At 62.6% G+C, this 57,671-nt stretch carries 50 protein-coding genes and 1 pseudogene (2 of these 51 only partly in view); 33 read left to right on the forward strand and 18 right to left on the reverse strand.

Translation table 11 applies throughout. From position 1 onward, the window contains the following. Window positions 1-811, forward strand: the 3' portion of a protein-coding gene (locus tag ACZY0R_RS12150; protein ID WP_488858598.1) for an MFS transporter. Its footprint begins 473 nt before the window's first position; the window shows 811 of its 1,284 coding nt (coding positions 474-1,284); the start codon falls outside the window, past its left edge; it ends in the stop codon at window positions 809-811. A gap of 291 nt (window positions 812-1,102) precedes the next feature. Here the strand turns inward: ACZY0R_RS12150 and ACZY0R_RS12155 are convergent, their stop codons facing one another. The 3 genes from ACZY0R_RS12155 to ACZY0R_RS12165 all read right to left on the reverse strand — a co-directional run bounded on the left by ACZY0R_RS12155 (window position 1,103) and on the right by ACZY0R_RS12165 (window position 5,007). Continuing rightward, entirely contained in the window at window positions 1,103-2,113 is a 1,011-nt protein-coding gene (locus tag ACZY0R_RS12155) for a CAP domain-containing protein (RefSeq protein ID WP_488858600.1), read from the reverse strand. Window positions 2,114-2,658: 545 nt separating this feature from the next. Then, complete coding sequence (locus ACZY0R_RS12160; RefSeq protein WP_488858590.1) at window positions 2,659-2,856, reverse strand: hypothetical protein; 198 nt, start codon at window positions 2,854-2,856, stop codon at window positions 2,659-2,661. A gap of 1,233 nt (window positions 2,857-4,089) precedes the next feature. Continuing rightward, entirely contained in the window at window positions 4,090-5,007 is a 918-nt protein-coding gene (locus ACZY0R_RS12165; protein WP_488858602.1) for an AraC family transcriptional regulator, read from the reverse strand. 174 nt (window positions 5,008-5,181) lie between these two features. Here ACZY0R_RS12165 and ACZY0R_RS12170 point away from each other — a divergent pair, with 174 nt between their 5' ends. From ACZY0R_RS12170 to ACZY0R_RS12180, 3 genes are all read left to right on the forward strand, one after another. Continuing rightward, complete coding sequence (locus ACZY0R_RS12170) at window positions 5,182-6,276, forward strand: NADH:flavin oxidoreductase/NADH oxidase (protein WP_488858603.1); 1,095 nt, start codon at window positions 5,182-5,184, stop codon at window positions 6,274-6,276. Window positions 6,277-6,465: 189 nt separating this feature from the next. Next, window positions 6,466-6,939 carry a (2Fe-2S)-binding protein gene (locus ACZY0R_RS12175; RefSeq protein ID WP_488858604.1) on the forward strand — a complete coding sequence of 158 codons (474 nt, stop codon included), beginning with the start codon at window positions 6,466-6,468 and terminating at the stop codon, window positions 6,937-6,939. Between the two features lie 10 nt (window positions 6,940-6,949). Next, on the forward strand, window positions 6,950-9,196 hold the full coding sequence (locus ACZY0R_RS12180; RefSeq protein WP_488858605.1) for a xanthine dehydrogenase family protein molybdopterin-binding subunit: 2,247 nt from the start codon (window positions 6,950-6,952) through the stop codon (window positions 9,194-9,196). Window positions 9,197-9,610: 414 nt separating this feature from the next. Here the strand turns inward: ACZY0R_RS12180 and ACZY0R_RS12185 are convergent, their stop codons facing one another. After that, window positions 9,611-10,039 (reverse strand): DUF4431 domain-containing protein, encoded by a 429-nt coding sequence (locus tag ACZY0R_RS12185; RefSeq protein ID WP_488858606.1) that lies wholly within the window; start codon window positions 10,037-10,039, stop codon window positions 9,611-9,613. Window positions 10,040-10,115: 76 nt separating this feature from the next. Between ACZY0R_RS12185 and ACZY0R_RS12190 the strand changes: the two genes are divergently transcribed. Further along, window positions 10,116-10,334 (forward strand): hypothetical protein, encoded by a 219-nt coding sequence (locus ACZY0R_RS12190; protein WP_488858607.1) that lies wholly within the window; start codon window positions 10,116-10,118, stop codon window positions 10,332-10,334. A gap of 198 nt (window positions 10,335-10,532) precedes the next feature. After that, window positions 10,533-11,234 (forward strand): hypothetical protein, encoded by a 702-nt coding sequence (locus ACZY0R_RS12195; RefSeq protein WP_488858608.1) that lies wholly within the window; start codon window positions 10,533-10,535, stop codon window positions 11,232-11,234. Window positions 11,235-11,574: 340 nt separating this feature from the next. Here ACZY0R_RS12195 and oiaK read toward each other — a convergent pair whose 3' ends face one another. The 6 genes from oiaK to ACZY0R_RS12225 form a co-directional block, all read right to left on the reverse strand. Further along, on the reverse strand, window positions 11,575-12,948 hold the full coding sequence (gene oiaK, locus ACZY0R_RS12200) for a 3-oxo-isoapionate kinase OiaK (protein WP_488858609.1): 1,374 nt from the start codon (window positions 12,946-12,948) through the stop codon (window positions 11,575-11,577). Then, window positions 12,945-14,189, reverse strand: a complete 1,245-nt coding sequence (locus ACZY0R_RS12205) for a ribulose-bisphosphate carboxylase large subunit family protein (RefSeq protein ID WP_488858611.1) — start codon at window positions 14,187-14,189, stop codon at window positions 12,945-12,947. Before ACZY0R_RS12205 ends, oiaK begins: the two co-directional genes overlap by 4 nt. 71 nt (window positions 14,190-14,260) lie before the next feature. Continuing rightward, window positions 14,261-15,091 carry a D-apionate oxidoisomerase gene (gene apnO / locus ACZY0R_RS12210; protein ID WP_488858612.1) on the reverse strand — a complete coding sequence of 277 codons (831 nt, stop codon included), beginning with the start codon at window positions 15,089-15,091 and terminating at the stop codon, window positions 14,261-14,263. A gap of 48 nt (window positions 15,092-15,139) precedes the next feature. After that, entirely contained in the window at window positions 15,140-16,492 is a 1,353-nt protein-coding gene (locus ACZY0R_RS12215) for an MFS transporter (RefSeq protein WP_488858613.1), read from the reverse strand. Between the two features lie 302 nt (window positions 16,493-16,794). Next, complete coding sequence (locus ACZY0R_RS12220; protein ID WP_488858614.1) at window positions 16,795-17,523, reverse strand: transcriptional regulator NanR; 729 nt, start codon at window positions 17,521-17,523, stop codon at window positions 16,795-16,797. Window positions 17,524-17,758: 235 nt separating this feature from the next. Next, window positions 17,759-18,412 carry a TetR/AcrR family transcriptional regulator gene (locus ACZY0R_RS12225; RefSeq protein WP_488858615.1) on the reverse strand — a complete coding sequence of 218 codons (654 nt, stop codon included), beginning with the start codon at window positions 18,410-18,412 and terminating at the stop codon, window positions 17,759-17,761. Window positions 18,413-18,653: 241 nt separating this feature from the next. Between ACZY0R_RS12225 and ACZY0R_RS12230 the strand changes: the two genes are divergently transcribed. From ACZY0R_RS12230 to ACZY0R_RS12280, 11 genes are all read left to right on the forward strand, one after another. Next, a complete protein-coding gene (locus ACZY0R_RS12230) occupies window positions 18,654-19,430 on the forward strand; it encodes an enoyl-CoA hydratase-related protein (RefSeq protein WP_488858616.1) in 777 nt (258 codons plus the stop codon). Window positions 19,431-19,450: 20 nt separating this feature from the next. Next, window positions 19,451-20,245 carry an enoyl-CoA hydratase-related protein gene (locus ACZY0R_RS12235; protein ID WP_488858617.1) on the forward strand — a complete coding sequence of 265 codons (795 nt, stop codon included), beginning with the start codon at window positions 19,451-19,453 and terminating at the stop codon, window positions 20,243-20,245. Then, window positions 20,238-22,076 carry an acyclic terpene utilization AtuA family protein gene (locus tag ACZY0R_RS12240; protein WP_488858618.1) on the forward strand — a complete coding sequence of 613 codons (1,839 nt, stop codon included), beginning with the start codon at window positions 20,238-20,240 and terminating at the stop codon, window positions 22,074-22,076. The genes ACZY0R_RS12235 and ACZY0R_RS12240 overlap by 8 nt, the downstream gene beginning before the upstream one ends. 5 nt (window positions 22,077-22,081) lie before the next feature. Beyond that, window positions 22,082-23,569, forward strand: coding sequence for an acetyl-CoA carboxylase biotin carboxylase subunit (locus ACZY0R_RS12245; RefSeq protein ID WP_488858619.1), 1,488 nt, complete (start codon window positions 22,082-22,084; stop codon window positions 23,567-23,569). Continuing rightward, entirely contained in the window at window positions 23,569-24,066 is a 498-nt protein-coding gene (locus ACZY0R_RS12250; protein WP_488858620.1) for an acyl-CoA carboxylase biotin carboxyl carrier protein subunit, read from the forward strand. The genes ACZY0R_RS12245 and ACZY0R_RS12250 overlap by 1 nt, the downstream gene beginning before the upstream one ends. Window positions 24,067-24,068: 2 nt before the next feature. Continuing rightward, window positions 24,069-25,670, forward strand: coding sequence for an acyl-CoA carboxylase subunit beta (locus tag ACZY0R_RS12255; RefSeq protein WP_488858622.1), 1,602 nt, complete (start codon window positions 24,069-24,071; stop codon window positions 25,668-25,670). Between the two features lie 27 nt (window positions 25,671-25,697). After that, window positions 25,698-26,885, forward strand: coding sequence for an acyl-CoA dehydrogenase family protein (locus ACZY0R_RS12260; RefSeq protein WP_488858624.1), 1,188 nt, complete (start codon window positions 25,698-25,700; stop codon window positions 26,883-26,885). Between the two features lie 45 nt (window positions 26,886-26,930). Next, the gene (locus ACZY0R_RS12265; protein WP_488858626.1) at window positions 26,931-27,752 is read left to right on the forward strand and encodes an SDR family oxidoreductase; all 822 of its coding nucleotides are present in this window, start codon (window positions 26,931-26,933) and stop codon (window positions 27,750-27,752) included. Between the two features lie 43 nt (window positions 27,753-27,795). Then, window positions 27,796-29,379 (forward strand): class I adenylate-forming enzyme family protein, encoded by a 1,584-nt coding sequence (locus ACZY0R_RS12270; RefSeq protein WP_488858628.1) that lies wholly within the window; start codon window positions 27,796-27,798, stop codon window positions 29,377-29,379. Between the two features lie 42 nt (window positions 29,380-29,421). Further along, window positions 29,422-30,207 (forward strand): hypothetical protein, encoded by a 786-nt coding sequence (locus tag ACZY0R_RS12275; protein ID WP_488858629.1) that lies wholly within the window; start codon window positions 29,422-29,424, stop codon window positions 30,205-30,207. 275 nt (window positions 30,208-30,482) lie between these two features. Continuing rightward, window positions 30,483-32,081, forward strand: a complete 1,599-nt coding sequence (locus ACZY0R_RS12280; RefSeq protein WP_488858630.1) for a class I adenylate-forming enzyme family protein — start codon at window positions 30,483-30,485, stop codon at window positions 32,079-32,081. Window positions 32,082-32,523: 442 nt separating this feature from the next. Here ACZY0R_RS12280 and ACZY0R_RS12285 read toward each other — a convergent pair whose 3' ends face one another. After that, a complete protein-coding gene (locus tag ACZY0R_RS12285) occupies window positions 32,524-32,712 on the reverse strand; it encodes a hypothetical protein (protein ID WP_488858631.1) in 189 nt (62 codons plus the stop codon). Between the two features lie 685 nt (window positions 32,713-33,397). Here ACZY0R_RS12285 and ACZY0R_RS12290 point away from each other — a divergent pair. After that, window positions 33,398-34,222 carry a 3-oxoadipate:acetyl-CoA acetyltransferase gene (locus tag ACZY0R_RS12290; protein ID WP_488858633.1) on the forward strand — a complete coding sequence of 275 codons (825 nt, stop codon included), beginning with the start codon at window positions 33,398-33,400 and terminating at the stop codon, window positions 34,220-34,222. A 932-nt stretch (window positions 34,223-35,154) separates the two neighbouring features. Here the strand turns inward: ACZY0R_RS12290 and ACZY0R_RS12295 are convergent. Together ACZY0R_RS12295 and ACZY0R_RS12300 are read right to left on the reverse strand one after the other, a co-directional pair. Further along, window positions 35,155-35,439: a hypothetical protein gene (locus tag ACZY0R_RS12295; protein WP_488858634.1), complete on the reverse strand. Its 285-nt coding sequence runs from the start codon at window positions 35,437-35,439 to the stop codon at window positions 35,155-35,157. Window positions 35,440-35,587: 148 nt separating this feature from the next. Beyond that, window positions 35,588-36,598: an AraC family transcriptional regulator gene (locus ACZY0R_RS12300; protein ID WP_488858635.1), complete on the reverse strand. Its 1,011-nt coding sequence runs from the start codon at window positions 36,596-36,598 to the stop codon at window positions 35,588-35,590. A 170-nt stretch (window positions 36,599-36,768) separates the two neighbouring features. Here ACZY0R_RS12300 and kce point away from each other — a divergent pair, with 170 nt between their 5' ends. The 9 genes and pseudogenes from kce (at window position 36,769) to ACZY0R_RS12345 (ending at window position 45,950) form a co-directional block, all read left to right on the forward strand. Then, a complete protein-coding gene (kce, locus tag ACZY0R_RS12305; protein WP_488858637.1) occupies window positions 36,769-37,704 on the forward strand; it encodes a 3,5-dioxohexanoate:acetyl-CoA acetone transferase in 936 nt (311 codons plus the stop codon). A gap of 94 nt (window positions 37,705-37,798) precedes the next feature. Continuing rightward, window positions 37,799-38,857, forward strand: coding sequence for a beta-keto acid cleavage family enzyme (locus ACZY0R_RS12310; RefSeq protein ID WP_488858638.1), 1,059 nt, complete (start codon window positions 37,799-37,801; stop codon window positions 38,855-38,857). 229 nt (window positions 38,858-39,086) lie between these two features. After that, entirely contained in the window at window positions 39,087-39,833 is a 747-nt protein-coding gene (locus ACZY0R_RS12315) for an SDR family NAD(P)-dependent oxidoreductase (RefSeq protein ID WP_488858639.1), read from the forward strand. 218 nt (window positions 39,834-40,051) lie between these two features. After that, complete coding sequence (locus ACZY0R_RS12320; protein WP_488858640.1) at window positions 40,052-41,023, forward strand: quinone oxidoreductase family protein; 972 nt, start codon at window positions 40,052-40,054, stop codon at window positions 41,021-41,023. Window positions 41,024-41,223: 200 nt separating this feature from the next. Then, window positions 41,224-42,201: a tripartite tricarboxylate transporter substrate binding protein gene (locus ACZY0R_RS12325; protein WP_488859663.1), complete on the forward strand. Its 978-nt coding sequence runs from the start codon at window positions 41,224-41,226 to the stop codon at window positions 42,199-42,201. 61 nt (window positions 42,202-42,262) lie between these two features. After that, window positions 42,263-43,111: a TauD/TfdA dioxygenase family protein gene (locus ACZY0R_RS12330; RefSeq protein WP_488858641.1), complete on the forward strand. Its 849-nt coding sequence runs from the start codon at window positions 42,263-42,265 to the stop codon at window positions 43,109-43,111. 260 nt (window positions 43,112-43,371) lie between these two features. Further along, window positions 43,372-44,532 carry a porin gene (locus ACZY0R_RS12335; protein WP_488858642.1) on the forward strand — a complete coding sequence of 387 codons (1,161 nt, stop codon included), beginning with the start codon at window positions 43,372-43,374 and terminating at the stop codon, window positions 44,530-44,532. A gap of 126 nt (window positions 44,533-44,658) precedes the next feature. After that, window positions 44,659-45,292 (forward strand): annotated as a pseudogene (locus ACZY0R_RS12340) (SDR family NAD(P)-dependent oxidoreductase). 67 nt (window positions 45,293-45,359) lie between these two features. Next, a complete protein-coding gene (locus ACZY0R_RS12345) occupies window positions 45,360-45,950 on the forward strand; it encodes an RBBP9/YdeN family alpha/beta hydrolase (RefSeq protein ID WP_488858644.1) in 591 nt (196 codons plus the stop codon). Between the two features lie 286 nt (window positions 45,951-46,236). On the opposite strand, the gene ACZY0R_RS12350 is transcribed toward ACZY0R_RS12345, so the two are convergent. Continuing rightward, on the reverse strand, window positions 46,237-46,476 hold the full coding sequence (locus ACZY0R_RS12350; protein ID WP_488858645.1) for a hypothetical protein: 240 nt from the start codon (window positions 46,474-46,476) through the stop codon (window positions 46,237-46,239). Window positions 46,477-46,927: 451 nt separating this feature from the next. On the opposite strand from ACZY0R_RS12350, the gene ACZY0R_RS12355 reads away from it, so the two are divergent. The 3 genes from ACZY0R_RS12355 to ACZY0R_RS12365 all read left to right on the forward strand — a co-directional run bounded on the left by ACZY0R_RS12355 (window position 46,928) and on the right by ACZY0R_RS12365 (window position 49,164). Continuing rightward, complete coding sequence (locus ACZY0R_RS12355) at window positions 46,928-47,542, forward strand: glutathione S-transferase family protein (RefSeq protein WP_488858647.1); 615 nt, start codon at window positions 46,928-46,930, stop codon at window positions 47,540-47,542. A 133-nt stretch (window positions 47,543-47,675) separates the two neighbouring features. Continuing rightward, the gene (locus ACZY0R_RS12360) at window positions 47,676-48,248 is read left to right on the forward strand and encodes a TetR/AcrR family transcriptional regulator (RefSeq protein WP_488858648.1); all 573 of its coding nucleotides are present in this window, start codon (window positions 47,676-47,678) and stop codon (window positions 48,246-48,248) included. A 34-nt stretch (window positions 48,249-48,282) separates the two neighbouring features. After that, on the forward strand, window positions 48,283-49,164 hold the full coding sequence (locus tag ACZY0R_RS12365; RefSeq protein WP_488858650.1) for an NmrA family NAD(P)-binding protein: 882 nt from the start codon (window positions 48,283-48,285) through the stop codon (window positions 49,162-49,164). Between the two features lie 181 nt (window positions 49,165-49,345). Here ACZY0R_RS12365 and ACZY0R_RS12370 read toward each other — a convergent pair whose 3' ends face one another. Both ACZY0R_RS12370 and ACZY0R_RS12375 read right to left on the reverse strand, forming a co-directional pair. Next, a complete protein-coding gene (locus ACZY0R_RS12370; RefSeq protein ID WP_488858652.1) occupies window positions 49,346-50,500 on the reverse strand; it encodes an MFS transporter in 1,155 nt (384 codons plus the stop codon). Then, window positions 50,497-51,852, reverse strand: coding sequence for an MFS transporter (locus ACZY0R_RS12375; RefSeq protein WP_488858653.1), 1,356 nt, complete (start codon window positions 51,850-51,852; stop codon window positions 50,497-50,499). Before ACZY0R_RS12375 ends, ACZY0R_RS12370 begins: the two co-directional genes overlap by 4 nt. A gap of 89 nt (window positions 51,853-51,941) precedes the next feature. Between ACZY0R_RS12375 and ACZY0R_RS12380 the strand changes: the two genes are divergently transcribed. Beyond that, window positions 51,942-53,123 (forward strand): RNA-guided endonuclease InsQ/TnpB family protein, encoded by a 1,182-nt coding sequence (locus ACZY0R_RS12380; protein WP_488858654.1) that lies wholly within the window; start codon window positions 51,942-51,944, stop codon window positions 53,121-53,123. Here the strand turns inward: ACZY0R_RS12380 and ACZY0R_RS12385 are convergent. Both ACZY0R_RS12385 and ACZY0R_RS12390 read right to left on the reverse strand, forming a co-directional pair. Then, complete coding sequence (locus tag ACZY0R_RS12385) at window positions 53,072-53,830, reverse strand: SDR family NAD(P)-dependent oxidoreductase (protein ID WP_488859665.1); 759 nt, start codon at window positions 53,828-53,830, stop codon at window positions 53,072-53,074. The two genes, ACZY0R_RS12380 and ACZY0R_RS12385, sit on opposite strands and share 52 nt — an antisense overlap. A 90-nt stretch (window positions 53,831-53,920) precedes the next feature. After that, complete coding sequence (locus ACZY0R_RS12390; RefSeq protein ID WP_488859666.1) at window positions 53,921-55,678, reverse strand: FAD-dependent oxidoreductase; 1,758 nt, start codon at window positions 55,676-55,678, stop codon at window positions 53,921-53,923. A 173-nt stretch (window positions 55,679-55,851) separates the two neighbouring features. Here ACZY0R_RS12390 and ACZY0R_RS12395 point away from each other — a divergent pair, with 173 nt between their 5' ends. Together ACZY0R_RS12395 and ACZY0R_RS12400 are read left to right on the forward strand one after the other, a co-directional pair. Beyond that, window positions 55,852-56,649: an IclR family transcriptional regulator gene (locus ACZY0R_RS12395; protein WP_488858656.1), complete on the forward strand. Its 798-nt coding sequence runs from the start codon at window positions 55,852-55,854 to the stop codon at window positions 56,647-56,649. A 382-nt stretch (window positions 56,650-57,031) separates the two neighbouring features. Continuing rightward, window positions 57,032-57,671, forward strand: the start of a protein-coding gene (locus tag ACZY0R_RS12400) for a carboxylesterase/lipase family protein (protein ID WP_488858657.1). It continues 848 nt past the right edge of the window; the window shows 640 of its 1,488 coding nt (coding positions 1-640); its start codon is at window positions 57,032-57,034; its stop codon lies beyond the right edge, outside the window.

The following is a 57,671-nucleotide window of genomic DNA, read 5'->3' on the forward strand; positions in this document are numbered from 1 at the left end:
CATGGTTGGGTCGGTAATGGGGATCGGGCTTGGCGGCTCACTGGCAAGCCAGTTCGGATGGCGGAGTGCATTCGTCGGTATGGCGATCTTTGGCATCACGCTGACCCTGCTCTATATGATGGTCGCCAATCCATCGCGGATCGAAGGGGAGAAAGGTCAATCAACCGGCAATACGCAAACTGAATCGCTGGCGACCGTCCGCGTCAGACATCTGCTGAGGGACCTGTTCTCCTCTCCGGTGTTGATCTGCGTCTATATCGGCAGCGGGCTGCAGCTATTCATCAACGGAGGCCTGCTTGCCTGGCTGCCGAGTTTCCTGAATCGAGTCTATGACATGCCACTGAGCAGGGCGGGCGGCGTCGCGGCGGTCTTCGTCCTTTGCGCCGCATGCGGAATGCCCCTATGCGGCGCACTGTCCGATCGCCTGGGACGTGGTTCGCCGCGACGGAAAATACTCTTGGCGATCACCTATAATTTGGCCTGCGGAGCATTGCTGTTCGCGGCATTTCAGTTTCCCGCCGGCTCAGCTCAACTCACTCTCATCGCATTGGCAATGTTCTTTAGCGCTGGCATTATTGGCCCGAGCGGTACGATGGTTGCGAATCTGACGCCCAAGGCGATTCACAGTACAGCCATGGCAACGCTCGCCTTGGCCTTCAATATTCTTGGGTTGGCGCCAGGTTCCATTGTGACGGGAGTATTGGCAGACCGACTGGGCCTGGCGCCCGCCTTGCAACTATTGCCACTCGCCAGTGTCGCGTCCGCCGTCGTCTTGCTGATTGGCGTGCGTCATCTGCGCGGCGAGCGCTGACACAAGGCTGCGGAAGTTCTTATTGACGTTGCCAGTTGCAACTTATGAACGGCCGCTCTTCGCCCGAGAACGGCCTTCCGAGCCGAATTTGCGATCGTCTCTTTCGACGTACTCGGTCATCCGACGCACCGACTTCGGATGACTCAAACTGGCCGGCAAGCGACGACCGCAATCGCCGGGCGACCTGTCGTACCGGGTATGAAAATCACGGGGTAGTCCACAAAATCCCCAAAGAAGACAGGGGGCAAAGTTTGATGCATTCTCGGCCTGCCTAGACGCGGAAGAGGCTGGTCAGTATGCCGTAAAACTCCAGGACTTGTTGATCGCCACATCATTTCGCGAGCCGACGAAAGTCGCTGTGTATGTGCCGGCAGCGATGGGCTGCGTGGGGAGCAGGAACACTACCCCTCGAAACAAGCTCGCGTCCTCGACAGCCGAAGCAACCGAGCCAGCCTTGGATTCGGCAGGCACCAGGATGCGAGCCGGTACGCGACTGCCGCCAGGCCCCGTCAGGATGAAGTTCGAGACTGTCAGCACGTCAGATGGCTTTTCAACGTTGACGCGGAACATGATGGGGGGACCGGCTCTGGCCAGATCGGGCGCTGGATTCGGGATCTCGGTGCCAGGAATGAACAAGCCGTGGACGTTGGCATTGTCGGCTGGGTAGTGGGCGCCAGTGCCGGGAGGCAGTTGTTGGCCGCCCCACTGGGCGAGGCCATAGCCGCCGGTTCCGGCTGCGGTCACCACACCAAAGTTCGTCACGCAGTAATTGTCATGCATGGCGAGGCCGATGGTCTCCTGATTGCTGGTAATCCCTTGCAGGTGGTAGACCGAGTTCGCCATCGAGGCAAGACAGCGGCCAATCTCGCCGTTGTAGGCATTCTGTCCAACCCATTGCTTGTGCCAGCCGCCTACGGTGAGTACTTGCTGGTACGGATCGGGACTGGTGAAACCAGGATTCCCGGGGATCTCCGTGTGGCTCATCACCGCGTTGAGCTCCATATACTCCAGGTGGTTTTCGGCCGCGGCGTCCAGGGCGGCGTCTTGCCGCAACGCGCCTACACCCATTGCGATGCGCAGGGAGTTGAGCGCATTGAAGAATTCGAGGCGCGGGTCGGTTCTGGAGTAAGTGGATGTGAGCGCGATCACAGTCGAAGCAGAAGAAGACGGTTCCTTCCTGATGGTCGGTGTGCGTGGCAGGTTTGAAGCAATCGTTGGAGGGGTGGCGCCAGCGCTACCAATGCTGGCGCAGACCGCGACGAAGGTAGACATCGCGGCAATTGCGAAGAGGCTCTGTTTCACGTTTTTCCGGTTATTTTAGGTCTGTACAAGCGGGGCTAAGGATCCGCGGGTGACCCTGGCAAGTCCGCTTCCAGAGGCTTAACGTGATATCGGGAAGATTCGTGCACAGGAGCATGCGCGCCTGGTGCGACTAGCTGGGGGAGTGGGTAGGGCGCGCCGTCGGCGCCCATGCAGATGCAAGAACCTAGAGACTGTCCGGGTGCCCACGGAGAGGGATCTGAGTATTAGTGTTTGACCCTGCAATTGGGTGGCGGCACCATAGGAAAAACAGCTTATCGCCAACCTGCGGGGAGAACGAAGGTCGCAGATCGACCCATTTCGGTCCTTCAATCTTCCGCGAAGCGGTCATTCAACGTTGGGCCGATTCGGCCATCTGGTGTCTTATGGCTGGCTAGGCCAGGCATTAACTTTTTTCTACAGTCGGTGAAACGCGTCGGACGGAACGAGGCCGGCGGCAGCCAAAAACATAAGGGCCGGTAATCCAGCCCTTATGGCAGACTCGTATCCTTGCCTTCTACCGGCGCCGTTTGTCAACGGTCGAATAATCATTTAGGCAACTTCATCGGCACGTTCGCGGGTGCTGGGTCAGGTGTATTCAATAAACTGTCTATATCGTGAATAACACCGTAGAGCGCAACAAGTGCTTTTTCCTTGGCTACATCGTGTCCACCAACGACACGGGTCATCTGGGAAGGGGACAGTTCGTCCTCCTGATGCAGGTCAACAATAGTCAGCGTGTTCATTTCGAATCTCCAATCAGGGTTTGAGCAGTAATTTACGCTCGCTAAACTACTACGCACGATCTGTGCCAACTCGCCTCCGGCACGCGCTGCGGCGTAACATACTCTTTAATATAGAAATTTAAAACCTCCCGCTTCTTTGCCAGCGACTCAAGGTATGCGGCATGTTGGCTTTATTCCAACACGTGACAATCTTCTGTTGGTTATTTAAAAACACAGAGCCGTCGGCCACGGGATCAGACCGGTTGCAGACGGAGTGTTTCATGGAGAGGAAGCGGCGTAGTCTGTGCGAAATGGTCGCGCAGTGTCTGCGTTAAGACCGTGCCGCGGGTGGTATCGAGCAGTCATGTTGCCGTAGCCGCCAGTTATCACGGCTAGCTGCATGAGCTCGTTCGAATGGGACAACGGAAAACTTCTAATGGACCGATTTCCTGATGCAGTTCTGTTAGTAATTGAAGCGGCGAGTGCGCGGTGTCGGTGCCGACGGATTGTCGACGATCTGCACACTGTCCTCACCGACCGATACTGGCCGGGGAGAGCCGTCTGCCGCCTTATCGGGCAAGGGCGGCTTATCGGCCATTCCGGGCGTTCGACACGCTGAGGCGAGGCAATCGGTTGAACGTCCGCTCTATGTGTCCAACGATGCCCGCTGCCGTTCGCGGATCGCGCGATAAACCTGACTCTTCCATGACGCCCGCTCTTAGTAGCGTTACACCACTAAGGCCCGCCACCCGGAAAAGTGATTCATCGTCGATTAATCCAATTTATTGGATGCCAATAATTATTCCCAGCCAATAATTGCGGCACATTGTGAAATGCTCTATGAGGCATTTGTTGCGCTGACTGGCTGATCGCAGTGGGAACGGAACGATGCACGGGCCGAGAAGGGGAGGCTGCTGGTTGTTGAAAAGGCCGAAGAGGCCGCCATCCAGCCTCCGCTCGCCGAACGGGCGGTGAGGAGGGGTGGCAGCCGGTCATCCAACTCGATGCTGGCGATCGTCGCTTCATCGGCCAAAGCTGCCGATGAGCAGTTGGCCTTCCTGGTCCATCAGGAGCGTCCGCTTTGCAGAGCGCCGATCCGCCGCTCTCGACCATTCGCGGACCTTCGGATCCGCAGCGACGACGGGTTCTAGAGACCACCAAGCGGTCATTCGCCGACGCGCCATGAATTGCGATTTTCCAACGCTCGCAGGCCTACCAAATGGGCTCCCATGCCAAGACGACTGTGTTTGCTTTTCACCCAATGCGCATCCGCTGAATATCACGCAATGGAGGAGCGCCGAAAAGGCGTGCGTATTCTCGACTGAATTGTGATGCACTTTCATACCCGACCCGTAGGCTTGCGCTTCCCGCGTCGAGGTTCTGGCTGAGCATTAGCTGACGCGCCTCCTGAAGACGCAATTGCTTCTGGTACTGGAGCGGACTCGTCCTGGTGATGGCGCGAAAGTGCTGCCGAAACGTAGATGGGCTCATGTGTGCAGTCGCCGCAAGTTCGTCGACGCGCAGAGTCTGAGCGAAATTCAACTTGAGCCAGGCCACCGCCCTGGCGATCTGCTGACTCGGTGAACCTGTCGCCACCAACATTTGAAGTGACGGGCCATTGGCCCCCGCCAGCAGGCGCACGGCGATCTCCCGTTGAATCAACAAGGCGACGTGGGGTATCAGCTTTGGCTCATCGAGCAGTCGAACGAGGCGGATCAATGCATCCAGGACATGCGGCTCGAGGTCACTGAATGAAATTGCCCGGTCTGAACTCTCCTTCGGGGGCTGCGCCAATTCCATCTCGGCCGCCAGTTGCACGATGACGCGCGGATCCATGGCCAGCATCAGGCCAAGAAATGGAGCAGCCGGCGTAGCTACGGTCACATTCGACACGACCGGCAAGTCGATCGTGGTCAACATGGATTGCCCGGGACCGTAGTTGAATACGTCATCGCCTAGCATGACCTGCTTGCCGCCCTGAGCGACAACACCGAGGCCGAACCCGTAGATGCACGGCATGGGTTCTGCGGCGGCGCTCCTGCGGTGGAGAGTCAAGCCTGAAATTGCAGTGAAGTAGTCGCCATCGCATTGGGCAATCCGGGTGATTGCCTCGACCAGGGCATCAATGCCCGCAGCCCTGACGGGAATTCTATTGCTGTCGCTCGCGCTCATCGTCCTTCTCAGCCCTCGGATTGCTGCTCGGAGTCTAGCACCGGGCTGGAGCCCACTTACCCGGATACAGGGCTATTCGTCGGATTGTGTAAAAAGTGGGGCGGATTTGGCAAACGCTTTCGACGCCCAATCCCTCAAACTGGCTCCCGTTGATCCTTACCCGGAGCTTTCCAGATGCCGTCCCTTTTCTCGCCCTACTCCTTGAAGGGCGTCACCCTTCGTAACCGCATCGTCGTCTCCCCGATGTGCCAGTACATGGCCGAGGACGGGCACCTCAACGACTGGCACCAGAGTCACTACGCGACGCTGGCCCGCGGCGGCTCTGGACTCGTCATCGTTGAGGCGACGGCCGTGTCGCCGGAGGGACGGATCACGCCTGGCGATGCGGGTCTGTGGAGTGACTCTCACATTGCAGGCTTCGCATCTGCGGCCAAGACCATCAAGGCCGCCGGCGCCGCAGCGGGTATCCAGATTGGCCACGCCGGTCGCAAGGCCGGCTGCACTCCGCCTTGGGAGGGCGGTGCGCCGCTGGACGCGAATGACCCGCGAGCCTGGCAGCCGGTGGCGCCAAGCGCGGTGCCCTTCATGCCCTCCAGCCCGCATATGCCTCGCGAGATGAGCGTTGAGGACATCCAGCACACGCAGCAGCACTTCGTGGATGCCGCCCGCCGCGCCCTGCAGGCTGGATTCCAGTGGCTGGAACTTCATTTTGCCCATGGCTTTCTCGGCCAGAACTTCCTGTCCACTCACTCCAATGCGCGGGACGACCGCTACGGCGGCTCGCTGGAGAATCGCGCTCGCTTCCTGATCGAGACGGTGGCCGCAGTGAGAAAGGTATGGCCGGAAAGCCTTCCGCTGACTGCGCGCCTGGGTGTTGTGGAATTTGACGGACGAGAAGATGAAACGCTCGCGGAGTCTGTTCAGGTCCTGAAGTGGTTCAAGGATGCCGGCCTGGATCTCGTCGACGCGGGACTTGCGCTGTCGACCTCGGAAGAGCAGGTGCCATGGGGGCCCAATTTCCTGGTGCCCTACGCACAGCGGATTCGCTTGCAAACCGGCCTGCCAGTTGCAACGAGCTGGCAGATCACCAGCGCGCAAGAGGCCGACACCATTGTTCGCGAGGGGCAACTGGACCTCATCTTCTTCGCTCGTACCCTGCTGGCAAATCCGCATTGGCCGTTCCATGCGGCACGCGATCTCAAGGTCGAGAATGCGGCGTCGGTGTTGCCCACACCATACGCCTTCTGGTTGCAGAACTGGGCCAACTGAGAGCTGGCTACCAGCAATGGCCGGGCTAGCCAAGGAGCGCTTGACTGACGCGCCAAGGCGTAAAGGCATTGAAGGTGCAGATCATGAAGAAGAGTAGGAAGACAGCCAAATCAAACGTCCAAGCGCACCCCGGGATGCACGCCATCGGCACGCGCGCGGGAATGAAAACCTACGAAGAACCGACCCAACATGAGCAAGCTCAACGTCAACGGCCGTGAGCACACGGTAGACGCCGATCCCGGCACGCCCATTCTATGGGCCCTGCGCGACACACTTGGCATGACCGGCACCAAGTTCGGCTGCGGTGCCGCGTTGTGCGGCGCCTGCACCGTGCATCTTGACGGGCAGGCCATCCGCTCGTGCATTACGTCGATCTCAGCCGCCGAGGGCAGGAAGATCGGCACCATCGAAGCCGCCACCGATGGCAGCGACCGGGTCGGAACCGCTGTGCATGTGGCTTGGGTCAAGCACGATGTGGCGCAGTGCGGTTACTGCCAGAGCGGGCAGATCATGAGCGCTACCGCCTTTCTGAAATCGCTCCCTCGTGGCAAGCAACCAACCGCCGCCGAGATCGACGCCGCCATGGCGGGCAATATCTGCCGATGTGGCACCTACGCCCGCATCCGCGCCGCGGTGGCCGATGCCGCCAAGTCCGTCGCCTGAAGGAGCCGCCATGTTGCCCAATTTTGACTACAGCGAAATGCCGCGCGCCCTTCAGCATATGCTGGAGCGAGACCACGCCGACAATGCCGCCAGGCTGTCGCGCCGTAGCTTCCTGAAACTGACGGGCACTGCCGGCCTGGCGCTCGGTGCCTTCCCGCATCTGGCGATAGGGCAAGACACCAGCAAAGATCAAGCTACCGGCGCACTGAAGCCGACGCAGCAGCCATCGGCCTTCGTGCAGATCGCCCCCAGTGGCGAGGTCACGGTGACCGTCAACAGGCTGGAGTTCGGCCAGGGTGTGCAGACCGCGTTGCCGATGATTCTCGCCGAGGAGCTAGACGCCGACTGGGCCCTGGTGCGTAGCCGGCACGGCTCGAACGACGCGGCCTTCGTCGACCCGCTCTTCGGCATTCACCTTACAGGCGGCTCCCATTCGGTCAAGAACAGCTTCATGCAGTACCGGGAACTCGGTGCGCGTGCCCGCGCGATGTTGCTGTCTGCCGCAGCGGCACGCTGGAACATGGACGTGTCGACGCTGCGTACCCAGGCCGGGGCCGTGCTAGGGCCGGGCGGCAGGAAGCTGACCTACGGCGAGCTGGCCGAGGCCGCGAAGACCCTGCCCGTGCCCGAGAACGTCACCCTTAAGAACCCGAAGGACTTCCGCATTATTGGGCGCCCCACGACGCGCCTCGACGCGCGCGCCAAGAGCAGTGGGCGCCAGGATTTCGGCATTGACATGCATCTCCCTGGTCAGCTCACCGCCGTGGTCGCGCATCCGCCAATGTTCGGCGCCCGACTGAACATGATAGACGATAGCGCCACGCGTGCCGTCAAGGGGGTGAGGGCTGTGTTGCGCGTGCCGCTGGACCGCGGCGGTGAAGGCGTGGCGGTAGTAGCCGACGGCTACTGGCCTGCCAAGCAGGGGCGCGACGCACTGAAGTTGCAGTGGGATACAGGCGCGATGGAGAAGGTGGACAGCGAACGGTTGCTGGCCCAGTACCGCGACCTGGCCGGTCGCCCCGGCCCACGCCAGTTTGACGCCGACATGACACCGCTGGCCACCGCTGCGCGGCAGCTCGAAGCCGAGTTCGTGTTCCCATACCTGGCGCACGCGCCAATGGAGCCGCTGAACTGCACCGTCCAATTGTCTGAGGTGCGTGCCGAGCTGTGGGTCGGCACCCAGTGCCCGGGTCTCGACGGTGTCGCTGCCGCGCGTGCGCTGGGTCTCAAGCCCGAGCAGGTGAAGATCCATGTGCAAATGGCGGGGGGCGGCTTTGGCCGGCGTTTCGTGGGCACGAGCGACTATGTGGTCGAGGCCTGCGAGGTTGCGAAGGCTGCTCGCGCCGCCGGCATGAACGTGCCGGTGCGCACGCTCTGGAGCCGCGAGGACGACATCAAGGGCGGCTACTACCGCCCCATGCACTTGCACCGTGCACGCATCGGCTTCGATGAGCGCGGCAAGGTGCTGGCTTGGGACCACGTCATCGTCGGGCAATCCATCACCTCCGGCACTGTGTTCGGGGAATTCCAGATAAGGAACGGCATCGACGCAACGGCCACGGAGGGTATGCGTGCTCCCTACCCGCTACCGATGCGCCTGACTGTTCACCATCCCAAGCCGAACGTACCGGTGCTGTGGTGGCGCAGCGTGGGATCCACCCATACCGCATACGTCATGGAGACCTTGCTGGACGAGATCGCGCGCGCCACCAAACAGGATCCGGTGGCGTACCGCATGGGCCTGTTCGGTGACAAGAATCCGCGGCACCATGCCGCGTTGCAACTGGCGGTGGACAAGAGCGGCTATGGCAAGAAGCAACTGCCTTCAGGCCGCGCCTGGGGTGTCGCTGTTCACGAGTCCTTCGACTCAGTGGTGGCTTACGTGGTGGAGGCCTCGGTGCGGGATGGCCGCCCGGTGCTGCACCGTGTTACCGCTGGCGTGCATTGCAACCTGGTAGTGAATCCTCGGACCGTGGAGGCGCAGGTGCAAGGTGCGGCGGTCATGGCTCTGTCCATGTGCATGGCAGGCTCGGCCATCACGCTAAAGGACGGCGTCGTCGAGCAAAGCAATTTCGGCGACTTCACCGTGGCGCGCATCACTGACACCCCCGCATTCGATGTCCACATCGTGCCCAGCGCCGACCCACCCACCGGCATGGGCGAACCGGGCCTGCCGCCGCTTGCTCCAGCGTTTGCCAATGCCATTGCACGCCTCACCGGCAAGCCCCAGCGCCAGTTGCCCTTCAATTTGGCCTGACCGGACGTCATTGGGGGATTCCGGTCTCCTCTGTCTGCACAGCCCGCTGGGCCGATCTGGCAGACGCCGGGGTGCCCAGTCGTGCCCATTATCGTCGCACGCATCAAAGGCGAGTCTCCTCGGCCGCCTGGATCGCTCGGGACCGAAGGCAGTTGGCTCATGGAGCCGCAGAGCAGCCATTCGATTGCGAGCTGAACCGAGGCATGACCGTGCGCAATGGCCGACGACGCGCCGGATAGGGTCGACGCGCGAAGGTCCGTTGTCTGGGCGTAGCCGACGTTCGAATGTCCACCTGAAAGCATGGGCCAACGGCCGTAACTGGCCGGGAAGGGACCTCCGCCCGCTGCAACCCAGTCGTCTCTTCCCGACCCACAAGGGACACTGGGTGACTCCAGGAGCGGCCGTTCGAAAGGCCTACCAACTCCGCGCATCAATCCGCTTGAGCGATCTCACGTCTATTAGCAAGGGTGTTCTGTGATGACCTGTTAAAGGCACAAACGGAACACCTACGATTTGTACCCTGTGACCGATTGCCGTTTCGGCCGTCGACCGTTCGGGGTCGTGAACAACGACCTGAATAAAATATGTTTTCTGGGCCTCAGGGCCAAACGTGGCTAACGCCTCGGAATTGGACAACTGCGTCGAAGGCGTGGCGGGCAACTGCAGGTACAGCGAACGCTCGATGCGGTCGGCACCTGGATTCTCCCCATAATTGGGCGGTCCATAAAACTCCCCGATCTCCAGGATTCCCTCGAGCGTGATCGAGGGTGAGGGCTCAGCCGCCTTGCTGGCGAATACCGTGCAGAACAAAGCGAGAGTGAAGGCTAGACGGATAAGCTTCATAAGCGCCAGGTAATTGGATTAATCGACATCTGCTCCGAAGGCTAACGAGCGCCCAAAAGTCACGCACAAGGAGAGCATGCAAATTGTCGACGATCTTGACGTGATTGTCGAAGGTCTGTTCCTGGCCGGGAAGGGACCTCCGCCCGCTGCAACCCAGTCGTCTCTTCCCGACCCGTTGCCGTCATCCGTGCCGCCACGACGGCAATGGCTGTTCTCAAAGTCCAACGGTCATCCCCTCGCGGCCGACCGCCTGCCGTTGGTCGGCCGACTCGGTCAGCATCCGACCATAGGTTGACCTGCAGGAAATCGGGTGGGATCGGTCACTGGTGAGCGGCGACCATCGTCTCTTCACGGCCTGAGGGATCTTAACGGGCCGGGTTCGGCTGGAGCAGTCCTAATACTTCTGGCTATGGCCCCTCTGTCCGATGTTGCCTTTCCGAAAGTCGCTGCAGGATGCAAGCTGGCGTTAATCTCACTCGGGGGGAGAGATAACATGAAGCTGAATCTCTACAAGGATAGGAGCTTTCGTCGGCTGGGTAGTGCAGTCGCCAAGTCGGCGCATAGTGTTTGCCTATATTATGTCTACATAAAAAGGAATGCTTGGAATAATACTCAAGTAAGGTTGCATCAGAATGGCTGCATGCACTCCACCATGGAGAGTGCGGAGGATTATGCCGAGCCCTTGAGAGAACCAGGGGCTGTAATCTATATACAGGAGTTGCCGGCACTAGTCCTTAGATCTGAGGCTGGATGCATAGTAATTACCGAGATTAATACAAAATCTCCGCTAGGGAAATATTCCCCCTTCATAAATCTTTCTAGCGACAACGAGCGGAAAGGAATACATTGGCTTTGTAGGGATAACAAAAAAACGATTAGGTACGTTGTCGATTCCTTGCAATGCACACGTTGGTGGGGTGGGGATCTGCCGAGTGAGGATGTGTTCGTGCTCGGGACGAATCTTCCATTTGAGTCATTTGCGTCAATTCCAGATCGTTCCTCTCGCTTTAAGAGTATATCTAGTGGCGCAGGAAACAGGCTCACATGGGTTCGTGACGAAGCGGATGTATTAAGTTCGGCTGCAGTCAAGAACTTGGCAAGAATGTTTGTGGGGGATGGATTAGTGAATATCAGCAAAGAGAAAGCTGAAGCATGGAAATCCTTGCCCAAAGTGCTCTCCAAACTTCTTGACTAAGTGGCCTTACCAAATAGTGCGCGGCCTGTTTGCTGTGCCAGTATTCCAGCGCCGTCGGGTCGGTAGCGAAGTGCTCCGGGCCTGCGGCATTCCGTGGGTCAATGACCGAGCCGGCCCCGATGATGCAACCTTCAACATCACCAATTGAATGGCCGCTTCCTCGGTAGAACTGACGCATGGATGCCCGAGTGTCGGTGCCGGTGAAGGACGCTTCTTGGCCGGGAAGGGACCTCCGCCCGCTGCAACCCAGTCGTCTCTTCCCGACCCAACTCTGCCGTTGGGCCTGACTAGACCGAACGGCTGGAATGGGGCCGGGAAGGGCCCTCCGTCAGCCGCTGAATCAACCACCAGTTAGAACCTTGCCAAAAAACGAATCGTCGCCAATTTGTCCACCCTTGAGGACAATGTCCAGGCCGTCCCGCTGCGGCAAACGCGAAAAGGCGCGGCAAAGGGGCGCGCCCGGCGCCATCGCGGCCTCGACCGCCAGCGCCGCGATGCCGAGCATGCTGGCCACCTCGCCGGAACTGTCGCCGCCTGCCACAACGATTCGCCTGAGTTCGGTGCGATCCAGCAAGCGTTTCATGATCTCCGCCAGCGTGGTACCCACCAACCGCGCGGCATCGGCCCGGGTGCGGCCGGCGTCGCGGGCGAGGGCATCAAAGCCGATAACGGCCGGGTCATCTGGTCCCTTTGCGGTGTAGATAAGCGGGCTGATCCCCTGCCGGATGCTGTTGCAGGCTAACGCGACCACACGCTCGATTTCCGCGTGCGCGGTTGCAGCCCGCAGGATCTTCCAGAGGTCCAAGCGTTCGGTGGCAAAGCCATTACGGGCAGCCCACTCGATTTGTGCGGCCGTCACCGGCGAGCAGCTTCCACTCACTGCTGCGATGACCGATGCGGGTATGGCGGCAGGCAGGCCAGTTTGCTGCGGAATCCACCCGCGCTGGCGCCAATATGCCGTGAGCGCATATTGCAATCCAGACGAGGATGCCGTAAACACACCGCTGCCTTTGCCTTCCCACACCAGTTGACCCGCGGCAAGCAGCGTTGCAGCGTCCAGCACGTCGATCATCACGACCGGCGCGTCGTCACCATGATGGGCGGCAATGCGCTCGGATCCCATTCCTCCATGTAGTTGCACCATGTCAACCAGGGTGATCGGGCGCGTCGTCTGCTTGCTTAGGTGTACGCGCAAGTCTGCCTCGGCCATCGGCGTGACAGGGTGGCGCGACATGGTCGGATGGCGGTCGAGCCGATAGCCTGCTCCGCCGATGGCGGCAAACAGGTTGCCGAACAACTGATAGCGCTTCAACCGCGGCGCGCCAACCACCATCGGTACCCATCGACCGCCGGCTATTTGCACGCCCAGGTCGATGGCTTTGCCGATCGAACCGATGGTTGGCGAGGAATCGAAGGTCGAGCAGATCTTGTACTGCAGGACCGGCGCACCAAGCTGCTTCAGGCTGGCGAAGGCCTTTGGCAACTCTGTTTCCATCCACTCGGGACTACGGCCGCGCGCGGAGCCGGCAAGGCCGACACAGCGTGCCTCAGGGAAGCGCTCCAGCAGTTCGGGGGTGGGCGGCTCCAGGCATAGCACGGTGGGAATGCCAGCCGCTGCCATGACCTCCATGGCATCGGTGGAGCCGGTGAAGTCGTCGCCGTAGTAGGTCAGCAGCAGGCCCGGAGGCAGGCCGGCAGTCGCGGATGCGCTCATTGCCAGAACTCCATGGCCTGGCGCAACGCGCTGCTGGTGGCCGCATGCCGCGCCAGCGGAATATGGTTGACGGCAGCGACCCATGCTTCGCGCAGGGCTTCCACGCCGGCGGAGACGCCTGCCGGATGGCCGAAGATGCCGCCGCCCGCAGTGTGGATCAAATCTGTCGTTTCCAGCGCCCGGTAGGTGTCTTCGGCCTGCAAGCCGGTCTGGCCCGAGCTGAAGACCGGCATGGCCGGCATGGCGGCCTCGGGCATGACTGGCGCGAGCACTGCTTTGGCTGCAGCAATGACGCTTTCGTCCGCTTCGCTGAACTTGTTGCGCAAGCCGTTCACGTGCAGATGGTCGGCGCCGGCGAGCCGCCAGATCTTCTGCCAGGGGGCGTAGTCCCAGCCGAGCGCGGGACTGCGTGACAAATAACCCCAACCCGCCCGATGGGCGTGAATGGGCAGTTGGCTGTGCCGGCGCAGTTCCTGCAGCCCGACGATGCCGACCGAGTTGAGGCAGACCATGACACACGTTCCGCCCTGTGCCAGCACATGGTCGTGCCGGCGCTTCATCTGGTCCAGGTCGCCGGTGAGGTTGAACGCTACCATCGCCTTGCGGCCATTGCGCTGCGCCGCCTCGTTGACCACGCGCATCACCGCTGTCACGCGCTCGTCGAAGGGGCAGAAGCTGCCGTCCGACTGCAGTTCGTCGTCCTTGATGAAGTCGATGCCACCGGTCACCAATTCCCGGACCTGCTGTGCCGTCTGTTCGACGGAAAGCCCGACACTCGGCTTGATGATGGTGCCGATGAGCGGGCCGGTTGAGACACCGGCCAGCTTTCGTGTCCCGTCGATGCCGAAAGCCGGGCCCTGGTAGGCGCGGGCAAACGAAGCCGGCAGTTGCAGGTCCGTGATGCGCAGTCCGCTGACCTGCCGGAGCTCGAAGAGATTGCCGGCGATGGTGGACATCAGGTTCGACAGCGACGGGCCGATATTCTCGAGCGGCCACGAGATCTGCAGCGCGCAGCGGTGATAGAGATCGGTTGCCATCCCGCCAGGCAAGCTCGGCTTGTCGACTGTCTCCAGGACTTCGAGGCGCTCGACGCGCGCTCCCGAGCGCTGCTTCAGTTCGGGCGTTTCGTTCGGCAACGCGATAAAGGTGCCGCTCGACTGCTCGCCGGCGATGACCTCGGCCGCGCGCCGGGGGTCGTCGCCGGTTTCCAGCCAGTAGCTGGCGTAGATTCGTTCGCTCACTGCTTGCTCCTGCTCTTGGTTCCTGCTGCCGGTCGACCCGGCAGCATTGCTCGCTTTGGTTGGCCGTGGGATCAGGTAATGCGGCGGATGCTCTCGGCGATCTCTTCGCGGTCAAAGACCTTGATCCAGTCGTCGCGCATTAGGCGCGGCTTGCCAAACTCGATGGCCTTGTTGCAGGCATCGGAGAAGGCACCGGGGATTTCGTTGAAGATCACCGCGCCGAGGATGTTCATGTGACCGAGCAGGAAATCGCGCGCCGCTTCCTTCGGCACGCCGCGACGCACGGTCTCATCCATCGCTTCGCGCATCACATAGAGCAGCGTGGCGCAGATCGTCTCCGACAGGCCCGGCTCCAGTATGGCCATCTGGTCAACGGTCAGGCGATAGGAACGGAGGATCGGGGCATAGATCACCTTCGCCACGGCTTCGCCCAGGTCGAAGGCTTCCTCCGGACCCTGCATCAGCGCGCTGGTGATCGACTGCTTCGCGGCGCCGCCGCCGAAATAATCGCGGCGCGCCTCGGGGTCGGTCTCGTCGTTGAAGATCAACGGGTGGCAGGGGTGGGCGACAAAGTAGGTGAGGTCCGGCCGGTCGGGCAAGTGGCCCGCGAACGGGGCGGCGGCATCGAGCGTCATGACCATGGTGCCGGGACGGAGTTGCGGGGCGATCTGGGCAGCGATCTTGCCGATGATGGTATCGGGCACAGCAAGAATCACTACATCGACGTTGTCCAGTGCGGCTTCTGTGCTCACGCATTCGATGCCGAGCTCATCCTTCAGGCGCTTCTTGCCAATCTCGCTCACCTCAATGTGGCTCACACGATAGTCCGACTTGAGCAGGTTCTTGGCGAGGCGTACGCCCATCTTGCCGCCAGCGCCAAACAGTGCGATTTTCTCTTTCATGCTATTTCTCCAGTTAGGCAGGCATCGTGATACCGATGCACTGCGAGTTCATTTCAGGTTGGCTGTCGGTTCCAGCACGCCGTTGCGATCCGGCGCGGCCTGCTTCTCCCTGGCGGAGATGGCGAAGATGAGCACGGCGGATAGCAGCATGAAACCGCCGACGATAAACATGGGCACCTGGTAGGAGCCGGTCGCGTCCTTGACCGTGCCGGTCACGAACGGGGCGGCGAAGCCCGCAAAATTGCCAATGGTGTTGATGAGTGCAATACCCGCTGCGGCGCCGGCGCCGGAAAGGAAGCGCGCCGGGATCGACCAGAAGTTAGGCAGGGCGGAGAAAATGGCGCAGGCCGTCACGGTGATCACAGCTATGGTCGCGGCGGGCGATTGCATGTACAGCGCCACGGGGATGCTGACGGCACCGATCAGCGCGGGCACGCCCACATGCCACGGCCGTACGCCGCGCCGGGTCGCATCGCGGCTCCACAGGAACAGTGCGAGCGCCGCGGGCAAGTACGGGATGGCCGTGATCAAGCCCTTCTGGAAGACGTCGAACTTGGTGCCGTATTGCGCTTCGAAGCCGCCGATGATGGTGGGCAGGAAGAACGCCAGGGCATACAGACCGTAGATCAGTCCGAAGTAAGTCAGCGCCAGGACCCAGACGCGGCCGTCGCGCAACGCCTGGCCAGCCATGCGGCCGTGCGAGTGAGGCTTGACCTGCTCTTCCTTGTCGAGCTCTTCGCTGAGCCAGGCGCGCTCGGCAGGGGTCAGCCATTTGGCGTGTGCGGGCTTGTCGGCCAGGTAGAACCACGTGATCACGCCAACCACGATCGCCGGCACTGCCACGCCGAAGAACATGATGCGCCAGCCAGCAAGCCCGAACAGGCCGTGCGCCTCAATCAGCAGCGCGGCAACGGGTGCGCCGATGACGATGGTGAGGGGCTGCGCCAGATAGAACAGCGCCAGCACGTGGCAGCGATGGCGTGCCGGTACCCACATGCTCAGGAAGAGAATGGCGCCGGGAAAGAATCCTGCCTCGGCAACGCCCAGCAGGAAACGCAGCAGGTACAGGCCTTCGATGCTGCTGACCCAGGTGAACAGGATGGCGACGATACCCCAGGTCACCATGATGCGCGCCAGCCAGCGGCGGGCGCCGTATTTGTGAAGCGCGAGGTTGCTGGGAATCTCCAGCAGGATGTAGCCGACGAAGAACACCCCGGCAGCAAAACCGAACTGCGCGGCGGTCAGGCCCAGGTCTTTCGTCATGCCGTTGGGGCCGGCAAATGAAATGGCAGTCCGGTCCAGAAAGTTGATGAAGAACATCAACGCAATGAACGGTACGAGCCGCAGCGATACCTTGCGGATCGCGGACCGCTCGACGGCGGTGGTTCCAGTGTTTTCCACGTTGTCTCCTGTTGGTCGCACGCCGGCACGGTCGTCGGACGGCGTCTCGACGCAGTCTTCTGCTGCTGTCGTGGTGTAATGGTATGATGAGTACACCATCACGCCAAGAAGCATTTTATCGGGGTTTACGCGAGCCCGTAAATGGGGAGCGAAATGGCGCTTGGAGGAGACTGCGAATGCCGGAGAGATCGCTGGCGTGAACCAGTGCCGGGGGGGGGGGGAAGGGCGGGCCGGCTTCAACAGCCGGCCGAGACCTGGCAAGGGCGATAACCAGGCGACGCGAGCTAATAAAGCAGGGGCGGCTACGAGATATCTGCCCTAGAGCCGTTCAGGGTTCGGTAGAGCGCGTTGGCTCGCGTGAGGTGATCACGCATGGCGCGTGCAGCCGCTTCCCCATCATGGGAAGCCACTGCGTCGACGACACGCTGGTGTTCCGCGAGGGTCAACTCCTCGGCGCCGGGTGCGCGCACGATCCCCCGGTAGTATTCGCGCGCCCATTCGAACAAAGCCTGCACAATGGCGGGAAAAATGGGGTTCCCGCTTATGCGTGCCAATTCACTGTGGAAGGCCATGTCGCGCGTCAGGAAAAGCGCAGAGTCGTCCTTGGCTTCGCGCTGTGCTTCCAAGCGGGCTTGCAGGCGTTCGATGTCCTCAGACGTCGCATTGGCGGCGGCGAGTTGCGCCATTCCACATTCCAGGAATACGCGCGCGCCCTTCAGGTGTTCCAGCGAGTCCGGGTCAGATCGCAGCAAATGTTGTGCGCCGGCCCCGATCTGCTGAATCAGGCGCTGGGGGGTAGGGATGACGACCCGCGCGCGCTCGCCGTGCGCAATTTCAATGATTCCAGCGCGTTCCAATGCTTGGAGCGCTTCGCGGATGGCTGGTCGACCTACACCGTAGTACTCCATGAGATCGCGTTCGGCAGGAAGCTGTTCGCCTGGGGCGATCTCACCGTTGCGGATGCGCTCGGTGAGCCTGTCCAGCACGTCCTCAAATAGTCGGCGCCGTTGAATGGGGTCGCTTGTTGCCATGCTCCATGAGATCTTTATGTCATCAGACCATATGATGGCATGAACAGCAGGACAAGAAAGCCAACACCGTATTTTTCGAATGGCGTCCCAGACACAGTGGTCGGAACGGGCGTAGCCCGCAGGTGCATAGTTAGCCACTCTGGGAGAGCCGTTTGTCGCCGGTTCTTTCCACGCGTGCCATCAGCCGCTGGAAGTGTCGGGTCCCAAGGCCTGATCCCTGGCGCTGCCTGCCTTGTCAATCGAGGGCATCGCTCCTCGGCTTGACCGGGTCCCTGGCAGGCGGCTGCGCGTCGTCGCAGGTTGCGTGGCACAGCGTGCAGGAGACAAGCTCGTCCGCGATTTGCTCGGGCGTCAGCGGCCCGCCGGGGCTGTACCAGCCTACTGTGCCATGCAGGGCGCTAAGGAAGAAGCGGCAAGCCATCGCATCGGCGCGGTGGGTCAGGCCAGCGTCCTTGAGGCGCACAAAGGCGGCCTGCCACAGCGCCTCGAAGCGCTGCCGGAGGGCCAGAATGGCCTCAAGCTGCTCGCCTTCCAGGTAGCGCCATTCGTCTGCCACTAACGGCACCACGCTGCTCTGGGTTTCCAGCAGGCGCCCGAGGTGAGCACGCGCCAGCGCGTGGAAGTAGTCCAGGGCGGTCATTGCCTCTGCGTCGATCGCCTCCAGGTCCGCCAGACAGCCGCGCAAACCTTCCTCGACACCGGCGAACAGCAAATCCTGCTTGCTGGCGAAATGATAGAAGGGGCTGCCCGCCTGCATATTGGTGGCCCGGGCGATGTCGCGCATGGTGGTGCCGTGGTAGCCCTTCTCCTTGAACAGCACCGCCGCTGCGATGACCAGGTCATTGCGGCGGTTGACGTCGTTGATGTCCTCGCGTTTGGGTCGCGCCATGTGTCCTTCTGCCGGTTCGTGGTTAGGCGCCATTCTAGACGAGGCCCCGCAGGCACCTCGCCCGAACCGCGGCCGAGGGCCGCAGGCGTAGTCGTTGTCTGGTGCGTTTCCAGCATTGTAGATCATTAAAAACCAATCACTTGATTTTTTAATGACAGGCCTCTAGACTTTGTCGGACAGCAACCCGGAGCCAGGCGCTGAGCCTGGCCGCGGTGGCAAGCCATTCCGAAGGAGGAGACCAATGACGGACATTTTCCGCGCCGAGCGCAGCGGGCGTGTGCTCAAGCTGGCATTCGGCGCAGCCGATGGACGCAATGTGATGAATGAGGCGTGGTTTGCCGGGCTCGAGCAGCAGCTATACGAAGCGCAGCGGGATGCCCAGACTAGGGTCGTGCTGCTATATGCGCAAGGCGAGGGCTTCTGCGCCGGCGGCGATCTGCATGGTTTCCAGGCCGGTCCGCTGCCCGAAGGGTATCTGCGCTTGGCATTCGCACGGCTGCTGGCGCGTCTGGACGATTTCGACAAGCCCATCGTTGCGTCCGTGCACGGCAACGCCATCGGTGGCGGCACCACACTGCTGCTGCATTTCGACTTTGTCTTCGCCGCCGAGGGCACGAAGTTCCAATTGCCGTTCACCAGGCTGGGCCTGGTGCCGGAGTTCGGCTCCAGTTACCTGTTGCCGCTGCACGCCGGTATGCGCCTGGCGACCGAGCTGACCCTGCTCGGCCAGCCCTTTGACGCGGTCACCGCACAGCGTGCCGGCATCGTGAACGGCGTCCTGCCAACGGACCAGTGCATGGCCCGCGCCGAGGCAACGGCGGCGGCCCTGGCCGCGCTGCCGCCCGCCGCCATGCGGGCGAGCAAGCGTTTGCTCAAGTCAGGGCATCGCGCTGGCCTGTCCGCTGCCATGGCGGCGGAGGCCAAGGCGCTGGAGACCGGCCTCGCCTCGGCCGAGATGCAGGAGGCGATTGCCGCCTTCTTCGCCCGGCGCCAGCCCGATTTCTCCCGTTTTTCCTGAGTGCCAAGGAGTTCCGCAAGATGTCTGAACCGATTCTGATCGAGCGCAGGGACAGCGCGCTCTGGCTCACGCTCAACCGCCCCGAAACCCACAACGCACTGAACCGCGCGATGACCAGCCAACTGGTCGACGGGATCCGCAGCGCCGCTGCCGACGACACCATCCGCGCGGTGGTGCTGACCGCGGCCGGAGACCGCACCTTCTGCGCCGGCGCCGACCTGAAAGACCGCGGCACCGACAGCGGGTTCGCCGCGAGCGGGGCGGAGAACCCGCTGGTGCAGGTCTATCGCGCCATGCGCGCCTGCCACAAGCCCATCGTCGGGCGCATCAATGGCGCCGCGCTGGGCGGCGGCCTCGGGCTGGTTTCGGCCTGCGACCTGGCGCTGGCCGCGGATCACGCTCGCTTCGGCATGCCGGAAGTCAGGGTGGGGCTGTTCCCGATGATGATTACCACCTACCTGGTCCGCCAGTTGCCGCGCCGCCGCTATTGGGAGATGGCCTTCCTTGGCGAGCCGCTCAGCGCCGGGGAGGCCGAGCGCTACCACCTGATCAACCGCGTGGTGCCGGCCGCCGAGTTGGACCGCCACGTCGCCGATGTCCTCGCGCGGCTCGAAGCCAGTTCGCCCAACGCGCTGCGCGTGGGCAAGCAGGCGCTCGACCTGATGCAGGACATGTCGATCGACCAGACCCTCGCCTACGCGGAGTTGGTGATCGAGCGGCTCGCCGGCAGCGACGAGGCGCGCGAAGGCATGGCCGCCTTCGCGGAGAAGCGCAAGCCGCGCTGGGCGACCGGAGGGGAGAGCCGTCATGGCTGAGCGCAAGGTTGCCATCGGCTGTTCCTCCGGCTTCTGGGGCGACAGCGCGCGAGCCGCGGCGCAACTGGTCGGCAGCGGCCGGATCGACTATCTGGTATCGGACTATCTGGCCGAGATCACTATGTCACTGCTCGCACGCGCCAGGACGAAGAACGCCGAACTGGGCTATCCCCCGGATTTTGTCGAGACCCTGGCGCCGCTGCTGCCCGCCATCGCGGCGCGCGGCATCCGCGTGGTGTCAAACGCCGGCGGCATCAACCCGCGCGCCTGCAGGCAGGCGCTCGCACAGGCGGCGCAAGAGGCCGGCGTGGCGCTGCGCATCGCCGTGGTCGAGGGCGACGACCTGCTGCCGCGCATCGATGAACTCAAGGCCCTCGCGCCCACGGAAATGTTCACGGGGGCGCCGCTCCCCCAGCGCCTGCAGAGCTGCAACGCCTATCTGGGCGCGCGTGCCATCGCCACCGCGCTCGATGCCGGCGCCGATATCGTCCTGACCGGACGTTGCGTGGATTCTGCGGTAACGCTGGGCATCCTGATGCACGAATTCGGCTGGCGCGATACCGACTACGACCTTCTGGCGGCCGGTAGCCTCGCCGGCCATGTCATCGAATGCGGCCCGCAATGCACGGGCGGCCTGTTCACCGACTGGGCCGAGGTGCCGGGCTGGGAAGACATGGGCTATCCCATCGTCGAGTGCTTGGCCGACGGTGCCTTCACGGTGACCAAGCCGGCAGGCACCGGCGGCCTGGTCAGTCCCGCCACCGTGGCGGAGCAGATCGTCTACGAGATCGGCGACCCCGCCGCCTACATCCTGCCTGATGTGGTGTGCGATTTCACGCAGGTGAAGCTGGCGCAGGAGGGCCCCGACCGCGTGCACGTGAGCGGCGCCCGCGGCAGCGCCCCGACGCCGACCTACAAGGTCAGCGCCACCTACGCCGACGGCTGGCGCGTGATCGCCACCATGATGGTGGCAGGGCGCGACGCCGCGGCCAAGGCGCGCCGCATGGGGCAGGCCATTATCGAGCGCACGCGCCAGCTCAACCTGGCGGCCGGGCGCGCGGATTATCGCGAGACGTCGGTCGAGGTGATCGGCGCCGAAGATACCTATGGGGCGAGAGGCCGCTTTGCCGCTTCCGCCCGCGAAGTGGTGCTGAAGATCGGCCTGCGCCACGACGATAAGACCGCGCTGGAGGTCTTCGGCCGCGAGATGACACAGGCCGGCGTAGCCATGGCGCAAGGCACTACCGGGCTGTTCGGCGGACGGCCGTCGCCGTCGCCGGTGGTGAGGCTGTTCTCCTTCCTGCTCGACAAGCGCCGGGTGCCGGTGCAGGTTGAGCTGGGCGGCACCGCGACCGCCGTGGCGGTCGCGGCCGGCCAGCCGCTGGAACGGCGGGAACCGGCTGTGCCGGCCGACGAGCCTGCCCCCGCGGATGCCGTGGAAGTGCCGCTGATCGCCCTCGCCTGGGGGCGCAGCGGCGACAAGGGCAACGACGCCAATATCGGCGTCATCGCGCGCCGCCCGGAGTTCCTGCCAGTGCTGCGCCGCGAACTGACGACGGAACGGGTCGGCGCCTTCTTCGCGCACTACGTCACCGGTGTGGTGCAGCGCTGGGAGTTGCCGGGCTTTCACGCACTGAATTTCCTGCTGGCCGGGGCGCTGGGCGGCGGCGGCATCGCCTCGCTGCGCTACGACCCGCAGGGCAAGAGCTACGCACAGATGCTGATGGACCTGCCGGTCCGCGTGCCGGCCGCCTGGCTCGCGGCGCAAGGGCCGCTCGCGCTGTACGCGGCGGGCGCCAAGTCAACGAACGCAAAGCAGAACGGAGCCTAGCAACCATGCCACACATCAACACGGTGCTGATCGCCAACCGCGGCGAGATCGCGGCGCGCATCATCCGCACTTGCAGGCGCCTGGGCAAGCGCGCGGTGATCGTCTATCACGCGGCGGACCAGGACTCGCTCGCGGTGCGCCTGGCTGACGAGGCCTATCGCATCGACGGGCCGACGCCCGTGGCCGCCTATCTGTCGATCGATAACATGCTCGCCGCCTGCCGCGCCACCGGCGCCGATGCGGTGCATCCCGGTTTTGGCTTCCTGTCCGAGAACGCGGAATTCGCCCGCGCGCTCGACGCCGCAGGCATCCGCTTCATCGGCCCCGGCGCGAACGCCATCGATGCCATGGGCGACAAGATCCGCTCCAAGCGCCTCGCCACGCAGGCCGGGGTCAACACCATTCCCGGCTATGACGGCGAAATCCGCGATGCCGGCCACGCGCTCGACGTGGCAACCACGATCGGCTTTCCGGTCATCCTGAAGGCCAGCGCCGGCGGCGGCGGCAAGGGCATGCGCGTGATCCACGACGCGGACCCGGCAACCTGCCGTGCCGCCTTTGAGCGCACCACCAGCGAGGCGCTGGCCGCGTTCGGCGATGCGCGGGTGTTCCTCGAAAAATACATCGAGCGCCCGCGCCATATTGAGATCCAGGTCCTGGGCGACAGCCACGGCAACATCGTTCATCTCGGCGAGCGCGAATGCTCGATCCAGCGTCGCCACCAGAAGGTGATCGAGGAGGCGCCTTCGCCGTTCGTCCACGAACCGCTGCGTCAGGCAATGGGTGCCCAGGCAGTAGCGCTGGCCAAGGCGGTCGGTTATGCGTCGGCAGGTACCGTCGAGTTCGTGGTCGATACCTCTGGCGCGTTCTACTTCCTGGAAATGAACACGCGAATCCAGGTGGAGCATCCCGTCACCGAGATGATCACCGGCCTGGATATCGTCGAGCAGCAGATCCGCATTGCCGAGGGCGAGCCACTGGGCTTCCGCCAGGACGAGGTCCGGCTGAAGGGGCATGCCATCGAGTGCCGCCTGTGCGCCGAGGACGCCGAGCGCGATTTCATGCCGGCCACCGGCAAGCTGCGGGTATTTCGCCCGCCGGAGGCAGACGGCTTCCGCCTGGATGCAGGTGTGCAGGAAGGCGACACCGTGACATCGGCGTTCGATCCCATGCTGGCCAAGCTGATCGTGCGCGGCGCTAACCGTGCCGAGGCGATCGAGCGGATGCGCGCCGTGCTGGAGCAGACAGTGGCCCTCGGCGTCACCACCAACGCCGCCTACCTCGAACGCGTGCTGGCCCATCCGGAGTTCGTGGCCGGCAATACCTACACCAGCTTCCTGGAAGAGCACAAGGCGGCGCTGCAGGTGCCGGCGCCCACGCCGGAACAGGCTGACGTGGTCCTTGCCGCGGCATTGCTGACGAACCGCACACTGACTGATGCACGCTTTGCGCCGCCCGCGGTGCATGGCGCCATGCGTACCTGGAGGAACTGATGAAGCTGACAGCGGAACTAGGCGCCGGCGCGCGCCATCAGGTCGCGCTGGTGCGCGATGCCCGTGGCGGCAGGGTCGAAGTCAACGGCGTCGTATTTGACGTAGTGATGGAGAACAAGCCGGACGGCGCGCTGGGGCTCACGCTGGACGGCCACACCCATGCCGTCTGGGTCGCCCAGCATGGCGAGACTGCCTATGTGCATGTCTTCGGGCGCGCGTGGACCGTCACGCTGCGCGATCCGGTCCGGGGCGGCGGTGCGGACGCGGACGAGGGCGATATCTGCGTGGCCCCAATGCCGGGCACTGTGATCGAGGTCGCGGTCGCCGTCGGCGAGCGCGTGAGCGCGGGGCAAACCATGATCGTGATCGAGAGTATGAAAATGCAACTTAACCTGGAAGCGGCCCGCGATGGCGTGGTCGCGGAAATTCCCTGTGCAAAGGGTGACTTGTTCGAACGGGACGCGTTGCTGGTGCGGCTCGAAGCCGGGAAGGAGTAAGCATGCGCCGCATCGAATCCCGTATCAATACACGTTCCGAGAGCTTCCAGGCCAACCGTGCGCACAACCTGCGCGTGCGCGAGGAATTCCTGGCGATGATGCAGGACGTCCGCCACCACCGGCCGGAGCGCGACATCAAGCGCCTGCGCGACCAGGGCAAGCTGCTGGTGCGCGAGCGCCTGGACTTGCTGCTGGATCCCGGCACCCCGTTCCTGGAGCTGTCACCGCTCGCTGCCAATCATGCCAAGTACGACGCGCACATCAAGGGCGCCGGCGTGGTCTCCGGCATCGGCGTGGTCAACGGCCGCGAAGTCATGGTGCTGGCCAACGACAGCACCATCAAGGGTGGTGCGGTCTATCCGCTCGGCGCAAAAAAATCCATCCGCGCGCTCAAGATCGCACTGGAGAACCGTCTGCCGATCGTGCACTTGGTCGACAGTGCAGGCGCTTACCTGCCCATGCAGATGGACATCTTCCATGAGGGCGGCCATATGTTCTACAGCCAGTGCCGCCTGTCGGCCGCCGGCGTGGAACAGGTCGCCGTGGCCTTGGGTCATTGCACCGCAGGCGGAGCCTACGTCCCTACGCTGTCCGACTACTCGATCATGGTGCGCGGCTCCAGCGGCGTTTTCCTTGGCGGCCCGCCGCTGGTCAAGGCCGCCACCGGCGAAGACATCAGCGCGGCCGAACTGGGCGGCGCGGATGTGCACACGCGCATCTCGGGTACGGCCGACTACGCCGTTGACTCGGAAACCCAAGGCATCGCGCTGGCACGCGAAATCGTGGGCACGCTGCGCCGCGGTACCAAGCAGACGGTGGACAGGCGTGAGCCGGAAGCGCCCTACTACGATCCCGATGAACTCTACGGGATCATTCCCGACGACATCAAGAAGCAGTTCGACATGCGCGAGGTCATCGCCCGCCTGGTCGACGGCAGCTTGTTCCATGAATACAAGCCCGACTATGGCACCACGCTGGTGTGCGGCTACGCCTACCTGTGGGGCTACAAGATCGGCATCCTCGCCAACAATGGCGTGCTGTTCAGCGAGGCGGCGCAGAAGGCCACCAACTTCATGCAACTGTGCGACCGCGACGGCGTGCCGCTGCTGTTCCTGCACAACATCACCGGCTTCATGATCGGGCGCGACTACGAGCATCGCGGCATTACCAAGGACGGCGCCAAGATGATCATGGTCCAGAGCAATGTGCGCGTGCCCAAGTTCAGCGTCCTGTGCCATGCTTCCTTCGGCGCCGGCAACTACGGCATGGCCGGGCGCGGCTACGATCCGCGCTTCCTGTTCGCCTGGCCGCATTCGCAGTGCGCGACCATGGGTGCGGAGCAGGCCGCCAAGACGCTCTCGCAGATCAAGATCGCCGCGCTCGCACGCGAAGGAAAACTGCCCGATCCCGCCGAGATCCAGGCCATCCATGAGCAGATCCACCACGACTTCACCCGTAGCAACAGCGTGTACTACCAGACCTCCGAGTTGCGCGACGACGGCGTGCTCGATATGGTCGATACGCGTAATGCGCTGGGGGTCGCGCTGTCAGCCTCGCTCAACGCGCCGTTCGGCGAGCGGCAGCAAGGCATTCTGCGCATCTGAAGTGAATTCACCAGGACAGGAGACCCGATGACGACTTCGACTTCACAGTTCGAACTCTCCACCGAGCAGCGAGAAATCTACGAACAGGCCTTCCGCTTTGCCAAGGCGGAGCTGGCGCCGTTGCTGCCACGCATGGACGACGAGGATTGGTATCCCGAGCAACTGATGCCCATGCTCGGCAAGGCCGGCTATCTCGGCATCACTGCGCCACCGGAGTACGGCGGGTCCGGCATGGACCTGTTCTCCGCCGGCATGGTGGCGGAGGCGTTCGGCTACTGGAACGCCAACGCCAGTTTCATCTGGGGGCCGCACGAAAACCTCTGCCTCAACAACATCCTGCGTAACGGCAACGCAGAGCAGAAGCAGCGCTACCTGCCGCACTTGTGCTCGGGCGAATGGGTGGGGGCGTTGGCGCTGACCGAACCGGGCGCGGGCTCGGACGCGCTTGACGGCATGCGCACCACGGCCCGCCGCGATGGCGACAACTACGTGCTCAACGGCCGCAAGATGTTCATCTCGAACGGCCCGGTGGCCGACGTCATTCTGGTCTACGCCAAGACCGATCCTGCGCTGGGCGCCAAGGGCATCTCGGCCTTTATCGTGGAACAGGATGCTCCCGGCTTCAGCGTGGCGCAGAAGCTGGTCAAGATGGGCTGGCGCGGCTGCCCCACCGGCGAACTGGTGTTCGACGAATGCCGGGTGCCGGCCCGCAACCTGATCGGCAGCGAGCATCGCGGCGTGGCGGTGGTGATGAGCGGGCTCGATCTCGAGCGGGCCTTCCTGGCCATGCCATGCATCGGCTCGGCGCAGCGCTGCCTGGACCTGTCGCTCGACTATGCCAACACACGGCAGCAGTTCGGCAAGCCGATCGGTTCGTTCCAGATGGTGCAGGCGATGCTGGCCGACATGTACACCGAACTGGAGGCGGCGCGTGCGCTGGCCTATCGCGCGCTGATGGCGTGCAACGTGCTGGAGCAAGGCGGCGGCGGGCGGGGCGACTTGCACAAGCTGTGCGCGGCGTCGATCCTGCGGGTCGGGGAGATGCTGCTCCATGTGACCGACAAGGCAGTGCAGATCCACGGCGGCACCGGCTTCATCTGGGAGACCGAGGTCAACCGGCACTACCGCAACGCCAAGCTCGCCACCATCGGCGGCGGCACCAGCGAGGTCCGCCGCATGATCATCGCTGAAGAATTGCTGCGCGCCGCCCGCTGACCCGCACCCGTAACCGTAACCAGCCGCTTTCGACAGGACATTGCCATGAACGTATCCTTTGACTTCGCCGGCCGCCACGTCTTCGTGTTCGGCGGCACCACCGGCATCAACCTCGGCATTGCCCATGCCTTCGCCCAGCACGGCGCCAATGTGACCGTGGCCAGCCGCAAGCAGGAAAACGTGGATGCCGCAGTCGCCGCGTTGGCGGCGTACGGCGCCGGGGTGCTCGGCGTAACGGCCGACGTGCGCGACTTCGATGCAGTAGGCCGCGCCTTCGCGGCCGCGCACGCCCGCTTCGGCAAGATCGACGTGCTGGTCTCCGGAGCCGCCGGCAACTTCCTGGCCGAGCTCAACCAGCTCTCGTCCAACGGCTTCAAGGTGGTGGTCGATATCGACCTCAATGGCACCTTCCACGTGATGCGCCAGGCCTTCCCGTACCTGGTCAGTCCCGGCGCCTCGGTCATCAATATCACCGCGCCGCAGGGCGCGATCCCGATCCGCTACCAGGCCCATGTGTGCGCGGCCAAGGCCGGGGTGGACCAGCTCACCCGCGTGCTGGCGATGGAGTGGGGCGCCGCCGGCGTGCGGGTGAATGCCATCTCGCCGGGGCCCATCGCCGACACCGAAGGCATGCGCCGGCTCTCGCCGCAGGGCACGGAGGGCGGGGCGTTGGTGCAGGGGATGGTGCCGTTGGGGCGGCTGGGCACCAGCGAGGACATCGCCAACCTCGCCATGTTCCTCGGCTCGTCCGCGGCGTCGTTCATCTCGGGCGCGATCATCCCGTGCGATGGCGGCGGCGCCATCGACAGCGTCAAGCCGATGATCGAGGCTGCGGCCAGGGAGCAGGCGGCGCGCCCGGCCGGCTGATTCCGCCGGGAGCGGGACACTACAACATCAAAAGGAGACAAGCATGCAAGTACCGCAAGCATCGGCAGTGAGCCGCCGCATCCGACGCGTGGCGCTGGGCGATCTGCTGTATCGTACGGCCGCCAAGTTCGGAGACCGCCCCGCCGTGGTCGATGGCGAGCAACGCCTGAGCTATGCCGAGATGGATGCACTTAGCTCGCGGTTCGCCCACTACCTGATCGAGGCGCATGGCAGCGGGGTCCAGGTCGCCACCCTGTGCGCCAACTCGGCCGACATGGTGGTTGCCATCAACGGCATCCATAAATCGGCCAATGTCTGGGTACCGGTCAATATCCAGCTCGACCCTGCGCAGATCGCCTACATCCTGCGCCATGCCGAGGTCTCATGCATCATCGCCGATGCGGCCCTATGCCGGCGGCCGCAGATGGCGGCGTTGCTGCAAGAGCTGGGGCTGCCCATAGTGGTCACCATGGGCAGCGAGCCGAACCCGACAGGCGCGACGCTGGCAGAGTTGGCAAACGGCTACCCCATCGTGCTGCCAGCGGTGGACATCGACGGCGACCAGCCCGCGCTGATCATGTACACCAGCGGCACGACCGGCAATCCAAAGGGCGTGGTGCATACGCATGCCTCGGTCTACAGCGCGGTGATCGGCAACCTTTCGACCTTTGCGTTTACTGCACAGGACGTGGTGACGGGGATTCTGCCGCTGTTTCACTGTGGGCAGCACGTGGTGGCTGCGGCGGCCTGTGCTGCCGGCGCCTGCATCGTGATGAGCCGGGGTTTCCAGCCGGGTCTCGTCATCGACAGTGTCATCAAGGAGCGAATCTCCGTGCTGGTGGGCCTGCCGATGATGTATGCGGCAATCCTGTCCGATGCCAAAGCCGCGACGGCGGATTTCTCGTCGCTACGCCTCTGTATCTACGCCATGGCGCCGATGCCGCGTCCGCTGGTGGAAAAAATCGCGTCGGTGATTAGCCCCAACATCATGCTGGTCACGGGGCAGACCGAGATTTACCCGGTCACGATGAGCTTCCGTCCGGTAGAGCATCCGGCGCGCGATGCGAACTATTGGGGGGTCTCCACGGTGGTTTCCGAGACCGCCATCATGAATGACGACGGCAGGGTCCTCGAGCCCGGCGAGGTCGGCGAGATCGTGCACCGTGGCCCGAACGTCATGCTTGGCTACTTCAAGGATCCCGCGGCGACCGAAGCGGTCCAGCAATTCGGTTGGCACCATACGGGCGATCTTGGCATGATCGACGAGGGCGGGCAGTTGCTTTTCCTTGATCGCAAGAAGGACATGATCAAGACCGGTGGCGAGAACGTGGCCAGTATCAAGGTCGAGTCCGCCATTCTGGCGCACCCCGCCGTGGCGGCAGTAGCGGTGGTTGGCTTGCCCCATCCTCACTGGAGCGAGGCCATCTGCGCCTTTGTGGTGCTGAAGCCCGGTGCGGACTGCAGCGAGGCCGCGCTGACCGAATACTGCCGCACCAGCCTCGGAAAGTTCGAGGTGCCGAAGGCGGTTAAGTTCATCGACGCGCTGCCGCATACCGCCACTGGCAAGATCCAGAAGCACGTGCTGCGCAAGCAGTATGTGGACTGCTTCGCGGTAGCTGAGTGCTAACTGGCCCACGGCGGGCTGGGCATTTTTTAGTCGAGGAGCATCATGATCGGCAGAAAGGATCTGGGCCATCCCGATAGCGCAGCGCTCGTGGAACTGAGGGCGCTGCGCACGGAAATCCGCCGCACCAGCCGGCAGGCAAATCTGCAGGCTGTGTGCGCGGGCTGCTGGGGTAGCGATGCCTACAAGGCAGCGCTGGTAGCAGTGTTCGACGGCTGGATCGTCGGCAGCAGCGGGCAACGACAGCTAGTGCGCTTCGCCTCGGCGGCCGAGATGGGCCTGCTGCTCGAGCGGCACGTGGACCGCTGCCGCGCCACCGCCATGCAGTCCGGCCACAAGGTGTTGCGCGTGCTGTACTGGACGGTCATGCGGCGCTGGAGCACTCGCCCGCGCGTGCGCGCCGGCGAGGGTCAGGTGCCGAAGCCGGTTGCCCGGGCGATTAGCGCGCCGGCGGCGCAGCCGGCGATATGCGTGGAGTGCGCGGACCTGCTGCGAGACCCGCGGCGCGCGTCCGGCCATCCCGGGCTGCATCCGGTCTCCGTTGTCTCGCGCCAGCGCTACTCTCCGCATATTGTGTTGCTGTTGTGCGAACACCGTTGCCGCACCTGCGAAGCGCGATGGACGATGCGCAGCCACGCTGCCGATCCGTTTGTCGGCTGGACCCTGCGCCGCGGCGAGCAGGCATCCGAAGCTCCGGCCCCGGGTGCCGCCTTCGGTGCCGCGGCAGGCGAGGTGGTTCAGCGAGAAGCGATGCAGCCGGGGCAGGATGGGCACCTGCTGGCAACAAGGCTGGCAGGGCAAGACCAGGCGCCAGTGCTGAAATCAGCCTGACGAAGGTGCGAGGGTAAGCCCGCAGTGAGGTGGCCGGCCCGGGACGGCGCCGGTCGCGGCGCGGTCAAACGGACGCTGTGTTGACAAGAGCCGACGAAGGCTCAAGGTGTATTGGTGGCGGGCCCTTGCGCGAGCATTGAAGGGTGAAACGCAGCGCTACGTTTCCGCAAGCTTCGCCCCCTGCTGCTTGGCAGCGCTTGCCGCTCAGACATGCCAGCCCTGCCACCGCGCCGGGCTCGATTCTTTTACGTATCTATCATCGCCAGGAGGACCGCATGACCGCCAACCCGTCTCCCGCCACCATTGGTGCCGCCCTGCGCCAGGCTAGCCAGCAATGGGGCCAGCGCACAGCCTATCTGTGCGAGCAGCAGGCGCACAGTTTCGCCGAGGCCGAGGCCGCTTCCGCACGGCTTGCCTGCGGCCTGCTTGGGCTTGGGCTTAAGCGCGGCGATCGCATTGGCGTGATCGCTCTGAACCAGATCGAGTGGCTGCAGTTGTTCTTCGCCGCGACACGCATCGGGATCGCGGTGGTGGGCCTGAGCGTGCGCTATCGCGACAACGAGATCGAGCACATGGTGAACGACAGCGCGGTCAAGGCAGTCTTCACGGTGCAGGAGTGCGAGGGCTTCGACTTCCTCGCCATACTGGAGCGGCTGGCACCGCGCATGCCCGGCATGCAGCACGTGGGGCTGATCGACGCACCGCCATCGCCCGAAACAGGCGCATTGCGGCTTTCGGCACTGGCTGCTACCGCGCCGGATGGCGCCGCGTTGGCTCGCGCCGAGGCTCAGGTCGAGCCGGCGGACCTGGCTATGGTGATCTACACATCGGGCACCACCGGACGGCCAAAGGGGGCCGGCCTATCGCATCGCAGCATGCTGGCGGCCGCATTGGCCCAGGCACGCCATGTGCGCATGACCGAGGCCGACCATATCCAATTGGCCCTGCCCTTCAACCATGTGGGAGGCATCACCTGTGGGGTGCTGACCTTCTTGCTGAGCGGCGGCGCCTGCGAACTTGTGCCGGCTTTCAAGGCCGACCTGATGCTCGCCATGATGCGCCAGCATCCGCCCACGATTCTCTCGGGCGTGCCAACCATGGCCACGCTGCTGTTGATGCACCCGGATGCAGCCGAGGTGGACTTCTCTTCGATCCGGCTGGTGCTCGTGGGCGGTGCCACTGCGGATGCCGTGTTGCTCGAGCAACTGCAGGCGCGCATGCCGCAGGCTTCAGTCATGAACCTATACGGCATGTCGGAAACGTCGGGGGCGATTGTCATGACACCCTGGGAAGCCGAGCGGGAGGATCTGATGCAATCGATCGGCCGTATCCTTGATACCGCGGCGATGCGCGTGGTCACGCGCGACGGCGAGAACGCGGTCGCGTGCGAGATTGGCGAGCTCTGGTTTCGCGGGGCGGGTGTCTGCGCGGGCTATGTGGGCGGCGCGGCCGGGGCCGATGGCTTTGACGCGCAAGGATGGCTGCACTCGGGTGACTTGGGCTACGTGGATGAGCGCGGCTTTATCTACCTGAAGGGCCGAAAGAAGGACATGTATATCCAGGGCGGCTTCAACGTCTATCCGGCCGAGATCGAAGGGGTGATCGCGCGGCACCCCGCCGTCATGATGGTTGCCGGCATTGGCGTGCCCGACCCGGTGATGGGTGAGATCGGGCGTTACTACATCGTGCCAAAACCCGGTTGCCAGGTCACGCAGGAGGAAATCCGCGTCTATTGCGCGACCCGCCTGGCCGACTACAAGGTGCCGCGCCAGGTGGTACTGCGGGACACGCTACCGCTGACGCCCGCTGGCAAGATCCACAAGGCGGTATTGCGCGCCGAGAGCGGAGCGAACCTCCCTTCGCTGCCTTCCTAGCCCGCGTGGGTGTCGGCATGGCACCCATAGCTGCATACGCAAGGGATAGTATCTTTCCTAAGCGTTGACTGTCAGAAGGCCGGCCGGATCCCAGTTGTGGCTCGTATGGGCGAATGAGCCAGATGGGTGGAAACTACGCGTTCGAGACACAAGAAGCCGACGTTCGGAAAGGTCGGCTGTCGCGTAGGCGCATAGGACCGCTTTGGCCGAACTTCGGCCGTTGGCGCGGGCCGGCACGAACGGCTGTTCCTGGCCGGGGAGAGGCATCTGCCGCCTTATCGGGCAAGGGCGGCTTATCGGCCATTCCGGGCGTTCGACACGCTGAGGCGAGGCAATCGGTTGAACGTCCGCTCTATGTGTCCAACGATGCCCGCTGCCGTTTGCACAGCCCTCGCGGGTGCCCGATCACCGACTGCAAGCTGCCGGATTGGCGCTTCACGGCCTACTTGCCGCTGCGCTTGCCGCCGATGCCGACCTTGCCGCGCCCGACCTTCCGATGCGGTAAACAGGGGCGCAGCCTCTTTCTGGAACTAGCCGTCAATGTGACGTGCTCCGCAGGATAGCGGCTTGTTCTATGCAGCGCGACCTGGTAGGCGGGATGGCCCGGATCTATGCGCTTGATAGCTGACATGATTGGCACCTCCTCAAAGGATTCTGGTCCGAAAAGGTACGGCGATTATGCCGCCTTCCCGAACACGCCATGCGCTCGTTCTGGTGGATGCCGGCAATGTCGAGCGGCCGCCGCCGGCAAGCCCGATGCGCCAGCGTACGGCCCTACCGGCTCTGCCATCGGTGACATTAATACGGTCTATACGACTCCGAAAGCAATACTTTGGAATTTTCCCTGGATTGCACCAGCCGAGACGTCGCAAGCAAATGGCAACACAGGCGTCAGTTCAATCGCAACACGTCTGCGCGGAGCCCGCCACATTAGAGCTGTTGAAACGTAACACTTGTGGTGCTGCATATAGGAACTTGATCTCCCACAGCCACCATGACGCACGACTACAAGCGCAACGGCACGACCACGCTGTTTGCCGACGGGGCTTTTTTCTTTTTGGGCATCCGGAATGCTCACAGAATACCCTGGTCGGGCGTCGATCGGCGTGCGGCGTCGACAGCAATCGATACTCCCTCCGTATCATCGCAGACCCAATCAGTATTGGACGAAGCCAGCCAGCCGCCCATACGATGCATGCGCATTGTCGACCAATACGAACGAGGACAGCGCCAACCCAGCACAGAGGTCGCCCTCTCGGTGACCCCGGAGGCACCAAAAAATACCCCGTCCCCCCTACCTAATCTACTGAACAAGCATGAACAAGCCTTGCATCATTTCTGTTGCGATCACGGGATCACTGCCGCGCAAGAAAGACAATCCGGCTGTGCCGATCACGGTGAACGAGCAGGTGGAATCGACCCAGGCGGCATTCGAAGTCGGGGCGACCCTGGTTCATCTCCACGTACGCAACGATGACGAAACTCCCACGTCAAATCCCGATCGTTTCGCCCTGGTGCTGGAAGGCATTCGCAAGCACGCGCCGGGCATGATCACCCAGGTGTCCACCGGTGGTCGCTCTGGGGCCGGCAATGAGAGAGGTGCCATGCTATCCCTGCGGCCTGACATGGCATCCTTGGCAACCGGCTCGGTCAATTTCCCGACCCGGGTCTATGACAATCCGCCGGACCTGGTCGACTGGCTCGCCGCCGAAATGAAAACCTACGGCATCAAGCCCGAAGTCGAGGCCTTTGACCTGTCGATGATCTTCCAGGCGGCAGCTATGCAGGCGGCGGGCGCGATCGTCGGTCCCCTGCACATCCAGTTTGTCATGGGCATCAAGAACGCAATGCCTGTCGATCGCGAAGTGCTTGACTTCTACGTTCGTACCCTCAAGCGCCTTTCGCCCGATGCTACATGGACAGGCGCCGGCATCGGTCGCAATCAACTGACGATGGCTCGCTGGTCTCTCGAACTCGGGGGGCACTGCCGCACCGGGCTTGAAGACAATGTGCGGATGGACAAGAATACGCTCGCCCCGTCCAATGCCGCGCTTGTGCGCCAGGTTGCCGAGCTTTGCGAGGAGTATGGTCGCCCCGTCGCGACCGCAGCCCAGGCTCGCGAGATCCTGAATCTGAGCTGAACAGCATTCCCACATCGCTCACGACAACACCAACCCCAAGCCGTTCATCTGGACCAAGAGCGCGCGCGACATCCTACGGAAAGTCATTCGCGCCAACCGCCGATTAAGTTCCAAACAGAATGGAACGCTGCACTGGAAGAGGTTGCCGGCATCATTGGTTGCCTCGGCCTTCTTCGTGCGCGGCTACATCGGCGCCGGCTCGGCCTTCATCTGGTCCGCGGGCCGATCGCTGGTCGCAAATCGATGAGCAACAAAAAGCACCGTATACAGGTGCTCGGCGATTTCAGCCCTAGACGCGTCCGAACCGGGTCAGCGTTCCTGATCCGGTTCGGGCTTGCAGGTTGCCGGCCTGCCACGACCACGTTCCATCCAGGAAGGCATGATCGTCTCGCTGACCTACCTTCGCTTTGCTATAGCGTGTCTCAGTCAGCACTTAAATTATAGGGCAGCCGATGGGTGGGTCAACCCGAACCCGGCTTTGCGGCCGTGCGACAGCGACATAGGGTGGCTCAAATGAAAGAAAGCCCTGGCAAGGTAGCCAGGGCGTAAACGGGGAAGCGACAGACCTTGGTGAGATGTAAAGTGATGTATAAGTAACGTTCGTGCAGCGGGACTAGCAGACCTTGTGCTCTCTCGTCCGAAGGCGCCGTCGCGGCAGGTCTGCCAGTCGAGGCGTGCATGGGATAGCGACGCGAATTCGTTGGACTGCTCCTTACCGGTTGCTCACTGGCTCTTGCCGACCCGTTGCCGTCGTTCGCCCCAGCACGGCTCCGGCGTCAGCTTCCGAAGTACAGCGGTCATTCAGCGCTTCGTCACAGCCGGTAAATCATCGGCCGACACGCATAGGGTAGCGCCCGGTGCGGCCCCGATTCGCCGTGTCGTGTCGCGCGGCCCCTAGCGCAGGGGACGTTGCCGGCGCATTTCGTGCGAGTCTAGACAGAATGCTGCCTCTGTCCAATCTCCCGGCATGCCGGCCGCGGCCTGATCCCGAATTCGAGTTCCACCCAATTCGCCGTCATCGCCGGGCCCTGTCGGCTCAGGCCCGCGAGGCGCTTGCGTTGGGACTGCCGCTCGTCGCCGATCAGCGGTAAGCGGTTGGCAACGCGCTCGATGAGTTGCTTGGCGGTGCTCTTCTCGCTCGCGTAATCCTGTGGCTCGCCGGCCAGGAGCTTGTTGAGAGAAGCATGCAGGTAGTCGATGCCACCGTCGTCGACCAAGCGTTCGATGAGGGCGCAAGCGTGGCCAATGCCCAGCCCGCCTTTGCCGGGCAGCTTCCGGATGGAAGGATCGCTTCGACCACCGCACGTGGCGCGGGATGAAATTCCTTGATGGGGTTGGGGTAAAGCATTGGCTAACCGTCGCGGCTTACCTCAGAATTGCTGGCTTAGTGCTGCGCCACCTCGTTGGCGTCATCCCGAACTGTGCCTCGAACCAACGTACGAACGAGCCATAAGCGGAGTAGCCAAGCGACTCGGCAATGCGTCCCAGCGAGTAGCTTCTGTTGTCCATATAGTGGATCACGAGATCGCGCCGTACGCCATTGACCATGTCTGAGAAGACCTTTCCAGCGCCTTCGAGCTGGCGCTGCAGTGTACGCACGTTCATCCCCAGCCCCTTTGCGACCTGCTCAATCGTCGCGCGCCCTGCCGGAAGCATCAGATAGATCGCCTTGCGCACCTCGAGCACAATTGACGGCTCGTTAGCCCCCGGCAGACCTTCAAGCAAGCGTTGCGCATGGCGTGCCATGGTGGGTTCAGCAATGGGGTTGGGAAAGTCCAGGTCGGCGGAGCGGCAAATCAAGCCATTGAAAGCGCTTGCGAACTCCAGCTTCCCGCCGAAGATACGGCGGTGCAGCCGCAGATCAGGTGGAGCGTCATGGGTGAAATTAACACCAAGGGGCTGCCAGGAACTGCCCAGCAGCGTGCTGAACATGCGTGACATTGCGCCCAGTGCCAGCTCAATAGACTGTATAGACGGCCCGGCGTCATCCGCGACGACGTCCTCCCGCACGATCACCTTCTTGCCGGTCTCCTCGATCCGGATGACCAGGAACTCATTCATCAGGTGCCGATACTGAACCAAGGTGCCAACCGCGTCGCGCAGGGTCCTTTGATGGGTGAGCAACACGCTCACGACACCGAGATCGGACAGTTGCCACAGGTCGGCCATACGCAGCCCAAATGTCGGGCATTGCGTGATTCGCGCTGACTCTTCCAACAAGGTAACGGCAGCACTCCCGGAAATCCAGTGTTCCGGGTCCGCAAGCATCTCTCTGGTCAGCCCCAGTTTGCGCAGCAACGGCTGCGGTTCAAGGCCCAACTGCTGCGCAACCTTGAAATAGTTTGCCATCACGCCAGTACGAATCAGTGTGCCCATCGCTGCTTTCTCAGTCAGTGTGTAGCTCGGATCCGTTCGCTCCGGGGAAACCCGAGTATCACGTCATTCTGTCATGAAATGAGATACAGATGTCGTTAAATGAGAGAAAACTGACGGCCCAGGATTATTAGACTGTTTCGTAATTCGACGACGAACGGAACACATTTGCCATGGCAGCACCGCAAAACAAGGTCATAGTCACCTGCGCTGTAACGGGCGCCATTCATACGCCAACGATGTCTCCCTACCTGCCCCTCACGGCCGAAGACATCTCGCGCGAAGCAATCGAAGCGGCCCAGGCCGGCGCCTCGATCGTCCATCTGCATGCGCGCAAGCCCGGGAATGGCCAGCCGTCCCAGGATCCTGCGCTCTTCCGGGAATTCCTCCCGGAGATCGCCGCGCGTTCCGACGTGGTCATCAACCTTACGACGGGCGGCGCACCCAACATGCTCGTCGAGGAACGGCTGCAACCGGCGCTGCAACTCAAGCCCGAAGTCGCCTCGCTGAACATGGGGTCGATGAACTTCGGGCTGTACCCGATGCTCGCCAGGCACAAGACGTTCAAGTACGACTGGGAACGTCCTTACCTCGAGGGCTCGGAAGACCGCGTCTTCAGAAACACGTTCAAGGAGATTCGCTACATCCTGGAGTCGTGTGCCGACAATGGGACTCGCTTCGAGATCGAATGCTACGACACCAGCCATCTCTACACGGCGGCTCACTTCATTGACCGTGGCATCCTCAAGCCGCCGTTCTTCATCCAGTCCGTTTTCGGGCTGCTCGGCGGCATCGGCACGCACCCCGATGACGTCATGCATATGCGCCGTACCGCTGAGCGGCTGTTCGGCAAGGACTACTTCTGGTCCGTGCTGGGTGCCGGCCGCAGCCAGATGCCGATTGCCTCCATGGCGGCTGCAATGGGCGGAAACGTCCGCGTGGGCCTGGAGGACTCGCTTTGGGATGGCCCGGGCCGGCTGTCGACCAGCAACGCCAATCAGGTCAGGCACATCGTCGGGATCCTGAAATCCCTGAATCTGGAGGTGGCCACGCCGGACGAGACGCGCGACATGCTCCAACTGAAGGGCAAGCATGCTGTTGCATTCTGATTTCTCCCGATCGCCTTAAGTCAATTGATGCTCGACCCGGCCACAACAATTCGTTGCGGCCTCGATAACTAACGTCCTTATCAAGGAGAACGATATGCAATTCCTGGATGATTCGCTGCACCCGGAGACTATGGACAAGGTGGTTATTACCGTGGCCCCGTACGGTCCGGAGTGGATGCCGGAAGATTTCCCGGAAGACATCCCGGTGACCATGGAAGAGCAGATCCAGAAGGCGGTGGATTGCTATGAAGCCGGCGCCAGCGTGCTGCACCTGCACGTGCGCGAGCCGGATGGCAAGGGCTCCAAACGCCTGTCCATGTTCAATGAACTGATCGCCGGCGTGCGCAAGGTGGTGCCGGACATGATCATTCAGGTCGGCGGCTCGATTTCCTTTGCGCCGGAAGACGAAGGCCAGGCTGCCAAATGGCTGTCGGACGATACCCGCCACGCACTGGCCGAACTCGACCCGAAGCCGGACCAGGTGACGGTAGCGCTCAACACCATCCAGATGAACATCATGGAGTTGATCTATCCGGAATTTTATGAAGGCACGTCCCTCGCCAATCCGGCCATGTACGACGCCTACCGTGAAATGATCGTTCCGGCCGGCCCGACCTGGGCGGAAGAGCACTTGCGCCGCCTGCAAAAAGCCGGCATCCAGCCGCACTTTCAGTTGGTCGGCATGCATGCGCTCGAAACGCTGGACCGCATGGTGCGCAAGGGTATCTACACCGGCCCGCTGAATCTGACCTGCATCGGCATCGGTGGTGGCCACCATGGCCCACATCCGTACAACTTGTTCGACTTCATCCAACGTGCACCGGACGGCTGCACCATTACCGCCGAATCGTTGTTCAAGAACGTACTTCCGTGGAACACGATAGGGTTGGCGCTGGGTATGCATGTGCGCTGCGGCATTGAAGACACCCTCATCGATCAGCATGGCGAGCGCTTCACCTCGGTGCAGCAGATTCAGCAGATCGTGCGTATCGCCAAGGAACTGGGCCGCGAGATCGCCAATGGCAAGGAAGCGCGAGAAATCTACCGTATCGGCACCTGGTACAACGATGTCGATGAAACTCTGGCCGCCAACGGCATGACTCCGAACCGCAAGCCGGGCGTCAGAAACGTGCCGCTGCGCGGCGTGGCCTGAGTCAACTACCACCGGCAAAGCCGGTGGCTGGGGATGATGAGCGCCTCGAAGGCGCTCATAAGACCGTGAGCCGCCCTGGGCAGCAGGCTTCTCTATCGCCATCTGTCGTGCAACTCATCTTCCTCCTCTGGTTCGTGATACAGGCTCGCATCGTGTGCTCGTCCACGCCGCCTCCAGCCTGAATCACTGAAATCCGATCTGTTTGTTTTTTTCAAATTAGGAGCGTGTAATGACTCATGCTGTCGTTCTTGTTACTGGAGCCACGTCCGGAATTGGCTACGCAACCGCTCTTGCATTTGGTCGCGAGGGCGCTCGGCTGGTTTGCACCGGCCGCAATGTCGCTGCCGGAGCCACGCTTGTGGCCCAACTCCGGGAACTGGGCGCTGAGGCCGAGTTTGTGCCCGCTGACATAAGTAATGAGGAGCAAGTCCGCCAACTCGTCGATCACACCGTTTCCCGCTTTGGCCGGCTCGATGTTGCAGTGAACAGTGCAGGGACCGAAGGAACGCCAGGATCGATCGTTGACCAGACTGTCGAATCCTATTCAACGACCTTCGACGCGAATGTCCTGGGTACGTTTCTCAGCATGAAGCACGAGTTGCGCGTGATGCTGGAGCAGAAGCAGGGTGTGGTTATCAACCTGTCCTCCACGATGGGAAGCCGCGGCAATGCGCAGAATCCGATGTACGTGGCGAGCAAGCACGCGATCGAGGGCCTTACCAAGGCTGCAGCACTAGAGGCAGCCAGGTCGAATGTGCGAGTGAATGCTGTTGCTCCTGGCCCTATCGACACCGGGATGCTGGACCGCATCGCGGGTGGCGCCGAAAGGATCGCGACAGTTGCCGCGACAATCCCGTCGGGTCGCATCGGCACCCCGGAGGAGGTCGCCGACGCCATTGTCTTCCTCGCGTCCGATCGATCCACATACATCACCGGTCAGATCCTCGGGGTTAATGGCGGCAAGACAGCGATGTAGTCAGCGACCGGCTGCCCAACGCCCACCTTCCTGCACAGATGGCTTTGCCTGAAAGACCGTTTGCTGAGCTCCGCGCTTCGGCCTGGTCGTAGCTCGTGATTGCCCCCTGGCGAAGGCCTGAGGATTTTCCAGCCTGAAGCCGAAGCGACCGTCCTGTGGAACTCTCCCAAGGAGCGGTCAGGAACCAATTGAACGTATGAATTTCCAGGAGACATGAAATGGCAAAAGCAATTCGCTTTTACGAGACAGGCAGCGCTGATGTCCTCAAACTCGAGTCCGTGGAGGTCGGTGAGCCAGGCCCGGGCCAGGCTCGTGTAAGGCACACCTATATCGCCGTCAACTTCATCGACATTTACTTCCGGACCGGCCACTATCCCCTGGCGCTACCGAACGGCCTGGGCTCCGATGCAGTGGGCGTTGTCGAGGCCGTCGGCCCCGACGTGACCGACATCCGCGTCGGCGACCGTGTCGGTTATCTGCTGGGACCGCAGGGCGCCTATTCGGACGTGCGGGTCATGCCGGCCGAGTGGCTGATTCCACTCCCGGATGGTGTCTCCGACCGCACCGCGTCAACGCTCATCATGAAGGGCATGACGGCGCAGTACCTGTTCCGCCAGGTTTACCCCCTCAAGGGTGGGGAGACCATCCTGTATCACGCCGCCGCAGGCGGTGTGGGCCTGATTGCCTGCCAGTGGGCGCGCGCGCTTGGTGTAAACATGATCGGCACCGTCAGCACCGACGAGAAGGCTGAAATCGCGAAGGCCAATGGCTGCACGCACAGCATCGTGACGTCGCGCGAGAACATCGTGGACCGCGTAATGGAGATCACCGACGGAAAGAAGGTGGCGGTTGTCTTCGACTCGGTGGGCAAATCAACGCTGGATGCGTCGCTTTCCTGTCTGCAGGTACGCGGCACCCTCGTCAGCAATGGCACGACGTCCGGGCCAGTGGAGATCGACAGCAGAACGCTGGCGGCCAAGGGTTCGCTGTGGGTGACGCGTCCGGCCATGGTGCACTACGCGACGCCACGCTCGCACATGCTGTCGATGGCCAACGAGGTGTTCGACATGGTGATGTCAGGAAAGATCACCAGTGAACCGAAGCAAACCTTCGCGCTGGAGGATGCCGCACAGGCACATCGAGCGCTCGAATCCAGACAGACGAGCGGCGCGACGGTACTGGTGCCGTAACGCTGCTTACTAACCGCGAGTGAGGCGTTCATCCGCTCGCCATCGAACGGCTGCGCGTTGAACGCCTGCAATATTTCCGCAATCGACGGCGTTGTCGCTTGGAGCGCCTCGCTCAGCATGGCTGACGAACGCGACGGCTTCATTTGCTGGCGATGCATCAGCAAGTCCACATAGCTGGACGTTCCAGAACGGAGACACAGATGTCAGATCGAGTTGCTGCTTTTCGCGTGCGCCGGGTCGTCGCGGCAACGGTCATGGCCCTCGCCATGCCCGCTGCCATGGCGTGGACCAACAAACCTGTGCGGATGCTGGTGCCGGCGCCCGCCGGCGGCACAATGGATGTGATAGCCCGCATGCTGTCCGAACAACTTACGGCGGACCTGGGCCAGCCCGTGATTGTCGACAACAGGCCAGGCGCAGGGGGCGCCATCGCGATCGGCGCAATGCTGGCGGCACCTCCCGATGGTCAGACCATCCTGGTTTCGGCCACCAATGTGCTCGCAGAGATCCCGCACGTGATGAAGGTTTCCTACGATCCGATGAAGGATGTGAAGCCTGTGGCCGCCGTGGTCAAGTCGAGCCTGCTGCTGGTTGCATCGCCGAACCTGCCGGCAAGGGATCTGCCGGGCTTGATCAGCTATGTGAAAGCTCATCCGGGCAACCTGAGCTTTGCTACATACGGCCCAGGGACGGCTTCCCAGTATGCCGGCATGATCATGAACCAGAAGGCGGGGATAGATCTGCAACACATTCCGTTTCCGGGATCCCCGCCGGCACTGACGCAGGTGATGGGCGGACAGATCGCTGTGATGTACGACGGCATGGTGACCTCGTTGCCATACCTCCAGGCAGGCAAGTTGCGCGCATTTGCATTGGCCGCGAAGCAGCGGTCACCGATGCTCCCGCAGGTGCCCACATTCGCCGAGTTGGGATATCCGGAGGTTGATTTCAGCAACTGGACCGGCGTGTTCGTATCGTCCAAGGTGCCGGAAGACCTGACCGAGAAGATTCGAGCTGCTGTCTACAAGGTAGCCTCGAGAGCCGGAGTACAGGAACGGATTACCGCACTGGGGTTTGAAGCGCTGCCGGCGCAGAACGGTCGCCAACTCAGCCAGGACCTGCATGCTGATTTCAATCGCAATGCCGGTATCGTGAAGACCTTCCACATTCAGCCCTGATGCCGTCCGCTCGGACAATGCCCGGGCTGTTTCGCAGAAAGGCTTCCATACCCAATTAATCATGCGTCTCGAACAACTTACCTGCTCCATTGGCGCCGAGCTGAAGGGCGTCAGCCTGGCCGATGCAATCCATGATGATGGGCTGTTCGCCGGCATCCGCGAGGCATTGCTCAAGCATCGCGTGCTGTTTGCGCGCGACCAGGACATCACGGCCGCCGAGCACGTGGCCTTTGCTCGCCGTTTCGGTGAACTGGAGGATCATCCGGTAACGGGCAGCGACCCCGAGCATCCGGGACTGGTACAGATCTACAAGACCCCCGAGGAGCCGGTCCAGCGATACGAGAATGCCTGGCACACGGATGCCACCTGGCGCGAGGCGCCACCGCTTGCCAGCATCCTGCGCTGCCGGGAATGTCCGCGTGTCGGCGGCGACACCATGTGGGCCAACATGGTGCTCGCGTATGAGAACCTGCCGGGCCATATCAAGGAACAGATCGCGGACCTCCGTGCGCGCCACAGCATCGAGGCCAGCTTCGGCGCAGCCATGCCAAGCGAGAAGCGCCTGGCGCTGAGGGCCCAGTTCCCGGACGCAGAGCATCCGGTCGTCCGCATCCATCCGGAGACTGGCGAGAAAGTGCTCTTCGTCAATGGCTTTACCACTCACTTCACCAATTTCCATACGCCTGACCACGTGCGTTTTGGGCAAGACTACAACCCTGGAGGCGCTGATCTGCTGCGCTACCTCGTCACCCAGGCCTTCATTCCTGAGCATCAGGTGCGCTGGCGCTGGACAAAGAACAGCGTGGCGATCTGGGACAACCGCTCGACCCAGCATTACGCCGTCATGGACTATCCACCGTGCCATCGCAGGATGGATCGTGCCACGGTCGTGGGAGACCGCCCGTTCTGAACCATGCCGTTGGCCGGCGTATGCGTTCGTGATCGCGGGCTATCGGCCTGCCTCGCATACGGCGCCGGTCGAGCCTGCGAGGTGGCACAAATTGGGGAGTCGACGTTCAGGGAGGCCCTCTCCGAAGGGACGGCGCGCCGGATGCATTCATTCCATTATCAACACCGGGGGTAACTTCGGCAAGCAGTTGGGGCGAGTGACGTAGCGGTTGATGCTCAAAAAAAACATATCAAGCAATAAACCATGGAGGGGAGCAAGTAATGAGGAAGACGATTTTGGCCCTGTCCGCAGTCTGCGCATGTGGAGCAGCCGAAGCGCAATCCAGCGTGACGTTGTATGGCGTAGTCGACGTCAACATCGAGTACGTCAACCATGTCGGTGTGGTGCCGCAGGCAAGTAACAACTTCAATTCGGGCCGGGGCAAGAGGGTCTTTCGCGAAGACGCCGGCGGATACTCCGGCTCGCGCTGGGGCCTTCGCGGCACGGATGACCTGGGCGGCGGGATGAAGTCGATCTTCGTTCTGGAAAGCGGCTTCAATAGCGATACCGGCACCATGCAACAAGGCGGCCGCCTGTTTGGACGCCAGGCCTTTGTTGGCCTTGAAACACCCCAATTTGGCCAGTTCACCTTCGGTCGGCAATACCATTCGTTGTTCGCTACGATGGCGAACTTTGTCCCGGCTCGATATGCGACCCAGTATGAGCCCGTTGGCGTGATTGCTGGTGCCAACTTCCGCGAGGACAATACGGCGAAGTATACCGGCGTGTTCGGGGGGCTCACGGCCATTGCACACTGGTCGTTCGGCGTAGGCACGGTGCTTCCGCAAGTCAACCCCAACGTTCCGGCTGCTGGTGGCAATGGTGAAGTGCCAGGGCAGTTCCGCCGCGACACGGGCTACGGTGCGGGGCTGAGCTATCTTGCCGGGCCGTTCGGGGTGGGCATTGGCTATGACCAATGGAATCCGACGATCGGGACTGGCAACGGTGCCTTCAAGAAGGCCGCTGTCATGGCCAGCTATGCCATCAATGGCACTGCGAAGGTGATGGGCGGTTATCGCTGGGGACAGAACAAGGATCAAAACGGTACCGTAGTTCTTCGTGATGATTTCTACTGGGTTGGCGCTCAATACCGGTTTTCGACGGCGCTCGATTTCACGCTCGAGTATGACTATCAGAACGTAAAGAGCCTTGGAGGTAATCCCAACCTGGCCAATCCCTGGCAGATTGCCCTGATTACCGACTACGCGTTCTCGAAGCGTACTGACGTCTATTTGACCATGGCCTATTCGAAGAACGCTGGCTTGGCCATGGATTCGGCAGCTAGCAACTTCGCCACCAGTCTTTCGTTGAATAGTTACGCTCTCCCCAGTGGCCAAACGTCGATGTTTGGCGCGGCTGTGGGTATCCGCCACGTGTTCTGAGGACCTCCTGCAGGGGGCCCGCTACTCGCTGGTGGCGAGTGGCGGGATGGGTCGGCCCCTGCTGCAAGGCTTTCGCCGCGCGGCCGCCCCAACCTCATGAAGTGCCGATTCTTTGGAGAAAAATAGATGGACTCGTTTCATAACAAGGTCGCAGTGATCACCGGGGGCGCATCGGGATTCGGTAAGGAGTTTGCTCGCACTGGTGCTGCGCTCGGCATCAAACTGATGCTGGCCGATATCGATCGGGGCGCGCTCGACGCAGAGGTGGCCGAGCTGAAGACTGTCGGCGCCACGGCGTCGATGGCCGGCCTTGTCACAGCGCCGGTGCTCGGGCCGTACTGCGTGACCAAGCACGCCGTAGTCGCCCTGAGCGAATCGCTCCATTTTGATCTTGGTCTGATGACGGAGCAGGTGCATTGCTCCGTCCTGTGTCCCTCGTTCGTAGCGACCGGCATCAACCGCTCCGACCGCAATCATTCGGCAGATGGCGCAAGCCAGGTGGCGCCAAGCCGCGCAACTGGCGGCGCAGTCCAGGCTGAGTCAGGGCATCGCCGCCGGCACGATCAGCGCAGACGACGTGGCGCGCATCACCTTCGACGGCATTCGCGACCAGCGCTTCTATGTCTTTCCACATCCGGGGGCGACCGAGGGTGTGCGGCGCCGCTTCGACGCGATCCTCAACGCTCGAAACCCGGCCGATCCATTCGGCGAACACCCGGAGAATCGCGCCGCGCTGGTCGCAGCCGTGAGCCGCGGGTGATGCCGGCGCTTAAATTGCCGATTCCGGGACTGAACAATATTCAACCCAAACGAGGAACTCAAATCCCATGACCTCTACAAATCTGCCGACGGTTGTGATTGTCCCTGGGCTTCGCGATCACATGCCGGATCACTGGCAAACGCTGCTGGCGGAGCGTTTGCAGCAGCAGGGAAGGGCGGTGCACATCGTGCCCCAGATTGATCAGGACAAGCTGCTGCGCAACGCCAGGGTGGCCAACCTTGACCGTGTCGTGAGCGGAATTGATGGCCCGATTATCCTGGTTGCCCATAGCGTGGGGTGTCTGATCACGGTTCATTGGGCACAGCGAACGAAGCGCGAGGTCCAGAGTGCGCTGCTTGCCGCGCCCCCCGATTTCGACACGCCGCTGCCCGCCGGTTACTCCGATCCACAGACGCTGGCGAACAATGGTTGGACGCCAGTGCCGCGCGGGCGCCTGCCATTTCCAAGCATCGTGGTCGGCAGCCGCAGCGACCCGATCGGTAAATTCGAGCGAATCCAGGAACTTGCGGAGGCGTGGGGCAGCCGCTTCATCGATGCCGGCGAAGTTGGTCATCTCTCTCCGGCCGATGGATATGGCACATGGCCGCTGGCAGAGGAACTGGTTCAGGAGCAGCAGAGGGTTTCAGCCATCAGGTGAAGCCCGCGCTCTGATGAACGTGCTGGTCTGCGAGATGTGAGTTTCGCGGAAGCTGGCTTGCAAGGTCTGATCAGCGGTGCTGGTGACTGACCTGGCCCGGTACGTTCAAGGTGACTCCACCCCGAATGCCGACCTTCTGGCTGAACGGCACTTTCCACGGCATTCCGGGTTTCAGAGGTTCTGCATGCAACGCCTGTGGAACCCTTTTTTTGCCAATGCAGGGCTTCAGCATCAAATGGCCAGGTTCAGGATGAGGCGAGGGCAAGGCGAATCAGCGGTGGCTTGCTCACACCACATCGGTTCGGAACACTACATACAGGTCCCGGATCGTCGGCGATCCACTGCCCACCGACCGCGTCTTAGGAGACCGCGCCAAAATGGGGGCAAAGGATCGGCCAGACACGTTGAGTTGCAGCACAAATTCCGTTGATGCACGCGGCGTTTCGGGCAGCCCGGTGTCGTGCGCCAGGCTCGCGCGCGGCCACACCGCCAGCTTCGGCCCGGCCTGCAGGTCGAGGAAGTCCACCGCCCCATGCTCGAACTCCTTGGCCAGGGTGCTGGGTGTCCGCAGTCCCCGTGAGCTTCGCGAGGGCATTGAGTCGCTCCAGGTCGTAGATTACCTCTTCCGGTTGGAACATCTGGCACCACGGTACTCACTGACCTACGACGGGCGGGAAATCGGGCAACTGTCGGCGTGAAGGTACCTATCACGCTAGCCACTCGATTCCACGTGTGCTACTGCAGATCATGAAACGCGCGCTCATCGCGGCCTGATGACCGATTGCAGCGAGGAGCCGACGTCCGACCGACGGCATGAGCGAATGTCGCTTCATGGCCGACAGCGGCCGCCGGAGTTCGGATGCTTTATGGGTAGTCAGACTTCTGCGAGTAATTCTTACAACCAGTCTCACAAACAGTCTTCTTCAAGCGGAGGGCTACACTAACCAAGTGCAAGGTAACCCGTTTGGGGAGGGCGCATGCAAAATCTAATCGAGCTGTATGGCGCCTTGACCGGCAACTGCATCCGAGCCGCGATTGCGCTTGAGGAGGCGGACGTCCCGTATGCGGTCAAACGTATCGAGCTGGCAGCGGGCGAGCAGCAGAGCGGCCAACATCGGTCCCTGAATGCTTTCGGCAAGGTCCCCGTGCTTGTCGAGCATCGAGGCGACGGCAACTTCGTGTTGACGCAGTCGAATGCGATCATGTTTTTTGCCGCGGAGCGTTCCGGAACCAGGCTCCTGCCCGCAGATCCAGTCGCACGTGCCAGGGTCTACGAGCGGTTCTTCTATTTCCTGACTGACGTCATCGCGGTAAGCCATGGTGCATTTCGGCTCGAGCAAATCGGCGCGAGCGCTCAGGCGGCGCACGTCAATGGACTGGCAATAGCGGCTCTCGTCGGGTCCGAACGATTCCTAGAGTCGGCACTTTACATGGCTGGCGACGAGTTCTCTCTGGCCGACATTTCGGCATTCACCATCGCCAGTGCTTGTCGCGGCGATCTTCCTTGGGCAAATCATCCTGCGCTCGCGCGTTGGTTTGAAACCGTCTCGAAGCGGCCTGCCGTCGTCAAGGGGCTCAAGGCATTTGCCTAGCACCGGGGGCCGTCTGGCTTAAGTGGTTTAGCCAGCACTTTTGATGGGTGATTTTACTTCCTTGACTTCAAAATAGATGGTGACTACAATCTATTTAAGATGGTTAGCGACCACACACAACAGGGGCAGGGTGATGAGGAAAACGAAGGTCGAGACGGCGGAAACCCGTCGACGCATTGTCGAAGTCGCCGCACGGGAATTCCGGCTGAACGGCATCCAGGCGACGGGGCTCAACGATGTGATGTCTCCGTTGGGCCTTACGCAGGGCGGCTTCTATCGGCATTTCGCTTCAAAGGACCAATTGGTTGCGGAAGCGTGTTCGCAGGCGATAACTGAAGTGATCGAGGGGCTGGAAGCGGCCGCCCGCAATAGTCAGGCGCCCAACGGTTTTGCCGCCATGGTCGAAGCCTATGTGTCTCAGACCCACCGCGATACACAGACAGGCGGATGCCCTCTGGCGGCAATGGGAAGCGAGCTCGCCAGGGCCGATGAACAAACGCGCACGGCAGCCGCGCAAGGTTTCAATGATCTGGTCGACGTACTGGCAAAGCGTATGGCGGACAAGCCATCGCAGGAAGCCAGGTCCTCTGCCGTGTTCGCGTTAGCGGCCATGATTGGGGCCGTCACGATGTCAAGAGTCGTTGAAGATTCCGACGCTTCAACGGCGATTCTGGAGGATGTGAAGCAGCACCTCGGGGCGATGTAAACCTGTCGGACACATTCACAGATTGGAGCAATTCATGGAACAGCGTAAATACCTCATCACTGGCGCCACGGGTAAGACCGGCGTCCACACCATCCGATTCCTGCTGAGGGCAGGGCACGCGGTTCGCGCCTTCGTACACCAGGAAGATGAGCGGAGCGCAGCCCTCCGCGAAGAGGGGGCAGAGATTCTCGTCGGCGACCTCCTCGAGCACGACGACGTGATTCGCGCCATGGACGGTGTGGACGGGGCTTACCTGTGCTATCCGGTTCGTCCTGGCTACATCCAGGCCACTTCGTATTTCGCTGATGCCGCACGGCGTGCCGGCGTTGAGGTCGTGGTCGAGATGTCGCAAATCTCGGCACGAGAAGATTCCAAGAGCCATGCCGCGCGCGATCACTGGATTGCCGAGCGCGTTCTCGACTGGTCCGACGTTCCGACCGTCCATATTCGCCCGACGTACTTCTCCGAGTGGCTGACATTTCCGTGGGTGCTCGATCCCCTGGTGCAGGAAGGCAAGATCACGCTGCCCTACGGGGAAGGGCGTCATGCGCCGATTGCAGCCGAGGACCAGGCGCGTCTGATCGCCAGCATTCTCGCGGAACCCGCAGGCCATATTGGCAAGACTTACTCTCTCTTCGGCCCCGTCGAGTTGAATCAGCAGGAGATCGCGGAAGAGATCAGCAAGGTGCTGGGACGCGAGATCACCTATGTGCCCTCGACCCTTGAGCAATATCGCGAACATCTGGAGAAGTACAACCTGCCGGAGTTCGTGATCCAGCATTTCCTTGAAACCGCCGTCGACTATCAGAACGGAATCTTCTCCGGTACTGACGCCGTTATCGAAGAAATCACGGGCAGGGCGCCGCAGACTGTGGCCGAGTTTGTACAAGCCAATCGTCAAGTGTTCCAGGCGTAATTTCGCCAGGAACCTGCCGCCCACACAGTCCGATGATTGTGTGAGCGGGCTGGGGGCGTAGCACATTTTTTTAAAAGATTTCCTCGACGCGCCGAACGGCCGTCGTCAGGTGAATCGGGAAAGTGGAAGCCAGCAGCGATCAGCGTCGTGATCGCTTCGGGGCGATTTGTTCGATGCCCAGCTATCCGGGACCGTGACGGGGACTGTCCGAGCGGAGCCGTCCTCCGAATGCCATGCCGAGAAGGGGAAGGGCGACGGCGGCGGCAGCGAACAGCCATCGCTCTCCCAGGGTGACGGCGGCGGCGCAGCTCATGCCGATTGCCTGTCCAAGGAACAGGCTCGCGGCAAACAGCCCCACCGCCGTACCGCGCGATGGCGCGAACACCTCGGTCGCCTGGGTTTGCAAGGTGTTATGAAGCATGTAGAAGCCGAGTCCGCCGAGGAAGCATCCGATCACGCTCCATTCCCACCGCGGTCCGACCGCCACGATCGCAAAGGCGACGCCCAGCAGCATGCCTCCCAGGACGGCCAGCGCGTCGGATCCCAGCCGCCTGATCAGCACGCCGGACAGCGCCACATACGCCAGGCCACCGATGCCATACATCGCCATCACCGCGCCGGCCGCGCCCAGGCTGAGCCCAAAGCGGTCGTGCAGGTAGGTCGGCACGAAGGCAAATCCCGTCAGGGTGAACAGGCCTTCGACCGCCGTCACCGCGAACACCAGCCTGGCGCGCGGCTGATCCAGCACGCTGCGGAACTGCTCCCAGAATGAACGCCTCGCCATCACGCGCGGGGCCATGCCCGATCCCTGCATCCGCACGGCGAGCGCCGCGAGTCCGGACCCTATCGCTAGCACCCAGAAGACAACGCGCCAGTGCAGCAAGTCGGCAATCAGCCCGGACATCCACTGGCCACCGATCATCCCGCCGATGGTCGCGAGCAAGAAGCGGGCAAGCACCTGCTGCCGCTCCCTGACCGGAACCGTATCGCCGATCATCGCCATGCTCATGGGAATGACACCCGCCGCGGCGGCGCCCGAGAGTCCGCGGGTCAGCGCCAGGGCGGTCATGGTCGGAGCCACGGCGGCCATGACGTTCGCCACGGCGCAGCCAATCAGCGCCAGGGTGACGATGCGGAGCTTCCCGAAGCGATCGCCGAGCGGTCCATATACGAGCTGCATCAGGCCATAGGCCAACGCGAACGCGGAGATGGACCGCGCCGCCATGGCGACGGGTACATCGAAGTCCGACGTGAGCGCCGGAAGCAAGGCGTCACAGGCCCGCATGGCCGCCATGCTCATGGCCGCCGCAATGGCGAGAGGTACGAACCGCCTCACTCCGCCACCCTTGCCATCGGATACGCGTGCCGGGGCTTCGCAATCATGAAAACCGACCCTGCCGCGAGCAGCGCCGGCATTGCGAGCAGGCCGAAGACATCGCCAAAGCCCCAGCCAAGACCGAGAAGCCCCGCGCCAATGAAGGAGCCCGCCATGCCGCCGATCCGGCCGATGCCCTGCATCCACGCCACGCCCGTCGTGCGCGCCTCGGTCGGATAGAGGCTTGCGGCATAGGTGGACATCGAAGTTGCCGCGCTCGTGACAAGGGAGCCGCAAAGGAAAAGCGAGATGCCAAGGTACTCCGGATGGTCGACGCCACGTCCCACCACGATGACGAGCACAGCGGCGAGCAGGTACGCCATGACGATGGTACGGTTGGCATTGAAGCGGTCCATGAGCCAGCCCGCAACAAGGTTTCCCAGCAAGCCGCCAAGGGGAAACAGGGAGGCCAGCAATGCGCCACGCTCCACGCCGAATCCGGCTTCACGGAACAGCGTCGGCATCCAGTTGGTCATCAGATAGTAGATCACCAGCCCCATGAAGCACGACAGCCAGAGCAGGAAGGTGCGCCGCCGGTATCCGGCCGACAGGACGAGCGCCAGTGCCGGGGCCTTGCCAGCGTTGCTCGCCAAAGCCATCGGGGCGACAAACACGCAGTGCTCCAGCGATTGGCGAGGCGCGATCCGCTTCAGGATGCGTACGATTCGCTCAGGCGCCCCGGAACGTACCGCCAGGAACTGGGCCGACTCCGGAAGCAGCACAAGAAGCAGCACCGCGAGCACCAGCGGCGCGATGCCGCCAGCCGTCAGCACGCTACGCCAGCCGAAATGGGGAATCAGCCAGGCCGATGCCGCACCGCCCGCCACCAGGCCACAGGAAAAGCCGCAGTACATGGCATTCACCGCAAGCGAACGCAGACGCGACGGCGCATATTCCGACATCATCGTGATGGTCGTCGGCATGGCCGCGCCGAGTCCGAGCCCGGTCAGGAAGCGCAGGGCGGTCAATGCGCCGAGGGTCTGTGCATGGGCGGCCACGAGCGTCCAGCCTCCGAAACACGTGACAGCCGCCACCAGTACAGTTTTCCGGCCGACGCGATCCGCCACGGGTCCCGCGAAGATCGCGCCCAAGCTCAGTCCAGCCAGTGCAGCGCTCATGACAACACCGAGTTCGCCGCGGGCGATGCCCCACTCGTGCGCCAGCGACGGTGCGATAAAGCCGATGGCTGCCGTGTCGTAGCCGTCGGCCGCCACAATGAGGAAGCAGAAGGCGAGGACCAGCCACTGGCAGGGGGAAAAGCGCTCGGCGTCGATGAAGGACTGCACGTCGATCGTATGGGGGGCCTGTTTCATCAGATTTGCTCCAAGAAACCACGCCATTCATGGCGGGGAGTGAAAGGAGCGCCGCCGGCAGGCGGCATTCCCACGTTAGAATGTGCGGCATGATTCTTGTCTACCGCTACCGGGTGAAGTCGCTCAACGGCCTGCTCAACAAGCAGAGCCGAGCGGTGAACTACGTCTGGAATTTCTGCAATGACACGCAGAAGCACGCGCTCAAATGGGGTAAGAAGTGGCCGAGCGGGTTCGATCTGAACGTGCTGACCACCGGCGGCAGCAAGGAGCTCGGCATCCATTCCGGCACGGTCAACGCGACGTGCGAGCAGTACGCGAAATCGCGCAGCCAGCATCACCGTCCTTACCTGCGATACCGTGGCAGGAAGTGTCTCGGATGGGTGCCCCTGAAGGGCCGCGATCTGAAACGAGAGGGCGAGGCGTTTCGCTTTGCCGGAAGTACCTTTCGCGTGTTCAACAGCCGCCTGTTGCCCGAAGGCAAGATCAAGGACGGCACAAGCTTTGCGCAGGATTCGCGCGGGAACTGGTTTCTCAACATCGTGATGGAGGTGGCTGATGTGCCGGCACGCCCGATTCAAGCTGGCGTCGGCATCGACCTTGGTTTGAAGGACTTCGCCACGCTCTCGACCGGCGAGAAGCTTCCCAATGACCGGTTCGGCCGGCATGCCGCCGAAAGACTGGCCAAGGCGCAGCGTGCGCGAAAGCACCAGCGGCATATCGCCAAGCTGCATGCCAAGGTGGCGAATGCCCGCGCCGACTTCCAGCACAAGCTCGCGCTCGATCTCGTCCGGCGCTTCGATTACATCGCAGTCGGCAACGTGTCGGCTTCGAAACTCGCCAAAACCAGGATGGCGAAGAGTGTCTACGACGCATCCTGGTCGTCCTTCCGGGACAAGCTCCGCTACAAAGCGATTGCGCACGGGGCCACGTTTGAGGAAGTGAACGAAAGCGGTTCTACCCAGTCCTGTTCGGCGTGCGGTTCGAAAGACAGCACGACGCGGCCAAAAGGTATCGCAGGACTGCGAATAAGAGAGTGGAGCTGTAGTCGCTGTGGTGTCGTGCATGACCGTGATACCAATGCTGCGCTGAACATTCTCCGATGCGGACGTGCATCGCAGAGGTGTGGGAATCCCCTGCCCTTAGGCAGGGGAGGACGTCAACGTTTGTCTCCTGGATGGGCGGGCAAGCGCGCTGTCCGCGCTTGCCTCGTTTGCGAGGGTCAGGCGGCGAGGTATCCACCGTCCACGGGCAGGGTCACGCCGGTCACGTAGGTGGACATCGACGAGGCGAGGAACAGCACTGCTCCCACGAGTTCTTCGGGCTGCCCAACCCGGTTCATCGGGATGCGGGACATGAAGCGTTCGAGCTTCGCCGGGTCCGTGCGCGTGGAGATGGTCATGGGCGTTTCGATGACGCCCGGTGCAATGGCATTGACGCGCACCCCGTCGCGTGCAAGATCCGCTGCCAGCGACTGGGTCAGCATCTTCACCGCGCCCTTCGAGGGCGAATAGCCAAGCGCATTCGGCTGGCCGGAGAATGACGCGATGGACGCGACATTGACGATGGCGCCCCGGGTCTGGCGCAGGGCCGGTAACCAGGCGTGGCAGACATTGAATGTCCCTTCGTGGTTGACCTTCATCACCCGCTGCAGATTGGCGAGGGCGTTGTCGCTGTCGACGCCTTCGCGGATCAGAATGCCGGCGTTGTTCACCAGCACGTCGACGGAGCCGACGCTGGCGGTGATCTCTTCGGCGACGGCGCGGCATTGCGCCGCATTGGTCACGTCCAGCGCACGGGCGCGTGCCGCGTGTCCACGGGCATCGATCATCGCCGCTGTCTCGTGGGCATTGGCCTCGTTCATGTCGGTGACGACGACCGTCGCGCCGGCTTCGGCGAGGCCAATGGCGATGGCCCGGCCGTTGCCCTGGCCCGCGCCGGTAATGAAAGCGACCTTCCCGGTCAGGAGTTGGGGAATCATCATGATTGCGATCGAAGGAAATTTGGGATGAACGCCGCCACGCGGCCGCCGCAATGCGGCCGCGTGGGTGACAAAAATCGGGTAGGGCAATCAGTGCATGGCCAGAAGCTCGCGCGCGGTAGCCGCAATCGGCTTCGCCGGCGTGGCATGGACGTGATCGGCGATGTGGTTGCCAGCGACATAGCCGAAGGTCAAGCCTGGGCCGAGCGTGATGCCCGCGCCGCTGTACTCGCCGCCCATGATGCTTGCCGCATCGTTGCCGGCGGCGTAGAGGCCGGGAATCGGCTCGCCATCGCGGGAGATGACCTGGGCATGCTCGTTCGTGCGGACTCCCATGAAGGAGCCAAGATCGCCCGGCACGAGCTTGAGGGCATAGAACGGGCCGGTAGCCAGCGACGCGACGCATGGGTTGGGCGTATGCAGCGCGTCGCCCTGGTATCGGTTGTACGCCTTGCTGCCGCGCCCGAACTCGGGGTCGCGGCCGTACTGCGCCGTTTCGTTGTACTGGCGAACGGTCGTGGCGAGCGTCGCCGGATCGACGCCGATCTGCTTCGCGAGGTCCTCGATCGTCTTGCCGCGCTTGAGATAGCCATTGCGCAGATGCGGCCCCAGCGGCATCGGGAACGGCTTCACGAAGCCGAGGCCGTAGTGCCGGATCGCCGCATGGTCGGCGATCAGCCAGCATGCCGTCTCCGGCTTGCCCTTCGAGGCGGCGATCATCGCCTGCACGAGATCGTGGTACGAGTTTGCCTCGTTGGCGAAGCGCTTGCCGTCCAGGCTGACGGCAATCACGCCTGGCTTCGCCCGGTCAATGAAGTGAGGCATGATGCCGGTCGTGCCGTCCTTGCGTGGCACCAGCGACATGGGTGTCCACGCAGCGGCATTCGACAGGGTCTTGTCGAACACACCGCCCACTTCTTCGGCCATGCGCACGCCGTCGCCCACATTGGTCTGTGGCGTCGGCGAGAAGTGGCCGTGGCCGGCCTTCACGTGCGGGTAGGTCTCCTTGCGCCGCTCAAGGTTATGCGGGAACCCGCCGCTGGCCAAGACGACACCATGACGCGCCATCACATTGACGCGCTGCCCGCTGCGCTCCACCACCGCCCCCGTGACCCGGTCGCCGTCCTGTAGCAACCGCACGGCCGGTGAAGACAGCCAGACTGGAATCGACAAGTCAGCCGCGGACTTCGCCAGCCTCGCGGCCAGCGCGTTGCCGTTGGTTAGCGTCATCCCACGTCCGTACTTCATCACCTCGAGGAAGTGTTTGGTAAGGCGTTTGGTGACATACCACGCGGACTCCAGCGATCGCGTCACCCGCATGAAGTGGACGATCTCCTTGCCGGAGCCGATCGTCACGCCGAAGACCGTCAGTTCGGGCAGCACGGGGCCCAGGGTCTTCAGCAACGGGCCAAGTTCGCGCGCGTCATACGGGCGCGTCACCATCGAGCGGCCGCCCTGTGCGGCGCCGGGCGCCTCGGCGTGGTAGTCGGGGAACGTGAGGGGCATGTCGAACTGGACGGCGGTCTTCGACATGAAGAACTCGATCGCCTTCGGGCCATTCGCCAGAAAGGCACGCACACGCGCCTCGTCGAACCCGGCGCCAGCCTGGTTCCGGATATAGATCAGGGCCTGGTCCGGCAGTTCGTGGTGACCGTAGGCCTTGGCCAGGTGGGTATTCGGAACCCATAGCCAGCCGCCCGAGCGGGCGGTCGTGCCGCCGTAGTAGCTCGCCTTCTCGGCCACAATTACCTTCAGTCCCCGGCTGGCGGCGGTAATGGCCGCCGCCATGCCGGCGACGCCTGATCCGATGATCAGGACGTCACATTTTTCGTCTTGCAGTGTGGACATCGACTTCTCCATTTCAAGTGCGGGCGGTATGGCCGAGGAAAGCGGCGCCGCCATGTTTGCTAGATTAATACTAGCGCGATTGAAATTATCTACATGTTAACCCTACGCTTTAGCGTTAGATAATATCTAGTGCTATACTGCGCGCACTATCCATCTCATGGCAGGGACATACCGTGGACCAGACCGAGTCGGCACCCGAGCGGGAGCGCCGCGGCATCCAGTCGATCGAAGTCGGGGGAGAAATCCTGAAGGTGCTGGCCTCCGAGGCCCGGCCAATGGCGCTACGCGACCTCGTGAAGGCGGCGAACATGCCGTCCGGCAAGATCCATCCGTATCTGGTGAGTTTCGGGAAGATCGGGCTCGTGGCCCAGGACCCGGTCACGGGTCACTACCTGCTCGGCCCGATGGCAATCCAGCTCGGACTGACCAGCTTGCAGACGCTCAACCCGATCCGCGAGGCCACGCCGTTCGCCGAAGCGCTGTCGGAAGAAACGTCGCACGCGGTCGCGCTCGCTGTTTGGGGAAATCTTGGGCCTGTCATCGTGCGGCTGATCGATGCGTCCTATCCGATCCACACGAACATCCGCACCGGCACTGTCATGTCGCTGGCCAATACCGCGACCGGCAGGGTTTTCTCGGCGTTCCTGCCACGTCAGTTCACCGAGAAGCTGTTGCTGGACGATCGCATACGGCTCGGCTCGGATATCGCGCATCCGCTGGATGCTGTCGTGGTCGAGGAAATGATCAGGGAAACGCGGGCGCGCCACATGTCCCGTAGCATCAACCATCCCACGCCAGGGATCGTTGCCTTTTCCGCGCCGGTGTTCGACTACTCGGGAAACATTGCGCTGACGATCACCATCATGGGACCGACCGGCACGGTTGATACCGATTGGGACGGGCCGGTGGCCAAAGCACTGGATACTTGTGCGCAGGCCGTTTCGAAGCGCCTCGGCTACCGGGGCAAGTAGCAGTGCTTGCAAGGCGCAGCGCCCAGGCTGTTTAGTTAACCGGCGTTTAGCTTCTTGCGGCTGGATGGCCGGCTCCGGGAGCGGCCATTTCCTGCGCACTGCCAAACCATTTGGCTCAAGGCTTATCCGATCCGGCGCTTGCAAGCGCTACTGGACGAGCGGCAGAAAGGGCCGAAAAATCACCCTTCGAGCCGCGACGGCGCGAAGGGCGGTTCCCGATCTTGAGCGGTCGGTGAAGCGGTCGGTGATCCTCAGCAATTGGAACGCTGCCGATGTCGGGGCGGGGACATCCAGGACTCGCTTGCCCTTGATCCAGCGCAAAGCAGCCACGGCCCTTCTTTACTATTCCCTATCCAAGTGCCCACCTTTCGGGGAGCCGGCCATGTACCCGATTGTCGAAACCCATCTTGGCAAGCTGCGAGGCCTCAGGTGTGATGGCGTGTCCGCGTTCAAGGGCATCCCATATGCTGCCCCACCATTCGGCATTAACAGACTGCGACGGCCGCAATCCCCAGCACCCTGGCGTGGCGTGCGCGATGCGCTCTCGTTTGGGCCCAAGTCGCCACAGGTTGCGTACCCGCCCGGCATCGCGGAAGCACTCGGAGAACTCGTTGGCGAAGGCGAGGACTGCCTAACGCTCAATATCTGGACGCCTGAACCCGGAGCACCCGGGCGCCCGGTGTTGGTCTGGATTCCTGGTGGGATGTTCGAGTTCCATGCAACCGGGGCAACCCCTATCTATGACGGCCGCCGCTTCGCGCGCGACGGGGTGGTGTGCGTCACTATCAACTACAGGGTGGGCGCGGAGGGCTTCCTGTATCTGGGCGACGGTCTCGCCAATCTCGGGCTCCTTGACCAGATCGCCGCGCTCGAGTGGGTGCAGCAGAACATTGATGCATTTGGCGGGGATCCAGGTCAGGTCACTATCTTCGGGCAGTCGGCCGGCGGGATGAGCGTCGCAACCCTCCTTACCATGCCACGCGCGCAAGGGCTATTTCGGCGGGCAATCGTGGAAAGCGGAA

The sequence above is a fragment of the Cupriavidus sp. F041 genome (assembly GCF_057814235.1).

Coding starts and splice junctions, on each gene's coding strand:
- ACZY0R_RS12235 (WP_488858617.1), top strand. CDS start 19,451: ATGTCTGAACCGATTCTGATCGAGCGCAGGGACAGCGCGCTCTGGCTC.
- ACZY0R_RS12275 (WP_488858629.1), top strand. CDS start 29,422: ATGATCGGCAGAAAGGATCTGGGCCATCCCGATAGCGCAGCGCTCGTG.
- ACZY0R_RS12355 (WP_488858647.1), top strand. CDS start 46,928: ATGCAAAATCTAATCGAGCTGTATGGCGCCTTGACCGGCAACTGCATC.
- ACZY0R_RS12230 (WP_488858616.1), top strand. CDS start 18,654: ATGACGGACATTTTCCGCGCCGAGCGCAGCGGGCGTGTGCTCAAGCTG.
- ACZY0R_RS12325 (WP_488859663.1), top strand. CDS start 41,224: ATGTCAGATCGAGTTGCTGCTTTTCGCGTGCGCCGGGTCGTCGCGGCA.
- ACZY0R_RS12330 (WP_488858641.1), top strand. CDS start 42,263: ATGCGTCTCGAACAACTTACCTGCTCCATTGGCGCCGAGCTGAAGGGC.
- ACZY0R_RS12165 (WP_488858602.1), bottom strand. CDS start 5,007: ATGAGCGCGAGCGACAGCAATAGAATTCCCGTCAGGGCTGCGGGCATT.
- ACZY0R_RS12285 (WP_488858631.1), bottom strand. CDS start 32,712: ATGTCAGCTATCAAGCGCATAGATCCGGGCCATCCCGCCTACCAGGTC.
- ACZY0R_RS12345 (WP_488858644.1), top strand. CDS start 45,360: ATGACCTCTACAAATCTGCCGACGGTTGTGATTGTCCCTGGGCTTCGC.
- ACZY0R_RS12225 (WP_488858615.1), bottom strand. CDS start 18,412: ATGGCGCGACCCAAACGCGAGGACATCAACGACGTCAACCGCCGCAAT.
- ACZY0R_RS12290 (WP_488858633.1), top strand. CDS start 33,398: ATGAACAAGCCTTGCATCATTTCTGTTGCGATCACGGGATCACTGCCG.
- ACZY0R_RS12365 (WP_488858650.1), top strand. CDS start 48,283: ATGGAACAGCGTAAATACCTCATCACTGGCGCCACGGGTAAGACCGGC.
- ACZY0R_RS12250 (WP_488858620.1), top strand. CDS start 23,569: ATGAAGCTGACAGCGGAACTAGGCGCCGGCGCGCGCCATCAGGTCGCG.
- ACZY0R_RS12195 (WP_488858608.1), top strand. CDS start 10,533: ATGAAGCTGAATCTCTACAAGGATAGGAGCTTTCGTCGGCTGGGTAGT.
- ACZY0R_RS12390 (WP_488859666.1), bottom strand. CDS start 55,678: ATGTCCACACTGCAAGACGAAAAATGTGACGTCCTGATCATCGGATCA.
- ACZY0R_RS12160 (WP_488858590.1), bottom strand. CDS start 2,856: ATGAACACGCTGACTATTGTTGACCTGCATCAGGAGGACGAACTGTCC.
- ACZY0R_RS12240 (WP_488858618.1), top strand. CDS start 20,238: ATGGCTGAGCGCAAGGTTGCCATCGGCTGTTCCTCCGGCTTCTGGGGC.
- ACZY0R_RS12270 (WP_488858628.1), top strand. CDS start 27,796: ATGCAAGTACCGCAAGCATCGGCAGTGAGCCGCCGCATCCGACGCGTG.
- ACZY0R_RS12190 (WP_488858607.1), top strand. CDS start 10,116: ATGCAAATTGTCGACGATCTTGACGTGATTGTCGAAGGTCTGTTCCTG.
- ACZY0R_RS12300 (WP_488858635.1), bottom strand. CDS start 36,598: ATGGGCACACTGATTCGTACTGGCGTGATGGCAAACTATTTCAAGGTT.
- ACZY0R_RS12315 (WP_488858639.1), top strand. CDS start 39,087: ATGACTCATGCTGTCGTTCTTGTTACTGGAGCCACGTCCGGAATTGGC.
- ACZY0R_RS12245 (WP_488858619.1), top strand. CDS start 22,082: ATGCCACACATCAACACGGTGCTGATCGCCAACCGCGGCGAGATCGCG.
- ACZY0R_RS12170 (WP_488858603.1), top strand. CDS start 5,182: ATGCCGTCCCTTTTCTCGCCCTACTCCTTGAAGGGCGTCACCCTTCGT.
- ACZY0R_RS12265 (WP_488858626.1), top strand. CDS start 26,931: ATGAACGTATCCTTTGACTTCGCCGGCCGCCACGTCTTCGTGTTCGGC.
- oiaK (WP_488858609.1), bottom strand. CDS start 12,948: ATGAGCGCATCCGCGACTGCCGGCCTGCCTCCGGGCCTGCTGCTGACC.
- ACZY0R_RS12175 (WP_488858604.1), top strand. CDS start 6,466: ATGAGCAAGCTCAACGTCAACGGCCGTGAGCACACGGTAGACGCCGAT.
- ACZY0R_RS12280 (WP_488858630.1), top strand. CDS start 30,483: ATGACCGCCAACCCGTCTCCCGCCACCATTGGTGCCGCCCTGCGCCAG.
- ACZY0R_RS12335 (WP_488858642.1), top strand. CDS start 43,372: ATGAGGAAGACGATTTTGGCCCTGTCCGCAGTCTGCGCATGTGGAGCA.
- ACZY0R_RS12260 (WP_488858624.1), top strand. CDS start 25,698: ATGACGACTTCGACTTCACAGTTCGAACTCTCCACCGAGCAGCGAGAA.
- ACZY0R_RS12360 (WP_488858648.1), top strand. CDS start 47,676: ATGAGGAAAACGAAGGTCGAGACGGCGGAAACCCGTCGACGCATTGTC.
- kce (WP_488858637.1), top strand. CDS start 36,769: ATGGCAGCACCGCAAAACAAGGTCATAGTCACCTGCGCTGTAACGGGC.
- ACZY0R_RS12380 (WP_488858654.1), top strand. CDS start 51,942: ATGATTCTTGTCTACCGCTACCGGGTGAAGTCGCTCAACGGCCTGCTC.
- ACZY0R_RS12255 (WP_488858622.1), top strand. CDS start 24,069: ATGCGCCGCATCGAATCCCGTATCAATACACGTTCCGAGAGCTTCCAG.
- ACZY0R_RS12180 (WP_488858605.1), top strand. CDS start 6,950: ATGTTGCCCAATTTTGACTACAGCGAAATGCCGCGCGCCCTTCAGCAT.
- ACZY0R_RS12310 (WP_488858638.1), top strand. CDS start 37,799: ATGCAATTCCTGGATGATTCGCTGCACCCGGAGACTATGGACAAGGTG.
- ACZY0R_RS12385 (WP_488859665.1), bottom strand. CDS start 53,830: ATGATTCCCCAACTCCTGACCGGGAAGGTCGCTTTCATTACCGGCGCG.
- ACZY0R_RS12185 (WP_488858606.1), bottom strand. CDS start 10,039: ATGAAGCTTATCCGTCTAGCCTTCACTCTCGCTTTGTTCTGCACGGTA.
- apnO (WP_488858612.1), bottom strand. CDS start 15,091: ATGAAAGAGAAAATCGCACTGTTTGGCGCTGGCGGCAAGATGGGCGTA.
- ACZY0R_RS12320 (WP_488858640.1), top strand. CDS start 40,052: ATGGCAAAAGCAATTCGCTTTTACGAGACAGGCAGCGCTGATGTCCTC.
- ACZY0R_RS12220 (WP_488858614.1), bottom strand. CDS start 17,523: ATGGCAACAAGCGACCCCATTCAACGGCGCCGACTATTTGAGGACGTG.
- ACZY0R_RS12375 (WP_488858653.1), bottom strand. CDS start 51,852: ATGAAACAGGCCCCCCATACGATCGACGTGCAGTCCTTCATCGACGCC.